Below are 56,680 nucleotides of genomic sequence, written 5' to 3'. Positions count from 1 at the left end.
GAGCCAGCTTGCTGGCGATGGCGGCCTGAAAGCCGATCTGTCTCTAACTGAATAAGCCCAATCCCCCTGTAGGAGCTGCCGAAGGCTGCGATCTTTTGATCTTGCCTTTGATTGTGGGAAGCCAAAGTCAAAAGATCGCAGCCTTCGGCAGCTCCTACAGGAGGATGTTTTGTGTTTAAGGGTGTGTGGAATTACCAGAACCTTCCCACAAGGTTTTCAGGTTGTCCGTCGGACGTCCGGTCTCTAGGCTTTGCTTGTCGCTGCCAATTCAGCGACCGGGAGGTGAGATGCCCGATTTGGATCCCCAGACAAGTGCCCCCATAATTGCGGCCAGCTTTCGCTGTCAGCAAGTCATTATGGCGGCTATGTACGGGCGGACTTCGGTCCGGCCGGATTTGGGGTCCTTACCGGTAATCTCACTCCGTACATGGCTGCCACCTCTTCTTCGAGTGAGATCGGGAACAAGTGGCTGCAACACTTAAAGGACTTGCTCGATGGACAAATTGATCCCCGATCCACCCCACGAACCCACCACCCCACTCGCCGAAGCCATCCGCGCCGAAGACCTCGCCAAAAACCGCGAAGCCATCAAACGCGCCCTCGATTTTTACCTGAGCCCACAACCGGCCCAGCCGCGCCAGCCGAGCACGATGTTCCTGGTCAACCCCGGCATCGACACCGAAACTCTGCTGGCCCACGCCTACGAATCGTTGGCCTGCGCCAGTGCCATGGCCAGCAACTTCGCCAACGAACTCAGCGGCCTGCAACGCAGCACCGCATTGGCGATCCAGCAAATCGTCATGCTCGCCGAACTGGCGGTAAACCGTGCACTGGATCGAGTGGATCCGCAGACCTGACAAAAAAAACCGGCAATAGCCTAATGCTGTTCACTTAAGAAATTTTGCGTTCAATTGAAACCCGTGGCGAGGGAGCTTGCTCCCGCTGGACTGCGTAGCAGTCCCTCTTTTGAGGCCGCTTCGCGACCCAGCGGGACGGTGCGGCGATCCGACAAGCTCCCTCGCCACAGTTGCAGTGTCGGGCTTAAGTGAGGAGCATTACGGCAATAGCCGGGTTTTTTACGTAGCGCAAAAGCTCATCGGGAGCTTATTGAGCAACCTCGCCGCCCATGTAGTCGGCGAGATATTCCTCCCATGTGATGACACCGTCACCATTGGCATCCAGTGATTTCAGCAGGCTGTCCATTTCCAGTTCGACAATCGCTCCGTGAACTTTTTGGTAGTTTTCCCGGAAGTCTTCCACCTTTACGCCGGCTTTCTCGGAGCCACCGTAAGACTTGAAACGTTCAAGTTCAGAGCGGCGCTCTTCATCAGATAGTGAGCTCATATTGATCTCCTCCATGTCAGATCGAATCGAACAAACATCACGGCGACGGCTACTGGATGTACTGCCTGATACAGCCAACGTAGGCTTGGCGTTTGAGAGGGTCAACTGTCAGGCCTGACAGTTGACAGGCCCCTACACAGACAGTGGTTCACGTCGATTGACCAAGGCCTCAATCGCCCCACTCAAACTCGCCGCTTTCTCGCCAATCAGCAAATGCCAGACGCCACCTTCCAACTGGCTGACGCCCTGACACCCCAACTCTTTCAATTGAGCCTCGGACAATGCTTTACCATCGGCCAGTTGCAGGCGAATGCGCGTCAGGGCGATGCAGTCCAGTTGCAGCACATTGTCGCTGCCGCCTAGTGCCGTCAGCCATTGTTGAGCTTCGGGGGCCGCGACCAGCACGGCTTTGGATTCCTCGACCACCGCAGCAGGCGCGGCCATCAGTGCGCGACCCAGTGCCGGCATCGCCAGGCGAATTTCATCGGCAATGCTGTCGGCCAGCGGCCCGACCACCACTTGCAAACTGCCACCCTTGCCCGGACGCACCACCGCCATCGCGCCCAGCGCTTTCAGATCAGCATCGGATGCCTTGTTGCGATCGACCATCTCCAGTCGCAGACGCGTGGTGCAGGCGCCGACCGTCAGCAGATTTTCTGCGCCACCCAATGCCTTGATGTAAGCACTGGCCCTTTCGTTTTCAGTGAGTACGGCTTTTTCACTAACAGCCACATCCTCACGTCCCGGCGTCTTCAGATTGAAACGGCGAATACAGAAATCAAACACCGCGTAATACACCACGGCATACGCCAGCCCGACCGGGATCACCAGCCAGCCATTGGTTGAGCGCCCCCAACCCAGCACCATGTCGATGAAGCCGCCGGAGAAGGTGAAGCCCAGGTGGATGTTCAGCGCATTGGTGATTGCCATCGACAGGCCGGTCAGCAGTGCATGCAGCAGATACAGCAGCGGCGCGAGGAACATGAAGGCGAATTCGATTGGCTCGGTCACCCCGGTCAAAAACGAGGTCAGGGCCATCGACAGGAAGATCCCGCCCATGACCTTACGGCGTTCCGGCAAGGCGTTGCGGTACATCGCCAGGCACGCCGCCGGCAGGCCGAAGATCATCATCGGGAACATGCCGGTCATGAACTGGCCGCCCTTCGGATCGCCGGCGAAGTAGCGCGACAGGTCGCCGGTGACCAGTGCGCCGGTAGTCGGGTCGGTAAAGTTGCCGAACACGAACCACGCCATGTTGTTGAGGATGTGGTGCAGGCCGGTGACGATCAGCAGGCGGTTGAACACGCCGAAGACGAAGGCGCCGAAGCTGCCGCTTTCCATCATCAGGGTGCCGAAGCTGTTGATGCCGTGCTGAATCGGCGGCCAGATATAGCCAAACACCACACCCAGTGCGACCGCCGCAAAACCCGTGACGATCGGCACGAAACGCCGGCCGCCGAAGAACGCCAGGTACTCCGGCAGTTTGATGTCCTTGAAGCGGTTGTATAGCGCGCCGGCCATCAGGCCGCTGACGATCCCGGCGAGCATGCCCATGTTGATGCTCGGGTCTAGCACCTTGAGGGTGGAGATCATCACCAGATAACCGATCACGCCGGCCAGACCCGCAGTGCCGTTGTTGTCCTTGGCGAACCCGACGGCGATGCCGATGGCGAAGATCATTGCCAGGTTGGCGAAGATCACTTGGCCGGCATCGTGAATGATCGCGATGTTCAGCAGGTCGGTGTCACCCAGACGCAGCAGCAGGCCGGCAATCGGCAGGATCGCGATCGGCAGCATCAGCGCACGGCCGAGGCGTTGCAGGCCTTCGATGAAAAGTTGGTACATGGTGGTTCTCCCTGCTCTTTATAGAGAGCTTGTTGTTAGTGCAGAGGCCAATGCTGGTGGCAGGCGTGACGTACCGCAGCGGCGCTGTTCAGTTTGAGCAGGTCGTGGCTGAGGCGTTGGCATTCGGCCTCGTGCAACTGGCGCACGCGGTCCTTGATTTCACCGATCTGCACCGGGCTGACCGACAGTTCCGTCACGCCCAGGCCGACCAGCACCGGCGTCGCCAGCGGATCGGAGGCGAGGGCGCCGCACACACCGACCCAACGCTTGTGCACCGCCGCGCCTGCGCAGGTCATGGCAATCAACCGTAGCAGCGCCGGATGCAAGGCATCGACCCGGGCGGCTAAACCTGCGTGGTCGCGGTCCATCGCCAGGGTGTATTGCGACAGGTCGTTGGTGCCGATCGAGAGGAAGTCGGCGTGTTCGGCCAGTTGTTCGGCTTGCAATGCCGCGGCGGGGACTTCGATCATCACGCCGATTTCCGGACGCTGGCTGATGCCCAGCTCCAGGCACAGCGCATCGACCCGTTGACGGATGTGCAGCAGTTCCTCGACTTCGGTGACCATCGGCAGCAGGATCCGGCAACGGCGCAGCGGGCTGACTTGCAGCAGCGCGCGCAGTTGCTGATCGAGGATTTCCGGGCGGGCCTGAGCCAGACGAATGCCGCGCAGGCCCAGTACCGGGTTGGCTTCGGCGGGCAGCGGCAGGTAGTCGAGTTGCTTGTCGCCGCCGACGTCAATGGTGCGGATGATCACCGAGTGCTCACCCATGGCATCGAGCACGGCTTGATAGGCGACGCGCTGTTCTTCGACGTCCGGCGCGGTTTGCCGGTCAACGAACAGAAACTCGGTGCGCAGCAGGCCGACGCCATCGGCGCCATTGGCGAACGCATCGGCTGCTTCATGGCTGGAGGCGACATTGGCGACCACTTCGATGGTCACGCCATTGCGCGTTTCCGCCGGCAGATGCGCTTTGGCTTGTTGGGCGTCGCGGCGTTGTTGGCGGTCGATTTGCGCTTGCTGGACGTCGGCCAGACGCTCAGTGTTCGGCGTCAATTCAAGGCGACCGCCGTCAGCATCCAGCACCACTGACTGCCCTTGCGGCTGATCGAGCAAAGCCGAGCCCAACGCCACCAGGCACGGCAGACCTTTGCCCCGCGCCAGAATCGCTACGTGCGACGTCGCGCCGCCTTCGGCCATGCACAACCCGACGACCCCTTGGGCGCTGAGTTGCAGCAGATCCGACGGGGTCAGTTCATGCGCGGCGACGATGGCGCCGGCCGGCACCTCGTAACGCCAGGCTTCGCCGAGCAGCGCGCGCAGCACCCGTTGCTTGAGGTCGCGCAGGTCGTTGGCGCGTTCGGCCAACAGCGCGCTGCCGGTGTGTTGCAGCACCTCGCACTGCACATCGATCGACTGGCTCCAGGCGTGAGTCGCCGCGGTGCCTTGATCGATGGCGTGCTGCGCGGCGTCGAGCAGGGCCGGGTCTTCGAGCAATGCCAGATGCGCGGCGAAGATCGCTTCTTCGTCGGTGTTCTTGTGCCTTTTCGCTTGAGCGAGCGTGGCGTGGATTTCGTCGCGTACCTGATTCAGCGCCGATTCCAGAACCTGCTGTTGCACCCGAGGATCATGCTTGCCCGCATCCGCCGGCAGGTTGATCGCGTTCAAGCGCAGCAGCGGCCCGCCGACCAGCCCCGGTGCGGCGCACACGCCCTGCAGCACACCCGCTTCGGCCGGGCGCTGGCGCGGTGCAATGCTGACCGGTGCGGCGGCGTGATGCTCTTCGGGCAGAGCGGTCGCCAACGCGTTGAGCAAGGCGTGCAGCGCGGCTTCGGCATCCGGCCCCTGACAGCTGACTTGCACGTCATCCTGCTCGCCGATGGCCAGTCCCATCAGACCGATCAGGCTGTTGCACGGCGCCGATTTGCCGGCGAAGTGCAGCTGCGACTGGCTCTTGAAACCTTGTGCGGTCTGACGAATCAGTGCAGCGGGACGCGCGTGCAAGCCGCCGCGATGAGCGACCAATACGTGCCCACGCACCTCAGGTCCGCCAATGTCTTCAACATCCGCCGTGGTGCCGTTGCGGGCAATGATGTGCAGCAAGGGGTCGCCGACCTTCACCGCTTTGAGCGTGATCGGTCGTACCTGAAAATCCTGGCTGTTGGTCAGGATCAACAGGCTGACCAGGCTTTTGCACTGCTGGCCGACCTTGTCCAGGTCGTAGCGCAACAACGGTTGGCCCTTGCTGACCCGCGTGCCTTCCTTGACCAGCATCGAGAAACCTTCGCCGTTCAGTTCAACGGTGTCGAGGCCCAGGTGCAGGAGGATTTCTGCGCCGTTGTCAGCGCGTACTGTCAGTGCATGGCCGGTGCGGGCGACATGGATGATCACCCCGGCGCAGGGCGAATACAGGGTGTCGTTCAGCGGATCGATGGCAATCCCGTCACCCATCGCGCCGCTGGCGAACACCGCGTCCGGGACTTTGGCGAGCGTGAGCACCGGGCCGCTGAGCGGGGCGCTGAGGGTCAGCTCTTTATTGTTGTTGTGCATGGCTCGGTCTCATCAGTAGTTCGGAATGTCGCGATTCCACGGTATTGCTGAATGCCTGCATCGCGATCTCACGGTTTCGCTGAGCCCTGTAGGAGCTGCCGAAGCCTGCGATCTGTTGATCTTGATCCATAAAAACCAGATCAAAAGATCGCAGCCTTGGGCAGCTCCTACGGGGGGATTCGTCGTCCGTCTTGGTTATCAGTGGGTACGGGTCACTTTGCTCAGGTGGCGCGGCTGATCCGGGTCCATGCCCCGGGCCACGGCCAGGCCTGCGGCCATCACGTAGAAACTCTGGATCGCCAGAATCGGGTCGAGGGCCGGGTGTTCGGCGCGGCTCAGGGTCAGGTCGCGTTCGAGAATGTCGTCCGGCGCGGCGAGCAACACGCGGGCGCCGCGTTGACGCATCTCCGCCGCCAGGCTGATCAGGCCCGCCTGCTCGGCACCGCGCGGGGCGAACACCAGCAGCGGGTAGTGCTCGTCGATCAGCGCCATCGGGCCATGGCGGACTTCGGCGCTGCTGAACGCTTCGGCCTGGATCGCCGAGGTTTCCTTGAACTTCAGCGCGGCTTCCTGCGCGATGGCGAAACCGGCACCACGGCCGATGACCATCAGGCGTTCACAATCGCGCAGCGCATCGATCGCTGCGCTCCAGTCCTGTTGCGCCGCTTCGCGCAGGCCTTCGGGCAGGGCGTTGTGCGCTTGCAGCAGTTCGCTGTCCTCTTTCCAGTGCGCGATCAGACGGGCGCTGGCGCTGAGGGTGGCGATGAAGCTCTTGGTCGCCGCGACACTGCTTTCGGTGCCGGCGAGCAACGGCAGGCTGAATTCACAGGCCGCTTCCAGTGGCGAATCGGCGGCGTTGACCATCGACACGCTGAGTGCGCCACGCTTGCGCAACAGGCGCAGGCTGTTGACCAGATCCGGGCTCTGACCCGACTGCGAAAAGGCGAACGCGACCTGACCGCTGACCTTCAACGGCGCCTGTTGCATGGTCACCACCGACATCGGCAACGACGCCACCGGCACGCCCAGCTGCTGCATGGTCAGGTAGGCGAAGTAGCTCGCCGCGTGGTCGGAGCTGCCGCGCGCGACGGTCATCGCCACTTGCGGCGGCTGACGGCGCAGGCGCCCGGCGATCTCGATCATCTGTGGATCGAGTTGCTCCAGTTGGGCTTGCACGGCCTCGAACGAGGACAGCGCCTCTTCAAGCATTTTTGAAGTCAATGTCTTCTCCTTCGACCATGACGGCGGTCAGTGTGAGTGAGCGATCCAGCCGCACGCAGTCGGCCCAGGCGCCTGGTTCAAGGCGCCCGCGTTCGGTGATGCCGAGGTAGTCGGCGGGGAATTGCGAAAGACGTTGCGAGGCCTCGCTGATCGGCAAACCGATCTTCACCAGATTGCGCAGGGCCTGATCCATGGTCAGGGTGCTGCCGGCCAGCGTGCCGTCGGGCAGGCGCACGCCGCCCAGGCATTTGGTCACGGTGTGGCTGCCGAGTTTGTACTCACCGTCGGGCATGCCGGCGGCGGCGGTCGAGTCGGTGACGCAATACAGGCACGGGATCGAACGCAGGGCCACGCGGATTGCACCGGGGTGCACGTGCAGCAGATCCGGGATCAGCTCGGCGAACTTGGCGTGAGCCAGCGCGGCGCCAACGATCCCCGGCTCGCGGTGATGCAGCGGGCTCATGGCGTTGTACAAATGGGTGAAGCTGGTGGCACCAGCCTCCAGGGCGGCGACGCCTTCCTCGTAGCTGCCGAGGGTGTGGCCGATCTGCATGCGGATGCCACGGCTGCTCAGCTCACGGATCAGACCGTCGTGGCCGGCGATTTCCGGGGCGATGGTGATCACGCGGATCGGCGCCAGCGCCAGGTATTCCTCGACTTCGGCCATCAACGCGGTGTGGGCGAAATTCGGTTGCGCGCCGAGTTTGCCGGGGTTGATGTACGGGCCTTCCAGGTGCACGCCGAGTACCCGCGCGGCGCCTTGCGGACGCTGTTCGCAGAATGCTCCGACCTCTTTGAGCACACTGGAGATCTCGGCGCTCGGCGCGGTCATGGTGGTGGCCAGCAGCGAGGTGGTGCCGAAGCGCACGTGGGTTTTGGTGATGGTTTCGAAGGCGCTGGCGCCTTCCATGATGTCTTTGCCGCCACCGCCGTGGACGTGCAGGTCGATGAAACCCGGCAGCAGATAGGGCAGGTCATTGTCGGCCGGATCGCACGGCACGCCTTCGATCGACACGACTTTGCCGTGTTCGTGGATCAGCCGGCCGCGAATCCAGCCGCTGGCGGTAAGGATGTTGTCTTCGGACATTTTGGTTCTCGCTTTTGGCCGCGCTTATCGACGCAGCTCTCTATCTACGAAGCTCTTTATCTACGAAGCTCTGCAACAAAGTCGTAGTAGTCGTTGCGGCAATAGGTGTCGGTGACTTCGATCGGTGTGTTGTCTTCGAGGTAGCCGACCCGGGTCATCAGCAGCATGGCGGTGCCGGGGGCGATGCCGACCAGTGCGGCGAACTCGTCCGAGGCGTTGATTGCCTGAATGTGCTGCAGGGCGCGGACGATCGGTTTGCCGATGCCGTCGAGGTATTCGTAGAGCGAATCGCCGACCTGTTGCGGCTTGGGCATGACCGAGGCGGGCAGGGTGCTCATCTCGATCGCCATCACCGTGTCGTCGGCCTTGCGCAGGCGTTTCATGCGCGCGACCTTGTCGTTCGGCGACAGGCTCAGGCGGATCAGTTCTTCGTGGGTCGGCAGGGTGACTTCGCGCTCCAGCCACTGCGAGCTGGGCACGAAACCCTTGAGGCGGAGCATTTCGCTGAATCCCGAGAGGCGCGACAGTGGTTGTTCCAGGCGGGGTGTGATGAAGGTGCCGGAACCTTGCAGGCGGCGGATCAGACCTTGATCGAGCAGGACTTCCAGCGCCTTGCGGGCGGTGACCCGGGAGATCCCCAGTTGCTCGCTGAGGTTGCGCTCGGACGGCATCGCCTGCTCGGCCTTCCACTGCCCGGCATGGATCGCCGATTCCAGATTGCGCGCCAGCTGCAAGTACAGCGGCGTCGGCTGGGAGTCATCTGGGCGTAGGGCCTGGAGGTCGTTCATGTAGGTCATTTCCGGCGCGAGTATAGGATTGTTGTGGCTCGCTTATGGGGCGGAAATTAATACCACTTGAATACCATGTCAACGCAGGGAATTGGCCTGCAGTCCAATGAAATGGCGGGTTAGGGGCGGGTTGTCTTGAAGTGGTATTAGAGGTGGCATGCAGAAAGCAAAAGATCGCAGCCTGCGGCAGCGCCTACAGTCGAGAGTGGTATCACCCCTGTAGGTGCTGCCGAAGGCTGCGATCTTTTGATTTATTTTTTAACGCCGACCGACGGTATCGGCTGAATGAGTACTTTGTGGCGAGGGAGCTTGCTCCCGCCTGGCTGCGTAGCCGTCGCAAAACCCAAGAGCGAGGGCTGCTTCGCAACCCAGCGGGAGCAAGCTCCCTCGCCACAGATTGTAGGTCCGTTTAAGGGCGGATTTCGATCATCGTGCCGTCCGGCACCAGGCCCCAGACCTCGCGCATGTCCATGTTACGCATGGCGATGCAGCCGTCGGTCCAGTCCAGCGTGTGGAACAGATCTTCGGGCGTGTCCTCGGTGTCGGGCGTGCCGTGGATCATGATCATCCCGCCAGGCTCGACGCCTTCACGCCGGGCGCGCGCCGAATCGCTGATGTTCGGGTAGGAGATGTGCATCGCCAGGTTGAATTTTTCGCTGACCTTGCGCCAGTCGATCCAATAGAAGCCTTCCGGGGTGCGTTTGTCGCCTTCAATCAGTTTCGGACCTTTTTTCGCGCCCTTGCCCAGGGAGATGCGATAGGTCTTGATCGGCTTTCCATCGGCAATCAACTGCAGTTGATGCGCCGATTTGAGCACGAGGATTTTTTCGATCATCGGGGTATTCGACGGCGTCACGGTGGTCACGAAGGACGCTTGGGAGACTGAGACGAACGACAGGCAAAACAGGGCAAGCAACCAGCGCATTGAAACGATTCCCCAGGAATGACGCAGTGTTAAGTGTAGGAGCTGCCGAAGGCTGTGATCTTTTGATCTTTGGATTTTTTGAGTCAGCCAATGGCAGGCTGAGCCAGCGGCGGTATCGACTCGGAGCGAACCGGGTAGGTTTCGGCGCGGCGGTCAGCAAAGAAGCATTCTAAGGTACGCCCCACCGTGCGGAAAGCCAGCTCGTCCCAGGGAATGTCGGCTTCGTCGAATAGTTGCACTTCGAGGCTCTCGGGGCCGGCGGCAAAGTCCAGATCGACCAGTTCGGCCCGAAAGAACACGTGCACCTGGCTGATGTGCGGCACGTCGATCAGGGTATAGATGCTCAGGTTGCGCACCCGGGCGCAGGCTTCCTCGGCGGTTTCGCGGACGGCGGCCTGCTCGATGGTCTCGCCGTTTTCCATGAACCCGGCGGGCAGCGTCCAGTAACCGAGGCGCGGTTCGATGGCGCGGCGGCAGAGCAACACCTGGCTGCCCCAGGTCGCGACACAACCGGCCACGATATTGGGGTTCTGATAGTGAATGGTCTGACAGCTATCACAGACAAATCGCAGCCGCGAGTCGCCTTCGGGAATACGCTGGGTCACCGGGTTGCCACACTGGCTGCAAAATTTCATGCTGGGGTTCCTGAATGCTGCGCCTATCTTGGCGTGCAGCGGTGCCGGTCGGCAAGTTGTCGTTTCGCGACATGGCCCGGCGAGGGGCTTGGGCGGCTGCCATGATTGGTGCATGATGCAGGGTAAGGCACAGATCGAGAACACTCATGCTGGACGAGCTACTGCATCGGGTAAGCAACCACACACCGCGCACGCTGGAGACCGATAAACGTTTCCCCGAGGCCGCTGTTCTGGTGCCGATCACCCGCAGTGACGAGCCCGAGCTGGTGCTGACCCTGCGCGCCAGCGGCCTCTCGACCCACGGCGGCGAGGTGGCTTTTCCCGGCGGACGCCGCGACCCGGAAGACCCTGACCTGATTTTCACCGCCCTGCGCGAGGCCGAGGAAGAAATCGGCCTGCCGCCGGGGCTGGTCGAGGTGATTGGCCCGCTCAGCCCGTTGATTTCGCTGCATGGGATCAAGGTCACGCCTTATGTCGGGGTGATCCCGGACTTTGTCGAATACCAGGCCAACGATGCCGAGATCGCTGCAGTCTTCAACGTGCCGCTGGAATTCTTCCGCAAAGACCCGCGTGAACACACGCACCGTATCGATTATCAGGGCCGTAGCTGGTATGTGCCGAGTTATCGTTACGGCGAATTCAAGATCTGGGGGCTGACGGCGATCATGATCGTCGAGTTGATCAATCTGCTCTATGACGAGCAGATCAGCCTGCACCATCCCCCCAAAAGCTATATCAATACCTGAAGCCATCGCTCGAATGGCCCGTCATCGTGAGCCCTGAGGAAAACAAGATGAAATACCGCCTGGGCGACGCCCGCGTCGACACCCACCCACAGAGCTGGGTCGCGCCCAATGCCGTGCTGGTGGGCAAGGTCAAACTGGAAGAGGGCGCCAACGTCTGGTTCAACGCCGTGCTGCGTGGCGACAACGAACTGATCCTGATCGGCAAGAACAGCAACGTCCAGGACGGCACGGTGATGCACACCGACATGGGCTATCCGCTGACCATCGGCACCGGCGTGACCATCGGTCATAACGCCATGCTGCATGGCTGCACCGTCGGCGATTACAGTCTGATCGGCATTAACGCGGTGATACTCAACGGCGCAAAGATCGGCAAGAACTGCATCATTGGCGCCAATTCGCTGATCGGCGAGGGCAAGGAAATTCCGGATGGTTCGCTGGTGATGGGCTCGCCGGGCAAGGTCGTGCGTGAGCTGACCGAGCCGCAGAAGAAGATGCTCGAAGCGAGCGCCGCGCACTATGTGCATAACTCGCAGCGCTACGCGCGTGATCTGGTAGAGCAAGAACAATGAGCACGCCTGAAAGACCTGTCGCCTCGCCATGCGTGAATATCTGCGCACTGGATGAGGATGACATTTGCACTGGCTGCCAGCGTACGGTCGCGGAGATCACCCGCTGGGGCCGCATGACCAATGACGAGCGCCGCGTGGTGCTGGGGTTGTGTCATGAGCGGGCGAAGGCGAGTGGATTGGTGTGGATGATCCCGGCCAAGCGCTGATGGCTCGGCTGGCGAGCGTCCGTGGCGAGGGAGCTTGCTCCCGCCGAGGCGCGAAGCGGCCCCTCTTTTGCTCTTGAAAGCAGGGACTGCTGCGCAGCCTGGCGGGAGCAAGCTCCCTCGCCACAGGTAAGCCTCAACCTTGTATACAAATCGTAAGCCGACTTGGCCGAAATCTCCTCCTCAAGTAACCTGTGCGCCAATTTCCCAGGTCGCCGCCATGATTTTTCTCATCGCCTACATCAGCAGCGTCGTGCTGATCAACTTCGCCTTTTCCACCGCCCCCCACCTGGACATCATCTGGTCGGCCTGGGGCGGGTTGGTGTTTGTGTTGCGCGACATGGTGCAGACCCGTTTCGGCCACGGCGCCATCGTGGCGATGCTGGCGGCGCTGGTGCTGTCCTACGTCACCTCCGATCCGTCCATCGCCCTGGCCAGCGCCACGGCGTTCGCGATCTCCGAATGCATCGACTGGCTGGTGTTCAGCGTCACCAAACGCCCGTTGCGTGACCGCTTGTGGATCAGCTCGGCGCTGAGCATCCCCCTCGACACCTTCATCTTCTTCGGCATGATCGACCTGATGACGCCGCCGGTGATCATTACCGCACTGGCCTCGAAGTTCGCCGGCGTGACTGCGGTTTGGCTGATCATGGCCTGGCGCGAGCGCAAACAGGCTGTCGCCAGCTGAAGCCAAACCCTCGGGTTCATGTAAAATGCCGCGCTTTCTCCCCATGGAAAGCGCGTCTGGCGTTGCTTTCCTCGATGATCCGCTTCTTTGAGGACCTGAGATGACCCGTATCGGAACTCCATTGTCGCCGACCGCGACCCGCGTATTGCTGTGTGGCTGTGGTGAGTTGGGCAAGGAAGTGGTGATCGAGCTGCAACGCCTGGGCGTTGAAGTGATTGCCGTCGACCGTTACGCCAACGCGCCGGCCATGCAGGTTGCACACCGCAGCCACGTGATCAACATGCTCGATGGCGCCGCCCTGCGTGCGGTGATCGAAGCCGAGAAGCCGCACTTCATCGTGCCGGAAATCGAAGCGATCGCCACCGCCACTCTGGTCGAACTCGAAGCCGAAGGCTTCACCGTGATTCCGACCGCGCGCGCCGCACAACTGACCATGAACCGCGAAGGCATCCGTCGTCTGGCGGCTGAAGAGCTGGACCTGCCAACGTCGCCGTACCACTTTGCCGACACCTTCGAGGACTACAGCAAAGCCGTCCAGGACCTGGGCTTCCCGTGCGTGGTCAAGCCGGTCATGAGCTCCTCGGGCAAAGGCCAGAGCCTACTGCGCAGCGCCGATGACGTGCAGAAAGCCTGGGATTACGCGCAAGAAGGCGGCCGCGCCGGCAAAGGCCGGGTGATCATCGAAGGCTTCATCGATTTCGATTACGAAATCACGCTGCTGACCGTGCGTCACATCGGTGGCACCACGTTCTGCGCACCGGTCGGTCACCGTCAGGAGAAGGGTGACTATCAAGAATCCTGGCAGCCACAGGCCATGAGCCCGATTGCCCTGGCCGAATCCGAGCGCGTGGCCAAAGCCGTGACCGAAGCACTGGGTGGTCGCGGCCTGTTCGGCGTCGAGTTGTTCATCAAGGGTGATCAGGTGTGGTTCAGCGAAGTTTCGCCGCGCCCGCACGACACCGGTCTGGTGACCCTGATTTCCCAGGACCTGTCGCAGTTCGCGCTGCATGCCCGCGCCATTCTTGGCCTGCCGGTGCCGCTGATCCGTCAGTTCGGCCCTTCGGCTTCGGCGGTGATTCTGGTGGAAGGGCAGTCGACCCAGACCGCCTTCGCCAACCTCGGCGCCGCGCTGAGTGAGCCGGATACGGCGTTGCGTCTGTTCGGCAAGCCGGAAGTCAACGGTCAGCGCCGCATGGGCGTGGCGTTGGCGCGGGATGAGTCGATTGAGGCTGCTCGTGCGAAAGCGACCCGGGCGGCTCAGGCTGTTGTTGTAGAGCTGTAAACCGAGTCGCGTCCATCGCGGGCAGGCTCACTCCTACAATTGGAATGCGTTTCCCTGTAGGAGTGAGCCTGCTCGCGATAGCGATCTATCAGGCAACCTGATTCAGATCGTTGCCACGCGTTTCCTTCAGGCACAGCACCGCAATCAAACTCAGCACCGCTGCCGCCGACACATACCCGCCGACATAACTCAAACCTCCCATCGCCACCAGTTTCTGTGCGAAGAACGGTGCCGCCGAGGCGCCGACGATGCCGCCGAGGTTGTACGCGGCCGATGCGCCGGTATAACGCACGTGCGTCGGGAACAGCTCCGGCAGCAGTGCACCCATGGGCGCAAACGTCACGCCCATCAAGAACAGCTCGATGCACAGGAACAGCGCCACGCCCCAGGTCGAGCCCTGTGTCAGCAATGGTTCCATCAGGAATCCGGACAGAATCGCCAGCACGCCACCGATGATCAGCACCGGTTTACGCCCGTAACGGTCGCTGGCCCAGGCGGACAGCGGCGTTGCGGCGGCCATGAACAGTACGGCAAAACAAAGCAATCCAAGGAACGTTTCCCGGCTGTAGCCGAGGGTGGACACGCCGTAGCTCAGGGAAAATACCGTCGAGATGTAAAACAGCGCGTAGCACACCACCATCGCCGCCGCGCCGAGCAGGGTTGGCGCCCAGTACTGGCTGAACAGCTCGACCAGCGGCACCTTGACCCGTTCCTGACGAGCGATGGCATTGGCGAATACCGGGGTTTCGTGGAGCTTGAGGCGCACGTACAGACCGACCATCACCAGCACCGCGCTGAGCAGGAACGGAATCCGCCAGCCCCAGCTGCGGAATTGTTCGTCGTTGAGGGTCATGGCCAAGGTCAGGAACAGGCCGTTGGCCGCGAGAAAACCGATCGACGGGCCTAGCTGCGGGAACATGCCGAACCACGCCCGTTTACCCTTGGGCGCGTTTTCCGTCGCCAATAGCGCCGCGCCACCCCATTCGCCGCCCAGCCCCAAACCCTGACCGAACCGCAGCACACACAGCAGGATCGGTGCCCAAGCGCCAATGCTGTCGTAACCCGGCAGTACGCCAATCAGCGTGGTGCACACGCCCATCAGCAACAGCGAGGCGACCAGGGTCGATTTGCGCCCGATGCGGTCACCGAAATGGCCGAATAGCGCCGAACCCAACGGTCGGGCGAGGAAAGCGATGCCGAAGGTGAGAAACGCCGAGAGCATCTGCGCAGTGCCGGAGGTCTGCGGAAAGAACACCGGCCCGATTACCAGTGCGGCGGCGGTGGCATAGACGTAGAAGTCGTAGAACTCGATGGCGGTGCCGATGAAACTCGCCGTCGCCACGCGGGTGGCGGAGTTGGTCGGCTGGGCAGGCGCGGTGGCGCTGTAAGCGGTACTGGTCGTCATGCGGTGATCCCTGACAGTCATGAGCTCCGTTGGAGCGAATTATTATGGTCGAGCACCCAGGGATGTGGGATGAGGCGCGGTCGCTGTTTCGAGTAGGAACAGTCGCCGGGGTGATGCGGAAATAGCCGAAACCTGTCTTGTGCGGGGTAAGCACGAGGTTCGGCGGCGCTTGGGTAAGCACCTCGATTATAGGAAGGGGGCTAACGATCAAACAAGAGCAAAAGAACGCAGCGGATTGACGTCGATTGATCTTCCTGTGGCGAGGGAGCTTGCTCCCGCTGGGTTGCGAAGCGACCCCAACACATTTACGGCCGCTGCGCGCCCGAGCGGGAGCAAGCTCCCTAGCCACAAAAGCGCTTAAACCTTGGCGGGCACCGAGCTCGTATGCCAGATCAACACCTTGCTCACCCGGTTCTCCTCGGTCTCGAGAATTTCCAGGCGGTAACGTCCGATTTTCAGGCACACCGCGCTTTCAGGAATGGTCTCCAGCGCCTCGGTCACCAGGCCGTTGAGGGTTTTCGGCCCGTCGCTGGGCAGGTGCCAGCCCAGGCATTTGTTCAGTTCGCGGATCGACGCGGTGCCGTCGATCACCATGCGCCCGTCGCCCTGGGGATGAATGTGCGGATTGTCGAGGCTGTGTTCGCTTTCGAATTCGCCGACGATCTCTTCGAGAATGTCTTCCAGGGTGACGATGCCCAGCACTTCGCCGTACTCGTCCACCACCATGCCCAGGCGACGCTGCTGTTTGTGGAAGTTCAGCAGTTGCAGCTGCAGCGGCGTGCTTTCCGGGACGAAGTACGGTTCGTAGCTGGCGGCCAGCAACGCTTCGCGGGTCAGCGTGCCATCGTTGAGCAGGTGGCGGATCTGCCGGGTGTTGAGCACCGCTTCGACCTGGTTGATGTCGCTGTGGAACACCGGCAGGCGCGTGCGCTTGTTGTGGCGCAGTTGCTCGATGATCTCTTCGATCGAGTCGTCGAGGTTGATCCCGTCGACATCGCTGCGCGGCACCAGAATGTCGTTGACCGTGATGTTGTCCAGCGCGTGGATGCCCGAAACCGGATGGCTGCGCGACGGATGTTCCGGGTCTTCGTGGTGATCAGAGGGCTCTTCGTCGTCGCTCTGTTGCACCACTTGTGGCTTGCGGGCGAAAGGCCGCAGCAGCAAGCCGCTGATGCTGCTCAGTAGCCAGGCCAGCGGGTAAAGGATTTTCAGCGGTACGGCCAGCAGGGTATTGCCGAAGGACAACACGGCCTCCGGATAGCGCTGGGCCACGGTGCGCGGGAAGTAATCGGCAAACACCAGCAACACGGCAGCGGCGCCGAGGCAGGCTGCCCACGGGCCGTTCTCTTCGCACAGGAAGATCGCCAGCAGCGTGGCGATGACCACCGCGAGGGCGCGGCACAGGGTGTTGCAGAGGATCAGGCTGTCGAGCGGGAAGCTCAGCTTCGCCAGCGGTTTATCGCTGGCGCGTGAGGCGGTGCGTTGGGCGAGCAGGTGCTGCTGCGCGATTTCGACGGCGGTAAACAGCCCCGACCATAAAATCAGCAGGACAAATACCGCGAGCATCGGCCCTATGGGCAAACCGTCCATTTATGCCGCCCGTCAGATGTGCAGGATGTATTCACGAACCAGTTTGCTGCCGAAATACGCCAACATCAGCAGGCAGAAACCGGCGAGGGTCCAGCGAATCGCCTTGTGACCGCGCCAGCCGAGACGATTGCGGCCCCACAGCAACACGCTGAACACGATCCAGGCCAGGCACGCCAGCAGGGTCTTGTGCACCAGATGCTGGGCGAACAGGTTCTCGACGAACAGCCAGCCGGAGATCAGCGACAGCGACAGCAGCGTCCAGCCGGCCCAGAGGAAGCCGAACAGCAGGCTTTCCATGGTTTGCAGCGGCGGGAAGTTCTTGATCAGGCCTGACGGGTGCTTGTGCTTGAGCTGGTGATCCTGCACCAGCAGGAGCAAGGCCTGAAACACCGCGATGGTGAACATGCCATAGGCGAGGATCGACAGCAGGATGTGAGCGAGAATGCCCGGCTCTTCGTCGATGATCTGCACGGTGCCCGCCGGGGCGAATTGCGCCAGCAGCACGGTGGCCGCGCCCAGCGGGAACAGCAGCACCAGCAGGTTTTCCACCGGGATCCGCGAGCAGGCCAGCAGTGTCAGGGCGATGACGGCGGCGGCGATCAGGCTGGCGGCGCTGAAGAAGTCCAGGCCCAGGCCGATCGGCGTCAACAGGTGCGTGAGCAGGCTGGCGCTGTGGGCGAGCACGGCGAGGACGCCGAGCGTAACCAGCAGGCGCTTGTTCGCCTTGGCGCCGGAGGCCAGGCGGGTGCCCTGATAAAGGGTCGCAGCGGCATAAAGAAGCGCGGCGGCGAGTGTGGTCAGCAAACTGGGTGACAAGGGGAGCATAAATCCTGTTAAGCAGGCCCGAAAGGCGCTGAGTTTGGCATAGAACCGTCATGCCACGAAAGTGCGAGGTGTCCGCCCGACGCAGTCTTCGCTATAATCCGCGACCTGCCCACGCCGCAGGCTCGCCGAGCACAAGTTGAATCCGGTCTGGGCCGCCATTATCCCGGTCTACACAGGGCCTGAAAGGATCGCGCAATGTTTGAAAACTTAACCGACCGTCTCTCGCAGACGCTGCGCCATGTCACCGGCAAGGCGAAGCTGACTGAAGACAATATCAAAGACACCCTGCGCGAAGTGCGCATGGCGTTGCTCGAAGCCGACGTCGCCCTGCCGGTGGTCAAGGACTTCGTCAATTCGGTCAAGGAGCGCGCTGTCGGCACCGAGGTGTCGCGCAGCCTGACGCCGGGCCAGGCGTTCGTGAAGATCGTCCAGGCCGAACTCGAAAGCCTGATGGGCGCGGCCAACGAAGACCTGAACCTGAGCGCCGTGCCGCCAGCGGTCATTCTGATGGCTGGTCTGCAGGGTGCCGGTAAAACCACCACGGCCGGCAAACTGGCGCGCTTCCTTAAAGAGCGCAAGAAGAAGTCGGTGATGGTCGTGTCGGCGGACGTTTACCGTCCTGCGGCTATTAAACAGCTGGAAACCCTGGCCAACGACATCGGTGTGACGTTCTTCCCGTCCGACCTGAGCCAGAAGCCGGTGGACATCGCCACCGCAGCTATTAAAGAAGCCAAACTGAAATTCATCGACGTGGTCATCGTCGACACCGCCGGTCGTTTGCACATCGACGAAGAGATGATGGGCGAGATCAAGGCGCTGCACGCCGCGATCAACCCGGTCGAAACGCTGTTCGTGGTCGACGCCATGACCGGTCAGGACGCCGCCAACACGGCCAAGGCCTTCGGTGATGCACTGCCGCTGACCGGTGTGATCCTGACCAAGGTCGACGGTGATGCCCGTGGGGGTGCCGCGTTGTCGGTTCGCGCAATCACTGGCAAGCCGATCAAGTTCATCGGTATGGGCGAGAAGAGCGAAGCGCTCGATCCGTTCCACCCTGAGCGTATTGCTTCGCGGATCCTCGGCATGGGCGACGTGCTCAGCCTGATCGAACAGGCCGAAGCGACCCTCGACAAGGACAAGGCCGATAAACTGGCCAAGAAGCTGAAGAAGGGCAAGGGCTTCGACCTCGAAGACTTCCGCGATCAGCTGCAACAAATGAAGAACATGGGCGGCCTCGGCGGGCTCATGGACAAACTGCCGAGCATCGGCGGCGTCAACCTGTCGCAAATGGGCAATGCCCAGAATGCTGCAGAGAAGCAGTTCAAACAGATGGAAGCCATCATCAACTCCATGACCCCGGCCGAGCGCCGCGACCCTGAGCTGATCAGCGGTTCGCGCAAGCGCCGGATCGCCATGGGTTCCGGCACTCAGGTGCAGGACATCGGCCGCTTGATCAAGCAGCACAAGCAGATGCAGAAGATGATGAAGAAATTCACCGCCAAAGGCGGAATGGCGAAAATGATGCGCGGCATGGGCGGTATGTTGCCCGGCGGCGGCATGCCCAAGATGTGAAGAATTTGCGCCGGTCGTCGCACCGGCGCAGACCCCGCAAGGACGCGGGATCAACAGCAAACCCGCACTCGGCGGGAGCTGACTGGCCGTTTTCATCGACGGCTCTATATGCAAATCCGCACGGCATGCCATAGGCGCCGGAAAAAGTCATTTGCAAAAGTCCGGATATTCCTTAGAATATGCGGCCTTTCGGGCACCCATGCCCGCTGTGCATTTAGATTTGCAGCACCGACTACAGGAACGATGTTCACATGCTAACAATCCGTCTTGCCCTTGGCGGCTCCAAAAAGCGCCCGTTTTACCACCTGACCGTAACCGACTCGCGTAACCCGCGTGACGGCTCCCACAAAGAACAGGTTGGTTTCTTCAACCCTGTTGCCCGTGGTCAGGAAATCCGTCTGTCCGTGAACCAAGAGCGCGTAGCCTACTGGCTGAGCGTTGGTGCACAGCCTTCTGAGCGTGTTGCTCAGTTGCTGAAGGAATCTGCCAAGGCTGCAGCCTGAGCAGTATGAGCGCGACGCCAGAAAAAGCTGATGACCTGATCGTTGTCGGCAAGATTTTTTCGGTTCACGGCGTTCGCGGCGAGGTGAAGGTCTTTTCCTTTACCGATCCGATTGAAAACCTGTTGGACTACCGCAACTGGACGCTTCGGCGCGAAGGCGTGGTGAAACAGGTCGAGCTGGTCAGCGGCCGATCCACTCAAAAGGATCTGGTTGCCAAGCTCAAAGGCCTCGACGATCGCGATGAAGCCCGTCTTCTGAGCGGTTATGAGATTTGCATCTCGCGAAGCCTTTTGCCCAACCTGACAGGCGACGAGTACTACTGGTACCAGTTGCAGGGTCTGAGCGTCATCAACCAGGACGAACAATTGTTCGGCAAGGTTGATCACCTGTTGGAGACCGGTGCGAACGATGTATTGGTGGTCAAGCCCTGCGCGGGCAGCCTGGATGATCGCGAGCGCTTGTTGCCTTATACAAAGCAATGCGTGCTGGCAATCGACCTGGATGCAGGCGTGATGAGGGTGGAATGGGACGCGGACTTCTAAGCAATGGCCAGCCTGCGCGTAGACGTCATTACGCTGTTCCCCGAGATGTTCTCGGCCATCAGTGAGTACGGCATTACCAGTCGTGCGGTCAAACAGGGGCTGTTGCAGCTGACCTGTTGGAATCCGCGGGATTACACGACGGATCGGCATCACACTGTGGACGATCGCCCGTTTGGCGGTGGTCCGGGCATGGTGATGAAGATCAAGCCCCTGGAAGATGCTCTGGTTCAGGCCAAGGCAGCAGCCGGGGAGGCGGCGAAGGTGATTTACCTGTCCCCCCAAGGCCGTCAACTGACTCAGTCGGCGGTACGCGAGTTGGCAAAATCGGATGCATTGATCCTGATTGCCGGCCGCTATGAAGGCATTGACGAGCGCTTTATTGAGGCTCATGTCGATGAAGAGTGGTCGATTGGTGACTATGTATTGTCTGGCGGCGAGCTGCCGGCCATGGTCATGATCGATGCGGTTACACGACTGCTGCCTGGAGCTTTAGGGCATGCGGATTCCGCTGAGGAAGATTCCTTTACGGATGGTCTGCTGGATTGCCCGCACTACACCCGACCTGAGGTGTATGCGGATCAGCGTGTTCCCGACGTGTTGCTAAGTGGCAATCACGCGCATATCCGGCGTTGGCGTTTACAGCAGTCCCTTGGTAGGACCTATGAACGACGCGCCGATCTTCTGGAAAGCCGCTCGCTTTCTGGAGAAGAGAAGAAGCTGCTCGAGGAATACATCCGCGAGCGGGACGATAGTTAACAACGTATCGATGGTAGATCAGTTGATTTACCTTAGGAGCACAGCATGACCAACAAAATCATCCTTGCACTCGAAGCAGAGCAGATGACCAAAGAAATCCCTACCTTTGCCCCAGGCGACACCATTGTCGTTCAGGTGAAAGTGAAGGAAGGCGATCGTTCCCGTCTGCAAGCGTTCGAAGGCGTTGTAATCGCCAAGCGTAACCGCGGCGTGAACAGTGCGTTCACCGTTCGTAAAATCTCCAACGGTGTTGGCGTAGAACGTACTTTCCAGACCTACTCCCCGCAGATCGACAGCATGGCTGTTAAACGTCGCGGTGACGTACGTAAAGCCAAGTTGTACTACCTGCGCGACCTGTCGGGTAAAGCAGCTCGCATCAAGGAAAAACTGGCTTAAGTCCAGCTTCCGATGCAGAAAAAAGCAGCCTACGGGCTGCTTTTTTGTTGCCCGCAATAAACTGTCCTCACTATGTAGGAGCTGCCGAAGGCTGCGATCTTTTGATCTTGCTTGTGTTTCGGGAGCCAGAAATCAGAGCCATTCTTCATGACTACCCGCGACCAGGAAATCGAACGCCGCACCGAACTCTCGGTGACTCGCGTGACCAAAGCCGTCTTCCCGCCGACCACCAACCACCACAACACCTTGTTCGGCGGCACCGCGCTGGCGTGGATGGACGAAGTGTCATTCATCACCGCCACGCGCTTCTGTCGCCTGCCGTTGGTGACCGTCTCTACTGACCGCATCGACTTCAATCACGCAATCCCGGCCGGCTCCATCGTCGAGCTGGTGGGCCGGGTGATCAAGGTCGGCAATACCAGCCTCAAGGTCGAGGTGGAAGTGTTCGTCGAGAGCATGAGCTGTGACGGGCGCGAGAAGGCGATCCACGGGCAGTTCAGCTTTGTGGCGATTGATGATGACAAGCGACCGGTGCCGGTGCTGCCGGGGTTTGCCGCCTGATCTGAAACCGGGTCGCGGCTATCGCGAGCAGGCTCACTCCTACAGTGTCCGCGTCGTACACAAAGGTGCGAACGACACAGATACTGTAGGAGTGAGCCTGCTCGCGATTCGATTTATCAGGCGCCGCTGGCTTCCGGCTGAATCAACGCCAACAACGTCCACCCGGCCCCCGGTTTCACCGTGGTCTCCGGCGTCACCACATGCACCCAGCCGCTGTCATCGCGCATGAACAGCAACGTCGCCCGATTGCCATGCAACGCCTGGTAATCCTCCCAACCAAATCCGTCCGTCAGTGTCGTGCTGTACAGCTCGGCGCCGTTGCTGATCAGGCTGGCCAGCTTGGCATAGGTCAGCGCCTCGCTCCCCAACTGATTGCCACGGTGCTCGAGGCTCGCGCGATGCTTGTCGCTGCGACGGCTTTCATGTCCGCTGGCCAGGCCAAACAAGCGTTGATGGCCGAAGTCGTGACGAAAGCGCATGGCCGCCAACGTATTGAGCTCGCCCGACGGCGACAGCGCCAGCAGATGCCCCAGCCCGACCAGGTCCAGATGCGCATCGGCGTGCTGCGAGGCCGGATTGCCAAAATACGTTGGCAAGCCTTCCATGCGTGCGGCGCGGATGTTCTCCCAGCTCGAATCGGTCAACAGCACCCGGCTGCCCAGTTGTTGCAGTGACTTGCCCAGCTCCCGCGCCGGACCGTTGGCGCCGACGATCAGGAAACCACTCGGCGCCGGCTCGGCCACGTTGAGCAAGCGAGCCAGTGGCCGAGCGGTGGCGCTTTGCAGGACCACGGTGCCGATGATCACTGCGAACGTCAGTGGCACCAGCAGCAGCGCGCCTTCATGCCCGGCTTCATCCAGGCGAATCGCGAAAATCGCCGACACCGCCGCTGCCACGATGCCGCGCGGGGCAATCCAGCACAGCAAGGCGCGCTCACGCCAGCTCAGGCTGGAGCCGGCGGTGCTCAGCAGCACGTTCAGCGGTCGGGCGATCAGTTGAATCACCAGCAGCAGAATCAGCACCAGAGGGCCGAGGCCGATCAGCGCATTCAGGTCCAGGCGCGCCGCCAGCAGAATGAACAGCCCGGAAATCAGCAGCACGCTGAGGTTTTCCTTGAAGTGCAGAATGTGCCGCACATCCACGCCCTTCATGTTTGCCAGCCACATGCCCATCAGCGTCACGGCCAGCAGGCCGGACTCGTGCATCACCTCATTGGAGGCAATGAAAATACCCAGCACCGCCGCCAGCGAGGCGAGGTTGTGCAGGTACTCCGGCAGCCACTGGCGGCGGATGACGGTGCCCAGCACAAAGCCACCGACGATGCCAAACACGCTGCCGCAGAGAATCACGCCACCGAAGGTCAGCAGACTCTGCTTGAGCCCATGGCCTTCGCCGCTGGCGATGATGAAGCTGTAGACCACCACCGCGAGCAGCGCACCGATCGGGTCGATGACAATGCCTTCCCATCGCAGGATGTTGGCAATCGAGGCTTTCGGCCGCACCACCCGCAGCATTGGCACGATCACCGTCGGGCCGGTCACCAGCGTCAGGCTGCCGAAGAGGATGGCGAGCAGCCAGTCGAAGCCGAGCAAGAAGTGCGTAGCAACGGCGATCACCACCCAGGTGACCAGGGCACCGAGGGTCACCAGGCGATGCACGACACTGCCGATCTCGCGCCACTCCGACAGGTGCAGGGTCAGGCTGCCCTCGAACAGGATCAGCGCCACTGCCAGCGAGACCAGTGGCATCAGCAGCGGGCCGAACATTTCCTGCGGATCGAGCCAGCCCAGCACCGGACCGGCAAGAATCCCGGTCAGCAGCAGAAACAGGATCGCCGGCAGCTTCAAGCGCCACGCCAGCCACTGGCAACCCAGCGCCGCGGCGCCAATCCCGCCAAATGCCAAGAGAATTTGCTGCTCGTTCATTGATGCTCCCTGTTCCTTGAAATTGCGGGCTATGAAAGACTAGCGGCCATTCCTACAGTTCACTCTACATTTGCGCGCAGTCCCTGAGGCTGTGTGTCTTGAGCGCCCATGCCTGCCATCGACCATCCGCTGATTGATCAATTCCTCGACGCCCTGTGGCTGGAAAAAGGCCTGTCCGACAACACCCGTGGTGCCTACCGCAGCGACCTGGCGCTGTTCAACGGCTGGCTGCAGGAGAAAAACCTGGAGCTGATCAATGCCGGTCGCGAGTTGATCCTCGATCATCTGGCCTGGCGTCTGGAACAGAACTACAAGCCGCGCTCCACGGCCCGGTTTCTCTCCGGTGTGCGTGGCTTTTATCGCTATCTGCTGCGGGAAAAGATGATCACAGTGGATCCGACGTTGCGCGTCGACATGCCGCAACTCGGCCGGCCGCTGCCCAAATCCCTGTCGGAAGCTGACGTCGAAGCGCTGCTCAGGGCGCCGGATCTGAGCGAAGCCATCGGCCAGCGTGATCGCGCCATGCTTGAAGTGCTGTATGCCTGCGGTCTGCGCGTGACCGAACTGGTGAGCCTGACCCTGGAGCAGGTCAACCTGCGTCAGGGCGTGCTGCGGGTGATGGGCAAGGGCAGCAAGGAACGGCTGGTGCCGATGGGCGAGGAGGCGATTGTCTGGATCGAGCGCTACATGCGCGATGGCCGCAGCGAGCTGCTCGGCGGGCGACCTAGCGATGTGCTGTTTCCCAGCCAGCGCGGCGAGCAGATGACGCGCCAGACGTTCTGGCACCGGATCAAGCATTGGGCCAAGGTCGCCGGGATCGGCAAAACGCTGTCGCCGCACACCTTGCGTCATGCGTTTGCCACGCACCTGCTCAACCACGGCGCGGATCTGCGGGTGGTGCAGATGCTGCTCGGCCACAGTGATCTGTCGACCACGCAGATCTACACCCATGTGGCGCGGGCGCGACTGCAGGACCTGCACGCCAAACATCACCCGCGCGGTTGATGAAAACCCCGCTTTTTGTGGCGAGGGAGCTTGCTCCCGCTGCGGCGCGAAGCGCGCCCAAAATCTGTCAGTCGCATCGGCTTGGCAGTCTTTGCGACTGCTGCGCAGCCGAGCGGGAGCAAGCTCCCTCGCCACGTGGTAATTCTGGTCACGTTGCAATGAATGTGTGGCGACAGGCGCATTCGGCCCTGCGAGCCTTATGTGTTAGGCTTTGCCGGTTTGCACGATGGACGGTTATGACCCGGTGTTCCGGCACGGGCGTTCTGACCGTTTCATTTGTCCGCCTTCAGGAGTTCTCATGCGTCTGACCCAGATTTTCGCCGCCGCAGCCATTGCGTTGGTCAGCACCTTTGCCGTCGCCGATGACGCGGCCGACAAAGCGATTCGTCAAAGCCTGGAAAAACTCGAACTCGAGGTTCCGGTAGAAAGCATCAGCGCCAGCCCGTTGCCGGGCATGTATGAAGTCAAGCTCAAGGGCAGCCGCGTGCTGTACGCCAGCGCCGACGGCCAGTACATCGTTCAGGGCTATCTGTTCCAGCTCAAGGACGGCAAACCGGTCAACCTGACCGAGAAGACCGAACGCCTGGGCATCTCCAAACTGATCAACGCCATTCCGGTGGCCGAAACCGTGGTGTATCCGGCCGTGGGCGAGACCAAATCGCACATCACCGTGTTCACCGACACCACCTGCCCGTACTGCCACAAGCTGCACGCTGAAGTGCCCGAGCTGAACAAGCGCGGCATCGAAGTGCGTTATGTGGCGTTCCCGCGTCAGGGCCTGGGTTCGCCAGGTGACGAGCAACTGCAAGCCGTGTGGTGCTCGAGCGACAAGAAAGCCGCCATGGACAAAATGGTCGATGGCAAGGAAATCAAGGCCGCCAAGTGCGCGAACCCGGTTTCCAAGCAGTTCGCCCTCGGTCAGTCGATCGGCGTGAATGGCACACCGGCCATCGTTTTGGCCGACGGACAGGTCATTCCGGGCTACCAGCCGGCGCCACAAGTCGCCAAACTGGCACTGGGCGCCAAGTAATTCGCATCGTCACGGTCAGCCGTGACGATCATGGTCCGGCGGTAACATCGCCGGGCCATTAATAGAGAGCCGCGAGCACGCGGTTGTTTTCCGGCCGACCTTGCGTCGGCCGTTTCATGGGGAGTTCACAGTGAATCCGGTCAAAGTAGGCATCTGTGGGTTAGGGACCGTCGGTGGCGGTACCTTCAACGTACTTCAGCGCAACGCCGAGGAAATTGCTCGTCGTGCCGGGCGTGGAATCGAAGTGGCACAAATTGCCATGCGCACGCCAAAGCCTCAGTTCCAGACGACCGGTATTGCGATTACCAACGATGTCTTCGAAGTGGCCACGAACCCTGAGATCGACATCGTCATAGAGCTGATGGGCGGCTACACCGTTGCCCGCGAGCTGGTACTCAAGGCCATCGAGAATGGCAAGCATGTGGTCACCGCGAACAAGGCACTGATCGCCGTTCACGGTAATGAGATTTTCGCCAAGGCACGCGAGAAAGGCGTGATCGTGGCGTTCGAAGCGGCGGTGGCCGGTGGCATTCCGGTGATCAAGGCGATCCGTGAAGGCCTGTCCGCCAACCGCATCAACTGGGTCGCCGGGATCATCAACGGCACCGGCAACTTCATCCTCACCGAAATGCGCGAGAAGGGTCGCACCTTCGAAGACGTGCTCGCCGAAGCGCAAGCGCTGGGCTACGCCGAAGCCGATCCGACTTTCGACGTCGAAGGCATCGACGCGGCACACAAGCTGACGATTCTGGCGTCGATCGCGTTCGGCATTCCGCTGCAATTCGACAAGGCTTACACCGAAGGCATCACCAAGCTGACCACCGCTGACGTCAACTACGCCGAAGCGCTGGGCTATCGCATCAAGCACCTCGGCGTGGCCCGCAGCACCGCTGCCGGCATCGAGCTGCGCGTCCATCCGACGCTGATCCCGGCCGATCGTCTGATCGCCAACGTCAACGGCGTGATGAACGCGGTGATGGTCAACGGTGACGCTGCCGGTTCGACGCTGTTCTACGGCGCCGGTGCCGGCATGGAGCCGACCGCGTCGTCGGTGATCGCTGACCTGGTGGACGTGGTTCGCGCGATGACCTCTGACCCGGAAAACCGCGTACCGCACCTGGCCTTCCAGCCGGATTCGCTGTCGGCCCATCCGATCCTGCCGATCGAAGCCTGCGAAAGCGCCTACTACCTGCGCATTCAGGCCAAGGACCATCCGGGCGTACTGGCCCAGGTGGCGAGCATCCTCTCGGAGCGCGGCATCAACATCGAGTCGATCATGCAGAAGGAAGTCGAAGAACACGACGGTCTGGTGCCGATGATCCTGCTGACCCACCGCGTGGTCGAGCAGCGCATCAACGATGCGATCACCGCCCTCGAAGCGCTGGCCGGCGTCAACGGTCCGGTTGTACGGATTCGTGTCGAGCACCTGAACTAAGTCGCCCTCATTGACCGGGCCCGTGCGCGGGCCCGGCATTGCGAATACTCTGCATTGGAGTCAGTCATGCGTTACATCAGTACCCGCGGCCAGGCACCGGCCCTGAATTTCGAAGACGTCCTGCTGGCCGGTCTCGCCACCGACGGCGGTTTGTACGTCCCGGAAAACCTGCCACGTTTCACCCAGGAAGAAATCGCTTCCTGGGCCGGCCTGCCGTATCACGAGCTGGCTTTCCGCGTCATGCGCCCGTTTGTCACCGGCAGCATTCCTGACGCCGATTTCAAAAAGATTCTCGAAGAAACCTACGGCGTGTTCTCGCACAGCGCCGTTGCGCCGCTGCGTCAGTTGAACGGCAACGAATGGGTGCTGGAGCTGTTCCACGGCCCGACCCTGGCGTTCAAGGACTTCGCCCTGCAACTGCTCGGTCGTCTGCTCGACTACGTGCTGGAAAAGCGCGGCGAGCGCGTGGTGATTGTCGGCGCCACCTCTGGTGATACCGGTTCGGCTGCCATCGAAGGCTGCAAGCATTGCGAAAACGTCGACATTTTCATCCTGCACCCGCACAACCGCGTGTCCGAAGTGCAGCGTCGGCAGATGACCACCATTTTCGGTGAGAACATCCACAACATCGCCATCGAAGGCAACTTCGACGACTGCCAGGAAATGGTCAAGAACAGCTTCGCTGACCAGAGCTTCCTCAAGGGCACGCGCCTGGTGGCGGTGAACTCGATCAACTGGGCGCGGATCATGGCCCAGATCGTTTATTACTTCCACGCCGCCCTGCAGCTGGGCGGCCCGGCGCGTTCGGTGGCGTTCTCGGTACCGACCGGCAACTTCGGCGACATCTTCGCCGGTTACCTGGCGCGCAACATGGGCCTGCCGATCAACCAGTTGATCGTCGCCACCAACCGCAACGACATCCTGCACCGCTTCATGAGCGGCAACCAGTACGTCAAGGAAACCCTGCACGCTACGCTGTCGCCGTCGATGGACATCATGGTCTCGTCGAACTTCGAACGCCTGCTGTTCGACCTGCACGGCCGCAATGGTGCGGCGATTGCCGGGCTGATGGATTCGTTCAAGCAGGGCGGTGGTTTCAGCGTCGAGCAAGAGCGCTGGACCGAAGCACGTAAGCTGTTCGACTCTCTGGCCGTGGACGACGCGCAAACCTGCGAAACCATTGCCGACGTCTACGCGCAGTGCGGTGAAGTGCTGGATCCGCACACGGCCATCGGCGTGCGTGCTGCCCGCGAATGCCGTCGTAGCCTGGACATCCCGATGGTGATCCTGGGAACCGCGCATCCGGTTAAATTCCCGGACGCCGTGGAGAAAGCGGGTGTAGGAAAAGCTCTCGAACTGCCTGCACATCTTTCTGATTTGTTTGAGCGAAACGAGCGCTGCACCGTTCTGCCAAACGAGCTGAAAGCCGTACAGGCCTTTGTCAGCCAGCATGGCAACCGCGGCAAGCCGCTGTAAGCTGAAAAAGCTGTCACATTTTGAAGCCCGTCTCCTGACGGGCTTTTTTGTTTCTGCTGCCACACTGCTCGGGTTTTCGCCCATGAAGGACGGGTGAGTCGATCACGAAGGAAGTGGCAATGCTGTTTGAACGAGCAATTAAACCAGCCCTGAGCTGGCTTCTGTTGTTGTGCCTGAGTGGAATGGTCCGCGGGGGCATGGCGGCGCAAATGGTGCTGCACGAACAAGTGCAGGCACAGAAGATCGAGAGGATTGAGTTGGACGAGCGCGAGCGGCGCTGGATACGTGACAACCCCCGCGTGACGGTCGCTTCGGTGCAATACCCCCTGTACCTGTTTCAGGACGAACACGGGCACTGGATTGGCTTGAACAGCGATGTGCTCAAGCGCATCACTGCCATGACCGGTTTGCAGTTTGTGCATGAGGAATCGTTTTCCACCGATCAGATGCTGGAGCGTCTGCAAAGCGGCGCGGCCGATCTGAGTACGACCCTGGCCATGAATGATCAGCGCAAAACGTTCCTCGATTTCAGTCACGCGTTCGGCGGCGCCGGCTGGGTGTTCGTCGGGCACAGGGATCAGCCGGCGATCCAGTCGCTGGAGCAGTTGGTCAAGCGGGTGTTGGTACTGCCCGCAAGGCACGCGCTGGAAGAAGTGATTCGCCGCGAATACCCGTCAATCGAGATTCTGTCGGTCAAGACCTATGCCGAAGCGCGGGCGCTGGTCGAGAGCGGTGAGGCCTACGCCACCATCGAAAATGAAATCGGCGCGCAGCTGTTTCCTTCCGGCTTGCTCAAGGTCGGCGCTTTGGTCGAAGGGCGCTGGGAAGCTGATCACCTGGCCGTGCGCAAAGGCATGCCCGAACTGGTGAGTATCCTCAACAAGGCCCTGGGTGCCTTTCCCCCCGCAGAACTGCGTGCGATCCGCCTGAAATGGCTGAGCGGGGTCGCTCCGCCGGCGCCGCGTTCGCCGTGGGACGAGATCGTCAATTGGGGTTTTTGGGGAATGGGTGGGCTCGGCGGCTTCGGGCTGCTGTCACTGCTCTGGAATCGGCGGCTGACGGCGGTCATCCGGCAACGCTGCGAAGCCGAAAAACTCTTGGGCGACCAGTTGGCCTTCCAGCACGCGTTGATCGATGCGATGCCGGATCCGGTCTTCGTGCGCGATCTGCAAGGACGCCTGGTGATGTGCAATCGAAGCTATGAAGAGGCGCTGTCTATCCGCTTCGAGCAGACGCAGGGCCGGCTGCTGTTCGAAGTCGACACGCTGCCCGAAGCCACGGCCCGCATGCTGCACGACGAGTTCATGGTGCAGATGCACACGCGCAAGGCTCGCTTCAGCCAACGCCAGTTGGCATTCAAGAGCGGCCCCAAGTCGATCTATCAGTGGACCGTGCCGTTTTACAGCGCCGACGGAGAGTTGCGCGGTCTGCTCGGCGGCTGGATCGACATCAGTCAGCGCCGCGCGCAAAGCGGTTGCCAATGTCCGCCGTGAAGAAGGGAAATATCCTATGCGATGCGGCGCCTTTTCCGATGGGAGGCTGAGGACGGCTCCCCTAGAGTGAACGGCCAATGCGGCGAAAGTCCGCCACCGCCGTTTCCGAGGTCGCCGATGCGCTCGTTAAAAGTCCTGATACTTGAACCCAATCCGTTCCAACTGATGGCCTTGCATCAGATGCTCAATGCCATCGGCATCTACGACGTACTCACCGCGCCGACACTGGCCTCGGCGCTGGTTTCCCTGGGCCATCGTGGTGCCGTGGACATCGCGATCTGCGATCCGCAGCTCAAAGGCGGTGACGGCCTGGCATTGATCCGCCACCTGGCAGCACAGCGTCAGGCACGCGGGCTGATTCTGCTGGGGCCGGTGGCGGCAGGCTTGCTGGCCGATCTCGAGCGCTCGCTGCAGGGGCATGAGCCGATATTGCTGGGGCGCCTGCATACGCCGGTGTCGGCCGTCCTGATGAGAAGCCTGCTGGATACGTACATGGCGTCCAGGGAACTGCCGGTCATCGCTTGAGCCGGGTGGATATTTTTCTGTCATCTTCAGCGTGCATGCTCTGACAGACCGGTAACTGCTCAGGGAGGAGCCCGGTATTCAGAACTTTCTTCTCGGGCCGGTGGTCATTTATTGTGGACACGCCCCAGGCACAATGTTTTCGGACTATTGAGTGGAGATCGAGATGGAAAGTATCAGTCTATTGCTCGGTGAGGCTCTGAGCCCGTATGAGGTAACGTTGACTCCTTGTGGCGCCCATGGCGAATGCCTGGTGACGCTCAAGAACAGCAACGGCGCCCTCGTGGTGGAGCGAGAATTCAATCAGGCGCAGTTGAGCGACAAGCGTCTGCTGACCGATGTGGTCGATGGTTTGCACCGCGACGTCCTGATCGCCGAAGGGCGACTGGAACCTTGTGTCATTGCGGCCTTGCGCAACGCGGCACTGGACAAGCGCGCGGCCCTGTGAAGATGAAATATTTTTTGTGGGAACCTTCCTGCATCCCTGTCAGTCAGACCCCATAACAGCAGGATCAAGCATTGTGCTCCGGTGCTTGTCGCTTGCTGCTACGGGTCTTTATGTAGACCACGTTTAACCCCGAGTCGTCTCCCCACTTCTCGGGGTTTCTTTTTGCCCGCAGGTTTTACGGCGCGGTCTGTTGCTCGAAAAATGTCCGGGCCTGTTCGAGATAATCGCTGCGCATGCCCGGGTCCAGCCAGTCCGCGTAGAGCTCGTCCAGACGCTGGTGGGGCAGGGTGCGCAGCAGTTGGTTGATCTCGATGATGGCCTGCCGACCCTCGGCGGTGTCAGAGCAGCCGATGTATCCCGACAGATATTTTCCCGTGCCCTGAATCGGGTAGAACACCAACTCATCTTCGGCAATTTGTGCTTGTTGAGCCTGGTAACGGATCTCCGGCCAGTAGCCCAGCACGACTTGGAGACGGCCCAGACGCTGCATCGACAAGAGGTTGCTGAGCGCTTCGTTGCCGTAGTGGGGGGTCAGTGCACCGTCGGGCGCCTGTTTCAGCAGACTGTCGACAAACTCACCGTAACTGCGCTGGGCAACGATCCCGACCTTTTGTTCGGCGTTCGCCAAAAAAGCCCCCAGATCGACTTCGCCGTTCACCACGTAGGGCTCCAGCACTTCACGATCTTTCTGACGCACGACCAGGCCGTTACTGACAGCGCGAAACGCCGGGATGGAGAACGCGATCCATTGCGCCCGTTCTTTGCTCCAGATCAGCGACGGATCACAGGTGAACGAGGCGTCTTGCATCATTTGCATGCCACGGGCGCGATTGACCCGCATCAGCGTGTGTTCGTATTGCGGCATGCCGGCAATCAGCAGCGGCAGCATCTGATCAATCACCCCCTGACCTTTTTTCGGGCCTTCGAAAATGGTCAGGGGCGGCAGATCGCGTAATAACCAGGTCAGCGTCGGTTTCGCCTCGGCCAGGGCCGACAGGGCCAGCAGAAACAACAGGCCGAACAGCCGCCACGTCCACCAGTGGTGGGCGCGGTTGGCGACCGGTGTCTGCCGATGTTTCAGCTTAAATGGCTCCGTCGGCGCGCAAGCGGGCGATCTGCTGTTCGTCATAGCCAAGATCGTGGAGTACCTGCGCGTTGTGTTCACCGAGTTGCGGCCCGACCCATTCGGACGTACCCGGTGTCTCTGAGAGTTTCGGCACGATGCCCGGCATCTTGAAAGGCTTGCCGTCCGGCAGTTTGGCCTGCAGGAACATTTCCCGAGCCAGGTACTGCGGATCGCTGAACATGTCCTCGGCGCTGAAGATGCGGCTGGCCGGTACTTCCGCCTGGTTGAGCAGGTCGAGCACGCTTTGCAGTGGCAGCGAATTGACCCAGCGGTCGATCACCCCATACAACTCGTCACGGCGGGTATCGCGCCCGTCGTTGCTCGCCAGCGTCGGGTCGTTGGCCAGGTCTTCACGGCCGATGATCAACATGAAGCGCTTGAAAATCGCGTCGCCATTGGCCCCGATCTGCACGTGCTTGCCGTCGGCACTGGTGTGGATCGATGACGGCGTGATGCCCGGCATGATGTTGCCGGTGCGCTCGCGGATGAAACCGAACACGTCGAACTCCGGGACCATGCTTTCCATCATGGCGAAAATCGCTTCGTACAGTGCGACATCGACCACTTGGCCGAGCCCGCCATTGACCTCGCGATGACGCAGCGCCATCAGCGCACCGATCACGCCCCACAGCGCGGCGATCGAATCGCCGATGGAAATCCCGGTGCGCACCGGTGGCCGGTCTTCGAAACCGGTGATGTAGCGCAAGCCGCCCATGGATTCGCCGACCGCGCCGAAGCCAGGTTGATCTTTCATTGGCCCGGTCTGACCGAAACCCGAGAGGCGCACCATCACCAGTTTCGGGTTCAGCGCATGCAGGGTCTCCCAGCTCAGCCCGAGTTTTTCCAGCACGCCGGGGCGAAAGTTCTCGATCAGGATGTCGGCTTCGCTCAGCAGTTTTTTCAGGATCGCCAGACCCTCGGGGTGCTTGAGGTTGAGCGTCAGCGATTTTTTATTGCGCGCCTGGACGAACCACCACAGCGAGGTGCCTTCGTACAACTTGCGCCATTTGCGCAATGGATCGCCGCCGTCCGGCGATTCGATCTTGATCACTTCGGCGCCGAACTCGCCGCAAATGCGTGAGGCAAACGGCCCGGCAATCAACGTACCCAATTCAATGACTTTCACGCCGCTGAGCGGTTTGTTGGCGAACGACATACTGAATCCTGTAGGACAAGGTTGTGCGGATACAGCGTTTTAACATAGCCGGCTGTCAGGCGCCCGAAGTTGATCGCCATCAATTCGATGATTGCCTACCGCATCGGTTAGACTTGCCGACTTTCCTCGTATCAAGAAGCCCGTTCATGGCCCAGCCGTCCACTACCTATAAATTCGAATTGAACCTCACCGACCTCGACCGCAGCGTCTACGAGAGCGTCAAGCAGACCATCGCCCGTCACCCTTCGGAGACCGAAGAGCGTATGACCGTGCGCCTGCTGGCCTACGCGCTCTGGTACAACGAGCAGTTGTCGTTTGGCCGTGGTCTGTCGGACGTGGATGAACCTGCGCTGTGGGAAAAAAGCCTGGATGACCGTGTCCTGCACTGGATCGAAGTCGGCCAGCCAGATGCTGATCGACTGACCTGGTGTTCGCGTCGCACCGAACGCACCAGCCTGCTCGCTTACGGCAGCCTGCGCGTCTGGGAAACCAAGGTGATCCCGGCGATCAAGAACCTGAAAAACGTCAACATCGCCGCCGTCCCGCAAGAAGTGCTGGAAACCCTGGCCAAGGACATGCCTCGCGTCATCAAGTGGGACGTGATGATCAGCGAAGGCACGATCTTCGTCACCGACGACCGTGGTCAGCACGAAGTCCAGTTGCAATGGCTGCAAGGCGAGCGCGGCTGATCCCGCGTTACGACTGATTAATCCCACGTATTCAAGAGAAGTTTCCGTTACCCCATGCGTATTGATCCTCGACCGTTGCCCGCCACTCTGCCGTTTCTCGGCGACCTGCCACCGCTGCTGACCCGCTTGTACGCGGCGCGGGGCGTGCAGTCCGAGGCAGAGCTGGATAAAAGCCTGGCGCGGTTGATTCCGTTCCAGCAGCTCAAGGGCATCGAGGCAGCGGTGGATCTGCTGGTGACAGCGCTGGAGCAGCGCCAGCGGATTCTGATCGTCGGCGACTTCGACGCCGATGGCGCCACGGCCAGTACGGTCGGCGTGCTCGGCTTGCGCCTGCTGGGCGCGGCGCACGTCGATTATCTGGTGCCAAACCGCTTCGAATACGGCTACGGCCTGACCCCGGAAATCGTCGAAGTGGCCCTGACCCGCGAGCCGCAGTTGTTGATCACCGTCGACAACGGCATCTCCAGCGTTGAAGGCGTGGCCGCTGCCAAGCGCGCAGGGCTGAAAGTATTGATCACTGACCACCACTTGCCCGGCGATGAGCTGCCGCTGGCCGATGCGCTGGTCAACCCGAACCAGCCGGGCTGCGAGTTTCCGAGCAAGGCGCTGGCCGGGGTCGGGGTGATTTTCTACGTGTTGATGGCCTTGCGCGCGCGCCTGCGCAGCCTCGGCTGGTACGAGAGCAAACCGCAACCGAACATCGGCGAACTGCTCGATCTGGTGGCGCTGGGCAGCGTCGCCGACGTGGTGCCACTGGACGCCAACAACCGGATCCTGGTGCATCAAGGCCTCGAGCGGATTCGCGCCGGGCGTGCACGGCCGGGGATCAAGGCGATTCTCGAAGTGGCCAAGCGTGATGCGGCGCGTATCACCTCCACGGACCTGGGTTTCATCGTCGGCCCGCGCCTGAACGCGGCGGGGCGCCTTGACGACATGAGCCTCGGGATCGAATGCCTGCTTACCGCCGATGCCAATCTGGCGCGGGAAATGGCCGCACAACTGGACGGCATGAACCAGGATCGCAAATCCATCGAGCAGGGCATGCAGCGCGAGGCACTGGCCCAGCTCAAGGACTTGCCGGTGGAATCGATGCCGTTCGGCCTGTGCCTGTTCGATCCCGAGTGGCACCAGGGCGTCATCGGCATTCTGGCGTCGCGGATGAAAGAGCGTTATTTCCGCCCGACCATTGCCTTCGCCGATGCCGGTGACGGTCTGCTCAAGGGCTCCGGGCGCTCGGTGCAGGGCTTCCATATTCGCGACGCCCTGAGCGTGGTGGCCGCGCAGCATCCGAACCTGATCGCCAAATACGGTGGTCACGCCATGGCGGCGGGCCTGACTTTGCCGCAGGAGAATTTTCCGCTGTTCGCCGAGGCCTTCGACGCCGAAGTGCGTCGGCAACTTCGCGAAGAAGACCTCACCGGGCGGATGCTGTCGGATGGCACCTTGGCGGTCGAAGAATTCCACCTCGAACTGGCCCGCGCCCTGCGCCATGCCGGACCTTGGGGCCAGCACTTCCCGGAGCCGCTGTTCCACGGTGTGTTCCAGTTGGTCGAGCAGCGGGTGGTGGGCGAGCGGCACCTCAAAGTGGTGCTGAAAAGCGAGTGCGGTTCGGTGAAACTCGACGGGATCGCCTTCGGCATCGACCGTGATATCTGGCCGAATCCGACCATTCAGTGGGTTGAACTGGCTTATAAACTCGACGTTAACGAGTTTCGGGGCAACGAGACGGTGCAACTGCTGATTGCCCACATCGAACCGCGCTAAATACTCAGAGCTTTTGTGGCGAGGGAGCTTGCTCCCGCTGGGCTGCGAAGCGGCCCTGACCCCTGCAACCGCGTTGATACACGAAAATCACCGTCCCCACAGGTCCGGTGCTCATAGAAAACGTCTTGAACCCTCCTTTACCCCCGGTTGTCGACTAGGCTCTAAGCACTGCTTGATTGGCCTTGTGACGTCTTGTCGATTTTTTTGCCCGCGGGGGCGGGTGCTGCACCTTTTCCTGTCACTCGTCGACTTTTCAAACAGAACCCTGGAGCCTGCCCACTGATTTGAGAGGTGCCCCATGAGTCTGCTGCTCGAACCCTTTACCCTTCGCCAACTGACCCTGCCCAACCGCATCGCCGTGTCGCCGATGTGCCAGTACTCCAGCGTCGACGGCCTGGCCAACGACTGGCACCTGGTGCACCTGGGCAGTCGCGCCGTGGGCGGCGCGGGACTGATTTTTACTGAGGCCACGGCGGTCACGGCCGACGGGCGGATCACCGCCGAAGACCTCGGTTTGTGGAACGACGAACAAATCGAACCGCTGCAACGCATCACCCGGTTCATCACTGCCCAGGGCGCTGTCGCCGGTATTCAACTGGCTCACGCCGGGCGCAAGGCCAGCACCCATCGGCCATGGATCGGCAAACATGGCAGCGTCAAACCTGACGATGGCGGCTGGACCCCGGTCGGGCCGTCGCCGATTGCTTTTGACCCGCAGCATACGCAACCCAGACAGCTCGATAAAGCGCAGATCGGCGAAGTCATTCAAGCCTTCGTCGCCGCGGCCAAGCGCGCGCTGACGGCAGGTTTCAGTGTGGTCGAAGTGCATGCCGCCCACGGTTATTTGCTGCATCAGTTCCTGTCACCGTTGAGCAATCAGCGCCGCGATCAATACGGTGGTTCGTTCGAAAACCGTATTCGGCTGGTGCTGCAAGTCACCGAGGCCGTGCGTGAAGTGTGGCCGCAAGAGTTGCCGGTGTTCGTGCGGGTCTCGGCCACCGACTGGGTTGAAGACGGCTGGAACCCGGATGAGACCGTGGAGTTGGCGCGTCGCCTCAAGTCCTTGGGGGTGGATCTGATTGACGTTTCCTCCGGGGGCACCGCCGCCAACGCCGAAATTCCTGTGGGGCCGGGTTATCAGACGCGCTTCGCCGAACGGGTGCGCAAGGACTCAGGCATCGCCACCGGCACTGTCGGCATGATTACCGAGCCGGCGCAGGCCGAGCATATTCTGCGCACCTGCCAGGCCGACATCATCTTCCTCGCCCGCGAGTTGCTGCGCGATCCGTACTGGCCGTTGCACGCTGACGATGATCTCGGCGGGCGCCAGGCAGTGTGGCCGGCGCAGTATCAGCGCGCGACCCATCGTGACCAGCCGATTCACGAATCCGACCTGCGCGATTGATTGACGCGCTGAAACGTAAAAAGCCCCGGCCAGTGATGGTCGGGGCTTTTTTTCTGGTTGGTATTTGCGCTGCCTGGGCGGACGCTATCGCGAGCAGGCTCACTCCTACAGTTGATCTGCGTCGAACACTCATTTTGTGAACGATAGATCCCCCCTGTAGGAGTGAGCCTGCTCGCGATGGGGCCCAGCCAGACGCTAGAGATCCATCAAGGATACTTGCGCTTGTCCGGTGCCGGCGGGAAGTACTGGTACAGCCAGGTCTCGCTCAGCGTGCGGTCATTGGTGCGGATGAACAGCCGCAGCTCCACCGGATCGACGCTGTCGTTGGTCGGGTACCAGTCGAACAGGATCCGGTAACCCTTGATGTCGTCCAGCACCAGCACGCTCAAGCCCTGCACCTTGCCGTTGGAGCAAGTGACCACCGGTTCGATACCGGTGCCCTGCGACAGGCGATCAAGACCGCCACCGGTGAAGTCCACGGCAAATCGACGGGCCCAGACCGGCGGGTAATGCTCGCCCGGTGCCCAGCCTTCGACGAATCCACCCATGCCCGAACGGGTCGCATGCACCCGCGCCAGCGGCGTGCCGACCGGCGGCAGGGCGCTCCAGTAGAGCTTGTAGCCATAGTTCAGCGAATCGCCGGCAGCCACCGGTTTCTTCGGGGTCCAGAAGGCGACGATGTTGTCGAGGGTTTCGCCGGTGGTCGGGATTTCCAGCAGATCAATCGAGCCCTCGCCCCACGCGGTGGTCGGTTCGACCCACAGGCTCGGGCGCTTGCTGTACCAGTCGACGGTGTCCTGATAGTTGGCGAACTCATGGTCGGTCTGCACCAGACCAAAGCCCTTCGGGTCGGTGTCGGCAAACGCGTTGAACTGCAGGGTCGCCGGGTTGTTCAGCGGGCGGCAGATCCACTCGCCGTTGCCACGCCACATCGCCAGGCGATCGGAGTCGTGGATCTGCGGGTGAATGGTGTCGCACATGCGGCGTTCGTGGGTGCCGCAACTGAACATGCTGGTCATCGGCGCGATGCCCAGTTGTTCGATGGCGGTGCGGGCGTTGATGTGGGCGTCGATCTCCATCACCACGCGCTCGGCCTGGCAATCGATGTCGAAGCGGTACGCACCGGTGGCGCTCGGCGAGTCGAGCAGGGCGTAGACCACAAAACGGGTGGCGTTCTGATCCGGGGTCTCGAACCAGAATTTGGTGAAGTCAGGAAATTCTTCGCGTTTCTTCGCGTAGGTGTCGACGGCCAGGCCTCGGGCCGAGAGGCCATATTGGCCAGTGGCGTCCACTGCGCGGAAATAGCTGGCGCCGAGGAACGACACCACATCGTGGCGATCCAGCTCCGGGGCCTTGAACAGTTTGAAACCGGCAAAACCCAGGTCGCCCTTGAGCTGCTGGGTGTCGACCGAGGTGTTCTCGTAGTTGAACAGTGTCGGACGGAAATGCACTTCGCGGGCAGTGCGGGTCTTGGGATCTACACTGTACATGCGCACCGGCTGACGGAACCCCATGCCGACGTGGAAGAACTGCACGTCCAGCTGACCCTTGTTCTCTTTCCACAACGAATGATCGCCGTCGTAGCGGATCGCGTTGAAGTTCTGCGGGGTCATGGTCGCCAGGGTCGGCGGCAGCACCTGTTTGGTGTCCTGGTAGGCCGAACCGGCCAATTGCTTGGCCTGACGCTTCAGCGTTTCGAAATCGAAAGCCTGGGCCTCGCCATCAGCGGCGCCACCATTGGCTGCCCAGGCACGGGCGGCCAGCAGGCCGGAAGCCGAGAGACCGGTGTAAGCCGCAATGGCCATCGACGCTTTGAGCAAATTCCTGCGGTGCATAAATACAACCTGTCGTGAGCAATCCCGCGCCTTTCCTGGCACGTGCTGGATCAGAAAATACGGTTCGGACAAGCCTTCGGCCAAACGCAACGGACTATAAACAGATGCCGGCTAGCTTAAACGGTTCGCTCGCGGAGCAAAATTCGTTGATAGCACAGTGACAGAGTGTCAATGAAACAAGACATGTCGGTTAAATTTCTGACGGCACGTTCTGATTTATAGGGCATATCTGCTTTTCTCGACTAATTACTCTAAAAACCGCTTTTCAGCGCCGATTAAATTTCTATTCTATGGGCATGGCCGGCACAACCGGCAGGGCACAGGCGCTGCTGTAAGGGGCAGGGCGATGTGGTGATCAAGCAGTTCTTTGACGTATTAGAGAAGGACATCGTCCATGGCAAAAGTACAAGACATCACCGAAATGCTCGGCATCTTCCCCTGCCTGAGCAGCGCACGCAGAAGGCGTCGATTGAGCTCTGAGGAATTGAAACTGGTGGAGCGCTATCGCGAGTTGTCAGAGAGCGACCGGATTGCGATGCGGTATCTGGTGGATGCGATGCGCAGTGTTTCGCGCTTTTAACCTTGGGGTAGGCGCCTTGAAAGCCACTTGGCATTTACGGTGTGCAGATCAATCAACTTGCGGAGTAAACCTGTGGCGAGGGAGCTTGCTCCCGCTGGACTGCGCAGCAGTCCCCTGCTTTTTGCAGAAGGGCCGCTGCGCGACCCAGCGGGACGGTGCGACGATTGGACAAGCTCCCTCGCCACAGGATTTTTGTTGAATGGACTTGTTAGCGACAAGTACCCAATACCGGATATGGCCGCTGTCCATTCTGGATCACTTCGAAGCTGTTAGAGGTAAAGCCGATATCAAATGGCGTACTGATGAATTGATGGCAGTGCGTCGAGGAGACCCCGGAATCAAATCTCGATTCCGGGGTGATTCTTCTTAGCGACTCACCTTCCAAGCATCCCCAGCCGGTGCCTTGCCATGGTCATACGGCTTGCCAATCCACATGTAAACCAGGCCCAACCCAATCACGATCGCCGTGCTCAACACCATTGCATAGTTCACATACCAGGCCGCATCCGGCGTTCGTGGCCAAGCCATGTTGATGATTGCGCCGACGCCATACACCAGTGCGCCGATGTTCACCGGCCAGCCCCAGGCACCGAGGGTGAACTTGCCGCTGGGTTTCCAGCCTTTCATCCGCGCATACAAAGCAGCCAGTACGATCATCTGGAACGCGAGGTAGATGCCGATCGCCGCGAAGCTGACGATGGTGGCCACGGCGTCTTGCAGGAAGAAGCCGAGGGCAATGATCAGGGCGGGCAGGACGCCGGACACGAACAGCGCGGCAACAGGCACCTGAGTGGTAGGAGAAATCTTTTTCAGCAGGCGGCTGCCGATGACCATTTCATCGCGAGCGTAGGAGTACAGCAGACGGCTCGCCGCTGCCTGCAGGCTGATGACGCAGGAGATGAAGGAAATCATTACCACGCCCATCACCACTTTCGAGCCGATCGGGCCGAACGCATTGTTGAGAATGGTGGTGACAGGGTCTTTGTCGGTGCCGTTGATCACCGCTTGCATGTCCGGCACGGCGAGGATCAGCGCCAGGCAGGCGAACATCGCCGCGATACCGCCGATGTAGATGGTCATGCGCATGGCCACCGGGATTTTCGCGCTCGGGTTCGGGGTTTCTTCGGCAACGTCGCCGCAGGCCTCGAAGCCGTAGTAGAGGAACATCCCCGCCAGCGAGGCGGTGAGGAACGCCGGCAGGTATGAGCCGTCGACGCTGATGTCGAAGGTGTTGAACAACACGCTCAGCGGCTGGTGACGTTCGAAGATCAGCAGGTAGACGCCGACGATCACCGCGCCCACCAGTTCGCAGAGGAAGCCGAACATGGCGATGCGTGCCAGGACTTTGGTGCCGCTGAGGTTGACCAGGGTGGCGAACAGCGTCAGCACCAGGGCGATGACGATGTTGGTGTTGTTGCTCGGCTCAAACCCGAGCATCGCCGCCAGATACGGGCCGGCGCCGACGGCCACCGCAGCGATGGTCACGCACAGGGCGATGGAGTAGATCCAGCCGACCATCCATGCCCATTTCTTGCCGACCAGACGTCGCGCCCACGGGTACACGCCGCCGGAAATCGGGAACTGCGACACCACTTCGCCGAAGATCAGGCACACCAGCAACTGGCCGCAACCGACCAGCAAATAAGCCCAGAACATCGGTGGCCCGCCGGCGGCGAGGCACAAGCCGAACAGGGTATAAACCCCTACGACCGGTGACAGATAAGTGAAGCCCAGGGCGAAGTTTTCCCACAGGCTCATGCTGCGGTTGAAGTTGGAGGTGTAGCCCAGTTTGCGCAGTTGTTCGGCATCGCTGTCGGCAACGGCGGCGGAGAGATCGGGTGAGGCACTCATGTGTGTTAGCTCCGTGAAATCGGCAGATTTCGGATGGCCGAGGCCGTGGCGGGGCGTTGTGGGCGCCGCCCGGTTCGGTAGTTATTGTTTTGGTTTTGGTGAAGCCTGGTGGTGAATCGCCGACATCATCCGTGTGTCGCGGAAAAGATCGCAGCCTGCGGCAGCTCCTACAGGGTAGCGGCGTCCATCATGTAGGAGCTGCCGCAGGCTGCGATCTTTTCGCTGTTAATGCTTGAACATCACATGCCGAACGGTGGTGTAGTCCTCCAGCCCATACATGGACATGTCTTTCCCGTAACCGGACAATTTCTGACCGCCATGGGGCATTTCGCTGACGAGCATGAAGTGCGTGTTGACCCAGGTGCAGCCGTACTGCAAACGGGCCGACAGGCGATGTGCGCGTCCTACATCGGCGGTCCACACCGAGGACGCCAGGCCGTAGTCCGAGTCGTTGGCCCACTCCAGCGCCTGCGCTTCATCGGTGAACCTGGTCACCGACACCACCGGCCCGAACACTTCGCGGCGGACGATCTCGTCATCCTGCTGCGCATCGGCCAGCACCGTCGGTTCGAAGAAGAAACCGGCGCCTTCAACAGCCTTGCCACCGGTGATCAAACGGATGTGCGGCTGAGCCACGGCACGCTCGACAAACCCGGCGACCCGGTCGCGATGTTGTGCGGTGATCAGCGGCCCCAACTCGGTGGACGGATCATCCTGCAAGCCGTACTTGATGCTGCTGACCGCTGCGCCGAGCTTCTCCACAAACCTGTCATAGATGCCTTGCTGCGCGTAGATGCGGCACGCGGCGGTGCAATCCTGCCCGGCGTTGTAGAAACCAAAGGTGCGAATGCCTTCCACCGCGGCATCGATGTCGGCGTCATCGAAGATGATCACCGGGGCCTTGCCGCCCAGTTCCATGTGCATGCGTTTGACGCTGTCGGCGGTGCTGGAAATGATGTTCGAACCGGTGGCGATCGAGCCGGTCAGCGAGACCATGCGCACCTTCGGATGAGTCACCAGCGGGCTGCCGACGGTAGGACCGCGACCAAACACCAGATTGAGTACACCGGCCGGGAAGATTTCCGACGCCAGTTCGGCCAGACGCAACGCGGTCAGCGGAGTTTGTTCCGACGGCTTGAGCACCACCGTATTCCCGGCGGCGAGCGCCGGGGCGATTTTCCAGGCGACCATCATCAGCGGGTAGTTCCACGGCGCGATGGAGGCGATCACCCCGACCGGATCACGGCGAATCATCGAGGTGTGGCCGGGCAGGTATTCGCCACCGGCCGAACCGCTCATGCAACGGCTGGCGCCGGCGAAAAAGCGGAATACGTCGGCGATCGCCGGGATTTCGTCGTTGAGCGCGGCGCTGTAGGGTTTGCCGCAGTTGTCGGATTCGAGTTTGGCCAGTTCTTCACCGTGGGCTTCGATGGCGTCGGCGAGTTTGAGCAGCAGCAGCGAACGGTCTTTTGGCGTGGTTTGCGACCACTCGGCAAAAGCGTTGTCGGCGGCACGTACGGCGGCATCGACCTGGGCTTCAGTGGCTTCGTTGATCTCCACCAGCACTTCGCCGCGCGAAGGGTTAAGCACCGGTTGCGCCGGGCCTTCGCCGTTGACCAGGTGGCCGTTGATCAAGAGTTTGGTTTGCATGTCTGTTGTCCTCACTAACACTTCTATTGTTCTGTCGAAACCGAACTCTGGGTAGGAGCTGCCGAAGGCTGCGATCTTTTGATCTTGATCTTCAAAGCAACCTCAAAAGATCGCAGCCTTTGGCAGCTCCTACAGGAATCCGGTTTCTTCGGTTATTCAGTTATTTGCCGCCACTGCCCGCAACGCTCTCACCACCCCGGGTCAGGTAATACGCGCCGAGAATCGGCAGCATGGTCACCATCATCACCAGCATGGCGACGACGTTGGTCACTGGCACATCCCGGGGGCGGCTTAGCTGGTTGAGCAGCCACAGCGGCAACGTGCGCTCATGCCCGGCGGTAAACGTGGTGACGATGATTTCGTCGAACGACAGCGCAAACGCCAGCATGCCGCCGGCCAGTAACGCCGAGCCGAGGTTCGGCAGGATGATGTAGCGGAAGGTCTGCCAGCCGTCGGCGCCGAGGTCCATCGAGGCCTCGATCAAACTGTGCGACGTGCGGCGCAGGCGGGCGATGACGTTGTTGTAGACGATCACCACACAGAAGGTCGCGTGGCCAACGATGATGGTGAACATTCCCGGTTCGATCCCCAGCGTCTTGAACGTCGCCAGCAAGGCGATGCCAGTGATGATTCCCGGCAACGCGATCGGCAGGATCAGCATCAGCGAAATGCCCTGTTTGCCGAAGAAGTCGCGGCGGTACAACGCGGCCGATGCCAAGGTGCCGAGCACCATCGCAATCAAGGTGGCGATGGCCGCAATCTGCAGTGACAGCTTGATTGCTTCCAGCACGTCCGGCCGGGAAAACGCCACGCTGAACCAGTGCAGCGTGAAGCCCTTCGGCGGAAAGCTGAACGCGGCCTCTTCAGTGTTGAAGGCGTAAAGAAAGATGATCAGGATCGGGAAGTGCAGGAACACCAACCCACCCCAGGCTGCGATGCGCAGACCCAGTGACGCGCGCTCAGAGTGCATCGAAGGCCCCCAGTCGTTTAACGATGGACAGGTAGATGGCGATCAACACAATCGGCACCAACGTAAACGCGGCGGCCATCGGCATGTTGCCGATCGCACCTTGCTGCGCATACACCATGCTGCCGACGAAGTAGCCCGGCGGCCCGACCAGTTGCGGCACGATGAAGTCGCCCAGGGTCAGCGAAAAAGTAAAGATCGACCCGGCGGCAATCCCGGGAATCGACAACGGCAGAATCACCTGCATAAAGGTCTGACGCGGCTTCGCGCCAAGGTCGGCAGAGGCTTGCAGCAGTGACGGCGGCAGGCGTTCCAGCGACGCCTGGATCGGCAAAATCATGAACGGCAGCCAGATGTAGACGAACACCATGAACCGCCCCAGGTGCGAGGTCGACAAGGTGCTGCCACCGACGCCGGGAATGCCGAGGATGAACTGCAACACCGGCTCCAGCCCCAGGTGCTGCACAAACCATTGCGCGACACCGCCCTTGGCCAGCAGCAGCGTCCACGCATACGCTTTGACGATGTAACTGGCCCACATTGGCATCATCACCGCGATGTAGAAAAACGCCTTGGTTTTGCCGGTGGTGTAGCGCGCCATGTAGTAGGCAATCGGGAACGCCACAATGGCGCTGGCAATCGACACGACGATGGCCATGCTCAATGTGCGCAGGATGATGTCGAAGTTCGAAGGCTGAAACAGCGCGGCAAAATTCGCCAAAGTCAGGTCAGGCGTGACCGCCATGGTGAAGTCGTCGAAGGTGTAGAACCCCTGCCACAACAGCACCAGCAACGAGCCGAGATAAATCGCGCCGAACCACAGCAATGGCGGCACCAGCAACATCGACAGATACAGGTTCGGCTTGCGGTAGAGCAGGTTGGAAAACCGGCGCAACGGCGGCGCTTGAGTCATCGCGAGCGTGCTCATTTCACACCCCGCTCGTCACGGTGTCGTGCAACGGAATCATCGCTTCTCGCGCCCAGCGTGCGCTCAGGCGCTGGCCAGTCTGGTGCTGGGCGCTGCTGTCGATCCACTGATTGTTGGCGTGGCTGATGCTCAGGGTCTGGCCGTTTTCCAGGGTCAGTTCATAGCGCGTGGCACTGCCCTGATACTGGATGTCGTGGAGCAGACCGCTGACTTCGATCTCGTGGCTGGCGAGCGGACCCTCGGCGAAACGCACGTGTTCCGGGCGGATCGAAAACGGCTGCGGATGACCGCTGAGCTGGCGCGCCAGATCGCCACGGATCACGTTCGAAGTGCCGACGAATTCGGCGACGAAGGTGGTGCTCGGTTTCATGTACAGGTTGCGCGGGGTGTCGACCTGTTCGATCCGTCCCTTGTTGAACACCGCAACCCGGTCGGACATCGACAACGCTTCGGTCTGGTCGTGGGTAACGAAGATGAAAGTGATGCCGAGCTGGCGTTGCAGCTTCTTCAGTTCGCTCTGCATTTGTTCGCGCAGTTTCAGGTCGAGGGCGCCCAGCGGTTCATCGAGCAACAGCACGCGCGGACGATTGACCAAGGCGCGGGCGAGGGCCACGCGTTGACGCTGACCGCCGGACAACTGCACCGGTTTGCGCGCGCCGTAACCGCCAAGGGCGACCATGTCCAAGGCTTCTTCGGCGCGTCTGTGCCGTTCGTTTTTGCTCACGCCTTTGACCTTCAAGCCGTAGGCGACGTTGTCCAGCACGTTCATGTGCGGGAACAGCGCGTAGTCCTGGAACACGGTGTTTACATCGCGTTGATATGGCGGCAGACCAGCCGCTTCGGCGCCGTGGATGCGGATCGAGCCGGCGCTCGGTTGTTCGAACCCGGCGATCAGGCGCAGGCAGGTGGTTTTGCCCGAGCCGGAAGGGCCGAGCATGGAAAAGAACTCGCCGTCCTGAATATCGATGGAAACCCGGTCAACGGCCTTCACCTCGCCGAACTGCCGGGAAACGTTGGTGAACTGGACTGCAAGCGTCATGGTGCGGTGCTCCAAAAAGGCGAAAGCCGTCGCAGCGGCCCTGCCTGGACTTCTGAAAAAACTGGATCGTTTTGCTTGTGTGGCGAGGGAGCTTGCTCCCGCTGGGTGGCGAAGCCGCCCTAAAACCAGCCAATGCGGTCTGTCAGTTGAGTCGCATCAAGCCATTTGGGAGTGCTGCGCACTCCAGCGGGAGCAAGCTCCCTCGCCACAGATGAATGTGGATTACCTACCGCCCATGATCGCGATGTAATCCTGGGTCCAGCGGCTATACGGCACAAACTTGCCGCCCTCAGCCTGCGGGGTTTTCCAGAAGGCGATCTGGTCGAACTGGTCGAAACCGTTGGTCTTGCAGCCTTCGGCGCCGAGCAGTTCGCTGCCCTTGCACGCCGCTGGCACTGCCGGCAACGAGCCGAACCACGCGGCCACGTCACCTTGGACTTTCGGTTTCAGCGACCAGTCCATCCACTTGTAGGCGCAGTTCGGGTGCTTGGCTTCGGCGTGCAGCATGGTGGTGTCGGCCCAGCCGGTGGCGCCTTCTTTCGGAATGGTCGAAGCGATCGGCTGCTTCTCGTTGATCAGGCCGTTGACCTGATACGGCCAGGCGCTGGAGGCAACCACACCTTCGTTCTTGAAGTCACTCATCTGCACCGTGGTGTCGTGCCAGTAGCGGTGGATCAACGGTTGCTGTGCGCGTAACAGATCGAGCACGGCTTTGTATTGATCTTCGGTGAGCTGGTACGGGTCTTTGATGCCCAGCTCAGGCTTGGCAGTCTTCAGGTACAACGCCGCATCGGCGATGTAGATCGGCCCGTCATACGCTTGCACGCGGCCCTTGTTCGGCTTGCCATCGGGCAGATCCTGAGCCGCGAACACTACGCTCCAGCTGGTTGGCGCGGTCTTGAACACGTTGGTGTTGTACATCAGCACGTTCGGGCCCCACTGGTACGGGGTGCCGTAAGTCTGCTTGTTGACCACGTACCACGGCGCATCTTTGAGGCGTGGGTCGAGGGTGTTCCAGTTCGGGATCAACGCGGTGTTGATCGGTTGTACGCGCTTGCCGACGATCAACCGCAGCGAGGCATCGCCCGACGCGGTCACCAGGTCGTAACCGCCCTTGGCCATCAGGCTGACCATTTCGTCGGAGGTGGCGGCGGTCTTCACGTTGACCTTGCAGCCGGTTTCCTGCTCGAAACCGGTCACCCAGTCGTAGGCCTTGTCGCTCTCGCCACGTTCGATGTAACCCGGCCACGCGACGATATCCAGCTGACCCTCGCCGGCGCCGACGGCCTTCAGCGGTTCTGCCGCTTGCAGGCTGGCGCTGGCCAGCAAGGCCGTGGTGATTGCACTGAACAGTGCGGTCTTGTGCACGAACATGGTTGAACCCTCTTCTTCAAATTATGGTCGGGGCAGTTTGTGAACGCGGTGCAGCGATGCCGTTTTGGCTTGTTATTAGCGTAGTCAGAGATGCTGGCCGTGGCGGGCCATGATGTGCCGCACCACGCTGTAGTCCTGCAGCGAATCACTGGATAAGTCTTTGCCGTATCCGGAGCGTTTCAGCCCGCCGTGGGGCATTTCGCTGACCAGCATGAAATGGCTGTTGATCCACGTGCAGCCGTACTGCAAGCGGGCGGCGACCTGCAGCGCCTTGTCCAGGTTCTGCGTCCACACCGACGAGGCCAGGCCGTATTCGGAGTCGTTGGCCCAGTCCACCGCTTGCGCGAGTTCGTCGAAGCGGGTCACGGTGACCACCGGGCCGAACACTTCGCGCTGGACGATTTCATCGCTCTGTTTGCAGCCAGCGAGCAGCGTCGGTTGGTAAAAGAAACCGGCGCCGGAATGCACCGCCGCGCCGGTCACCCGCTCGATGTGTGGCTGACCGAGGGCGCGCTCGACGAAACTGGCGACGCGGTCGCGCTGGCGGGTGCTGATCAGCGGGCCGATCTCGTTGTCGGCGTCGCGTTTGCCGGCGAAGCGCAGGCTGCTGACCGCTGCGCCGAGTTCGGCGACCAGTTTGTCGTGAATCCCGGCCTGCGCGTAGATCCGGCAAGCAGCGGTGCAGTCCTGGCCGGCATTGTAGTAACCGTAGGTGCGCACGCCGTCGACCACTGCTTGCAGGTCGGCGTCGTTGCAGACGATCACCGGGGCTTTGCCGCCGAGTTCAAGGTGCGTGCGTTTGAGGGTTTTAGCGGCGGCCTGGAGGATCTTCTGCCCGGTGACGATATCGCCGGTCAGCGAGACCATGCGCACCTTGGCGTGGCCGACCAGATGGCTGCCGACGCCTTCACCGCCGCCGCAGATGATATTGATCACCCCGCGCGGCAGGATCTCGGCCAGTGCGGGCGCCAGCGCGAGGATCGACAGCGGCGTGTGTTCCGAGGGCTTGAACACCAGGGTGTTGCCGGCGGCGAGGGCCGGAGCGATTTTCCACGCGGCCATCATGATCGGGTAGTTCCACGGCGCAATCGAGGCGACGACGCCAATCGGATCACGACGGACCATGCTGGTGTAGCCCGGCAGGTATTCACCGCTGAGCTGGCCGGTCTGGCAACGCACGGCACCGGCGAAGAAGCGGAACACATCGACCGTGGCGGTCAGGTCGTCCTGCCGCGCCAGGTGCAGCGGCTTGCCGCAATTCAGCGCTTCGAGGCGGGCGAGGTGATCGGCGTGTTTTTCGACGGCGTTCGCGATCTCCAGCAACAGGTTCGAGCGTTGCTGCGGTGTGGTCCGGGACCATTCGGCAAAGGCGCGGTGGGCGGCAAGGATCGCGCTTTCGACCTGCTCGGTGCTGGCCTCGGCGATGTGCGTAAGGATCTCACCGGTGGCCGGGTTGAGGATCGGTTCGACAAAACCTTCCCCGGCGACCAGTTCACCGTCGATCAACAACGCGGTACACATCGGGGTCTGCACGCCAGCCATTTTCCGCGATCTCTTTTCTTGTGTGGTCATTGTTGCTCCCGTGCCCGGGAGCCGACCGTCTTATAGATGCAGCAAGACTAGTGCGCGGCTCCGAGGTCGACAAATTCTAAATACTGAAGGTGGCATTCGATTAAATAGATGGCTTGCGTCCGCCGTGCGGCTGCTCGCGGGCCACGGTCAGGAACGGATCGACCAGCGCCGGTCGCGCGGTGCCCCGGCGCCAGGCCAGGCCGACGTCGAGGGTCTGGTTGAGGTCGGCAATTGGCCGCGCTTCGATGATGTCGCCCTCCAGCGACCACGGGCGATAGGTCATGTCCGGCTGGATCGACACGCCCAGCCCCGCCGCGACCAGGCTTCGCACCGCTTCGGTCGAGGCCGTGCGCAGGGTGATCTTCGGTTGCAACCCGGCACCGCGCCACAGGCGTTGGGCATTGCGGTCCATTTCATCGACGTTCAGCTGAATCAGCGGCTCGCGGGCGACATCGGCGAGGTTGATGCTGTCGTGTTCCAGCAACGGATGCTGGGCCGGCAGCCATAAACGATGCGGCGAGTGGGTCAGCACTTCGGTCTGCAAAGCGTGGCGGTCTTCGAGATTGGAGAGGATCAGCACGCCGACATCGATCTCGCCGCTGACCAGCAAATGCTCAATGTAGGGGCGCTCGTCCTCCATCACGCGGATTTCGACGTTGGGATAAGCGCGCTGAAAGCGGGTGAGCAAATCGGCGAGGTAGTAACCGGCGACCAGACTGGTCACGCCGACGATCAACTGCCCGGCGACCTGATCGGTGCTTTGTTGCAGGCTGCGCTTGGCGTTATCCACCGTTGCCAGAATCAGGTGCGCCTGCCGCAGGAATTGATGACCCTGATGCGTCAGCGTCATGCCCTTGGCGTGGCGGTTGAACAGGCTCACGCCGATTTCCTCCTCCAGCTGCTGGATCGCCAGGGTCAACGTCGATTGGGAAATGAACGCGGTTTGCGCCGCCGCGGAAATCGAGCCGGTCTCGGCCACCGCGATGAAGTGACGGATTTGACGCAGGGTCATCATGAGCAGGGTACCCGGTGGGCGGTTTTTATAGATTGGCCTGAGTGTATATCGGTTTTTTAGAGGGTGGCTGCAAGCGAGCGATGAGATCCATTGTGGCGAGGGAGCTTGCTCCCGCTGGGCTGCGAAGCGGCCCTATTCCTGATTGGGTGTTCTGGCCATATCGATACGACTGCTGCCCTGCGGGAGCAAGCTCCCTCGCCACAGAAGTTGCGGTGCAAACCCGTGAGCAACATCTGGAAGCACACTCGCCGGCAGGGCAGGGGCACTTTCGAACTAGGCTGAGGGCCATATAGATCCGGATAACCCCTGTTTTGGAGGCGGCACATGAACACCCGTGGATTGCTCGATCAACTATTCAAATCCGGCCAGGATCTGTTGCAGAACAAGGTCGGCGGCGCGCAGAACAAACCGGCGGCTGGCGGGCTGGGCGGTTTGCTTGGCGGGTCTTCAGGCTCCGGTGCGCTGGGTGGCCTGCTCTCGGGGGCGGGCGGTGGCGCATTGGCGGCCGGGGCAATGGGCCTGCTGCTCGGCAGCAAAAAGGCGCGCAAGGTCGGCGGCAAAGTCGCGGTCTACGGTGGCCTCGCGGCTCTCGGTGTGCTGGCCTACAAGGCTTATGGCAACTGGAACGCGCAAAAAGGCACGGCACCGCAAACCGAACCGCAGACACTGGATCGACTGCCGCCCGCGCAAGCCGAACAGCACAGCCAGGCGATTCTCAAGGCACTGGTCGCCGCCGCCAAGGCCGACGGTCACATCGATGACCGCGAGCGCCAGTTGATCGAAGGCGAGTTCACCAAACTCGACAACGACCAGGAACTGCAACACTGGCTGCACGCCGAACTCAACAAGCCCCTCGACCCTGCCGATGTCGCCCGCGCCGCGAGCACGCCGGAAATGGCGGCCGAGATGTACATCGCCAGTGTGATGCTGGTGGACGAGGAGAGCTTTATGGAGAAAAGCTATCTGGATGAGCTGGCGAAGCAGTTGAAGCTGGAGCCGGGGTTGAAGGTTGAGTTGGAGAAGCAGGTGCGACAGTTGTAACGTGCGATCTCATCCAGGCCGATGAACGTCATCAAAATCATCGGCCTTCGGAGTAGCGACTATGCCTTTCGCTTCCTGGGAGCGGTAATACGCCTCAATCGTCAACGATGGATCGATACGCGCTTTGACAATGCAGGCTTCTTTTTGCCACGGATGCTCTTTTAGCTGCTTGGACAGAGTCTTCAGGCCGCCTGTTACCCATCCTTTTTCCGACTGATCCCTCCATCTTCTTGGGTTGCGGCCTGTTTTCACATCGTAGGCCGCAGTAACGGGATCAAGATGGCGGCTTTGCTCCAGCACAGGCAAGTCGGGCAATGGCTGCGTGACATCCATGTAGCGCTGCAGGCAGTCCCAGAATGCGAGTGCGTTGGCCTGATCCAGCCCCAGCGAGTGAACCTTGGTGACCAGGCAAATTTTATTATCCGTATAGCGGTGATTTAACCACAGCGCATAGTCATGGGCGCCGAAGCCATTAGGAAGCAGCTGAAGCACTGGGTCGAACTCTTCAAACGGTGCAACGAATAACTGACGGAAACGTCTTTTGAACCTGAGCGTGCCATCAGTTCGATTGAATTCGCTGCCATCGTGCGTGCTGATTTTGCTATGAATCCACAGCAGTGCGTCGGTACCAAGGGACGCTACGAAATACAGAAAGGCGCCCGCCCATAGGGCAATACACATAGAGTTCGCACTGAATAATGAGTCTTTTATCAAATAGGTAGCGATTGCACCGGCTATAAATCCCAAGATTTGCATGTGGTGAAGAAATTTATTTCCCGTCATGAATAACACGAGAGAGGTGAGCATCAAAATGGCAGTGGAAATACCAATGACCGCACCTCCTGCGGTGCCAGGGTTGCCATATCCTGACTCTGTTCCTATAGAACCGAAGACCCCTAAAACCCAAGGCGCCCAGATGAACGAATAGCTAATGAGCTTAAGTACGAAGAAAAAATGGGTGGCTTTGCTGGCGTTCTGAAATTTCCAGCGTTTATTACTGCAATAGGGTTCTACGTCGTGATCGATTTTTTTATCCGGGTCTGAGAGTCTCATCGCTTCAAGTTGAGAGCTGACTTCTACCTCCGGTTCCAAATTGGCGTAACTGCCAAATGCGAGGTGAGTGTCAAACATTCCGGTCCGGTTTGCATCTTCCGGCCAGCGTGGTGGCGGTAAAGGTTTTTTGCTATCGCTTCGATATGCCCCAATCGCATAAGCGGTATCAGTTTCTGTAATCATAATTTAGACTCGAGTATCTCAATCTGCCAATAGGCTGGTGCGTCCTCGGGTGGAATATTATCCGGAGGTGTTTGGCGATCTTTAATAGTAAATGCTTTCCATTTTTTTGGACTGGGTTGAGGTAGTACTAAAATATCTTCTGTTTCGTTAGTGCTAAGTTCAAATTGCGCGCTGATTTTAAGCCCCTCAGTCATTTCGAAGCTATAGCGTTGCAGTGGAGTGAGGTGCACAACAGGAAGGCTAGGTGACAGAATATACAGTACGCTGGTCGCATCGAGTGGCAAAGCAGAGATCTTTGGATTTGTCGCAGGTACACGGTTATACCGTTTGACAGCTAACAATCCAGATCTCTCTAGTTTGCTTTGGAATTCCTGTACGATTAATCGAAACTTTTTATCATTTTCAAACATTGACAATAGAGGCGAACTCAAAACTACAGCCCAGTCATTGTCATTCAGTAATTGCTTTTCAGGAAGCACGCATTCCAGTGCCGAGTCAGGCTTTTTTGACCGATTGCTATCTGCGCTTTGTAATGCGATTCGGTGAGCGGCAGGCGCCTTCTTGCGCCATTCAGATAAACGCTCAACAAAAATTTGTGGTCTTCCGATGATGCCAAGAAGTTGCTGGTAAGCTATTTTCTGGTCTTTTAAATGTGTAAAAATATCACTCTTGCCAATGAGGCTGTCTAACATTCCCGCCTCGGCAAATTGAACGCCAAAAGGGCCTTTTTTTACGATTATTTCAGTATCACTGTCAGTGAATATATTCGCCGCAATGGTGCCGCCGATAGTCATTACTACGCCAGCAAGCAGGATGTAAGGATTTACAACCAGACCTAATCCATAAGCGCCCCACAAACCGCTGCCAACTGCCACAACTCCATACGCTGCGGCGGCATCTGTATCGCCCTGGCTAAAGGATCGGTAACTGTCCCATCCACCAAGTACCGCACCTCCAAGGGTTGCGATACCGCCTACCGAACGAAGTAATGGCAGTTTTGCACTGCCTGTTTGATTTTTTAAATTTTTTGCCCAGCTTGTGGATATTTTCGCTATGTCAAATCGCGGCTTGGTTAGCTTTTGCTCCATCGTTGAGCCGAGTAATAGCTTGCTGTGGCTTCCCAGTGCTGCAGATAAATCCAGTGTTGCGCTGGCTATTCCTGCGCTTCCTCGGAGTGTCTCATTGCTGGAGTTAAGGTCTTTATAGGCTTTTATCTGCGCCCAGATATTATATGTTGCAAACGCAACCATGAGTGTTGGTATTGTTTTGTTTTTCTCTAAAGTTTGTGTTGCTGAACTCATTTGTACGCGAAAGGCGCTGTAGCTTGCCAGATCCGGGTGGTCTTTGGGTATTGCAATGACAGTTAAATTGCGCAGGCTTGGGCGTGATGAGGCGCCGGTTCGTGGACTTGTGCTACCTAAAATCTCACCTGATTGATTATGCAGCGCCGCGTAGCGATAACTTTTTCTGGTTAATGCCTGGCGTTCGACTTCAGTGAGTCCGCCGCGCAAACCAGCGCCTTGTACACCAATAACGACATAATCCTGTGCGAGCGCTTGGCCTTGTTGCATCAGTTTTATAGTTGCTACTTTTGGCAGTAGCGCTGAAAGTGTCGAGAATGCGGGCGTGAATATCCGATCAAGCTGAATTTTTGAGGCGTCTTGAGATATTCGGCTAATTTGCGCTACTACACTTGCGCCAAAGTTATCGAATAAGTCAGCGAGAAAATAAATGAAACCCTTCCCCGCACTTGGCTGATCCACTGTTCCGCTCAGCGTAGAGGTCAGCATCAAAGTGCTCAGTCCGGTCAGTGCCGGGTCGGGCGCGTGGGCTGTATTTCGAAGTTTGATAATTCGTTTTATCGTTTCCGGAAGCTGTTCCTGATTTTTTACCAATAACAGTGAGCCTAGCGGGTGCTCACCTTTCAATATGGCCTCGCAGATCCGATTTGAGGACGCAGTAATCTCTTTGTATTCTTGGCCGGTATACATTGCATCGCAACGATCCGGCAATTGATTGAGCGCCTCAAGTATTTCGGTCATTAAACTGTAAGGCTCTAAGAGACCTTCATCATTTCTATAACACCAGTCAAGAAGAGTTGTGTGCAATTTTTTGTCAGTTACTTCAATAAGTCGAGCCAGTTGTGCGGCCAATTGCTCTCGACATTTTTTTCGCTCGTCTTCGAATACGACACTCTGCAATTTGGGCAAGTCGACCTTGTCTTTCAAGTCGGCTAATGGCCCTGCGAGCGTGCTGTACAAAACCTGAGCATATTGTCCATGTTGCTCATGGGGAACAAGAGCATTCAGAGTCTGCAGATAATCTACACATTCGCGAATTTGCGCCGTCGCGTGGCGCACTTCGTATAGCGGATCGTCGAGAATCATCCCAATCAGATGCGGGTAACCACGCAGTCCGTTTTGGGTTAGCAAATCTTCTCCAGCCTCCAGAGTCGGTAGAGCCGGGGGGGGCGCGTGTTTGATTTTTTGAGCCAGCTCTTCCTTGCGCTTTTGCAGTTTCACGATTAGCGCATCAGGTTTGAAGGCTGCGAAGTCCGGCGTGAACTGCGCAGGATCTTCCATAGCCGCTTCAACGCTGAAGTCGCGTGAACGCAGGCCGTTGGTCAGTTTTGCGATCGGTGTTGCGGGGTGAATTGATGTGGCCTTCCAGATCGTCGTCTCACCCGCTGTTGCTGCCCAGGCGGAGGCCATGTTTTGGCTGCGGGCCCTGATTCGGCTTGGATCTTCTTCCAGCCAGGTGATGTATTCCCACGTCCAGGATACTTCACTAAAAGCCATGCTGAATTGTCGACCCAAAAAGCGGCCGTCGAGAATCATCGGTACCAGAATCAACTGTTGGTTGACGCCTACCGGTTCACGTTTATCGGCGTTGCCTTTTTGATCCGCCACTTTTCGCCAGTGGACCAGGTCGACTTCGGCCAACTGCCCTTTGCCATCGGTAACAAGTTCACGCCAAACTTTGTTGTTTTGGAACACATAGACGCGACCCACGCGCGGCACGCCGCCCTGCAGCGTTTCATTGAGCTTGTCATGGCCGGGCAGGCGAGCGAGCGGTGTGACTGCAAGCACAATATTTTTCTGGAACCTGTCCAGTTCCTCAGTGGTTTTCGCGTCCACCATGATGGGAATCTGCAGATGCCCACCGCCGATACGCTCTACGTTAAGCACCAGCCGGCATTTCTGATCGTTCTCGTAGTCGACCTTCTTGCGCGTTCCTTCGTTAATGGACTTGTCCTTGAACTCACTCATGCCTTGTCCTCTGGCCCCAGCAATTGCAATTGGCTGCCTGATTCGGGATCGCCCCACACATCGACGATGAGGGCCTCTTTACCTTTTTCGCTGATATTTCTCGCGGCGGGTTTATTGAGCGGTGCATTGCCCAAGAGTTGCCCGACCGGCGCGGTATCTGCTGGCTTGGGTGGCACTGGCAATGCCGCTGCAGCTCCCGTTCCGCTACCTGGACTGCCGCCGGTGTTCATGTTGATCACCGGGCCGCTCAGTGTAACGCCACTGGCGTCGATCTTGATGAAGCTGCCGCCGCCAATCAGGGTCAGTTCGCTACCGGCTTCCATTACGATTTTGGTGCCACTATCAAGATAAATCTCCTGGCCGGCGTCAATGAACTGCCCAGTGCCGATCTTGATGTGCTGGTTCACGCCCACGGTCAGGTGGTCGTTGGCGCGGGTTTCAACTTTGCGGTCGGCGTAGACGGTGTGGTGTTCTTCGGCCTTGAATTCGGTGTAGCTGTTTTGCTCGACGGTGTCGTGGCGTTCGTTGCCGACGCGGATTTTCTGGTCGTGCTCGATGTTTTCGTCCCAGTCGCGCTGGGCGTGCAGGTAGATCTGCTCCTGACCTTTCTTGTCTTCGATGCGCAGTTCGTTGTAACCGCCACCGCCCATCGAACTCAAAGTCTTGAAGGTGCTGCGGGTCTTGTTTGCCGGCAGCGCGTAGGGGACGGTGTTTTCCTTGTGGTACAGGCAGCCGCTGATCAGCGGTTGATCGGGGTCGCCTTCAAGGAAGGTGACCAGCACTTCCATGCCGATGCGCGGGATAGCGATGCCGC

General features: G+C 60.2%; 49 protein-coding genes and 1 pseudogene. 24 read left to right on the top strand and 26 right to left on the bottom strand.

Annotated elements, in window-relative coordinates; all coding sequences use genetic code 11:
- The first annotated feature begins 494 nt into the window (after positions 1–494).
- Positions 495–857 carry a DUF6124 family protein gene (locus J5M57_RS03610; RefSeq protein WP_064586103.1) on the top strand — a complete coding sequence of 121 codons (363 nt, stop codon included), beginning with the start codon at positions 495–497 and terminating at the stop codon, positions 855–857.
- A gap of 247 nt (positions 858–1,104) precedes the next feature.
- Here the strand turns inward: J5M57_RS03610 and J5M57_RS03605 are convergent, their stop codons facing one another.
- From J5M57_RS03605 to J5M57_RS03570, 8 genes are all read right to left on the bottom strand, one after another.
- On the bottom strand, positions 1,105–1,344 hold the full coding sequence (locus J5M57_RS03605; protein WP_169843179.1) for an EF-hand domain-containing protein: 240 nt from the start codon (positions 1,342–1,344) through the stop codon (positions 1,105–1,107).
- Positions 1,345–1,476: 132 nt separating this feature from the next.
- Entirely contained in the window at positions 1,477–3,189 is a 1,713-nt protein-coding gene (nagE, locus tag J5M57_RS03600) for an N-acetylglucosamine-specific PTS transporter subunit IIBC (RefSeq protein WP_169843180.1), read from the bottom strand.
- 35 nt (positions 3,190–3,224) lie between these two features.
- The gene (gene ptsP / locus J5M57_RS03595) at positions 3,225–5,738 is read right to left on the bottom strand and encodes a phosphoenolpyruvate--protein phosphotransferase (protein ID WP_207847401.1); all 2,514 of its coding nucleotides are present in this window, start codon (positions 5,736–5,738) and stop codon (positions 3,225–3,227) included.
- Between the two features lie 198 nt (positions 5,739–5,936).
- Positions 5,937–6,959, bottom strand: a complete 1,023-nt coding sequence (locus J5M57_RS03590; protein WP_207847399.1) for an SIS domain-containing protein — start codon at positions 6,957–6,959, stop codon at positions 5,937–5,939.
- Entirely contained in the window at positions 6,940–8,046 is a 1,107-nt protein-coding gene (nagA, locus tag J5M57_RS03585) for an N-acetylglucosamine-6-phosphate deacetylase (RefSeq protein WP_064586107.1), read from the bottom strand. Before nagA ends, J5M57_RS03590 begins: the two co-directional genes overlap by 20 nt.
- A 56-nt stretch (positions 8,047–8,102) precedes the next feature.
- Positions 8,103–8,843, bottom strand: a complete 741-nt coding sequence (locus J5M57_RS03580; protein WP_207847397.1) for a GntR family transcriptional regulator — start codon at positions 8,841–8,843, stop codon at positions 8,103–8,105.
- Positions 8,844–9,243: 400 nt separating this feature from the next.
- A complete protein-coding gene (locus J5M57_RS03575; protein ID WP_064586109.1) occupies positions 9,244–9,759 on the bottom strand; it encodes a L,D-transpeptidase family protein in 516 nt (171 codons plus the stop codon).
- Positions 9,760–9,842: 83 nt separating this feature from the next.
- Entirely contained in the window at positions 9,843–10,394 is a 552-nt protein-coding gene (locus J5M57_RS03570; protein ID WP_207847389.1) for an NUDIX hydrolase, read from the bottom strand.
- A 146-nt stretch (positions 10,395–10,540) separates the two neighbouring features.
- On the opposite strand from J5M57_RS03570, the gene J5M57_RS03565 reads away from it, so the two are divergent.
- The 5 genes from J5M57_RS03565 (at position 10,541) to purT (ending at position 13,885) form a co-directional block, all read left to right on the top strand.
- Positions 10,541–11,140: a CoA pyrophosphatase gene (locus J5M57_RS03565; protein ID WP_007967803.1), complete on the top strand. Its 600-nt coding sequence runs from the start codon at positions 10,541–10,543 to the stop codon at positions 11,138–11,140.
- A 47-nt stretch (positions 11,141–11,187) separates the two neighbouring features.
- Positions 11,188–11,712 (top strand): gamma carbonic anhydrase family protein, encoded by a 525-nt coding sequence (locus J5M57_RS03560; RefSeq protein WP_047601386.1) that lies wholly within the window; start codon positions 11,188–11,190, stop codon positions 11,710–11,712.
- The gene (locus J5M57_RS03555; protein ID WP_064586112.1) at positions 11,709–11,918 is read left to right on the top strand and encodes a DUF1289 domain-containing protein; all 210 of its coding nucleotides are present in this window, start codon (positions 11,709–11,711) and stop codon (positions 11,916–11,918) included. Before J5M57_RS03560 ends, J5M57_RS03555 begins: the two co-directional genes overlap by 4 nt.
- 217 nt (positions 11,919–12,135) lie before the next feature.
- Positions 12,136–12,603, top strand: a complete 468-nt coding sequence (locus tag J5M57_RS03550; RefSeq protein WP_064586113.1) for a hypothetical protein — start codon at positions 12,136–12,138, stop codon at positions 12,601–12,603.
- Between the two features lie 100 nt (positions 12,604–12,703).
- Complete coding sequence (gene purT, locus J5M57_RS03545) at positions 12,704–13,885, top strand: formate-dependent phosphoribosylglycinamide formyltransferase (protein ID WP_003221968.1); 1,182 nt, start codon at positions 12,704–12,706, stop codon at positions 13,883–13,885.
- An 88-nt stretch (positions 13,886–13,973) separates the two neighbouring features.
- Here purT and J5M57_RS03540 read toward each other — a convergent pair whose 3' ends face one another.
- The 3 genes from J5M57_RS03540 to ccsA all read right to left on the bottom strand — a co-directional run bounded on the left by J5M57_RS03540 (position 13,974) and on the right by ccsA (position 17,705).
- A complete protein-coding gene (locus J5M57_RS03540; RefSeq protein WP_083366921.1) occupies positions 13,974–15,290 on the bottom strand; it encodes an MFS transporter in 1,317 nt (438 codons plus the stop codon).
- Between the two features lie 357 nt (positions 15,291–15,647).
- On the bottom strand, positions 15,648–16,880 hold the full coding sequence (locus J5M57_RS03535; RefSeq protein ID WP_169843186.1) for a transporter associated domain-containing protein: 1,233 nt from the start codon (positions 16,878–16,880) through the stop codon (positions 15,648–15,650).
- A gap of 12 nt (positions 16,881–16,892) precedes the next feature.
- Complete coding sequence (gene ccsA, locus J5M57_RS03530; protein WP_064586117.1) at positions 16,893–17,705, bottom strand: cytochrome c biogenesis protein CcsA; 813 nt, start codon at positions 17,703–17,705, stop codon at positions 16,893–16,895.
- Positions 17,706–17,900: 195 nt separating this feature from the next.
- On the opposite strand from ccsA, the gene ffh reads away from it, so the two are divergent.
- The 6 genes from ffh (at position 17,901) to J5M57_RS03500 (ending at position 22,035) form a co-directional block, all read left to right on the top strand.
- Complete coding sequence (gene ffh / locus J5M57_RS03525) at positions 17,901–19,277, top strand: signal recognition particle protein (RefSeq protein WP_008081630.1); 1,377 nt, start codon at positions 17,901–17,903, stop codon at positions 19,275–19,277.
- Between the two features lie 251 nt (positions 19,278–19,528).
- A complete protein-coding gene (gene rpsP / locus J5M57_RS03520; RefSeq protein ID WP_003185073.1) occupies positions 19,529–19,780 on the top strand; it encodes a 30S ribosomal protein S16 in 252 nt (83 codons plus the stop codon).
- A gap of 5 nt (positions 19,781–19,785) precedes the next feature.
- The gene (gene rimM / locus J5M57_RS03515; RefSeq protein WP_207847387.1) at positions 19,786–20,322 is read left to right on the top strand and encodes a ribosome maturation factor RimM; all 537 of its coding nucleotides are present in this window, start codon (positions 19,786–19,788) and stop codon (positions 20,320–20,322) included.
- Positions 20,323–20,325: 3 nt separating this feature from the next.
- The gene (trmD, locus tag J5M57_RS03510; RefSeq protein ID WP_003221981.1) at positions 20,326–21,078 is read left to right on the top strand and encodes a tRNA (guanosine(37)-N1)-methyltransferase TrmD; all 753 of its coding nucleotides are present in this window, start codon (positions 20,326–20,328) and stop codon (positions 21,076–21,078) included.
- A 45-nt stretch (positions 21,079–21,123) separates the two neighbouring features.
- Complete coding sequence (gene rplS, locus J5M57_RS03505) at positions 21,124–21,474, top strand: 50S ribosomal protein L19 (RefSeq protein WP_003175895.1); 351 nt, start codon at positions 21,124–21,126, stop codon at positions 21,472–21,474.
- A gap of 147 nt (positions 21,475–21,621) precedes the next feature.
- Positions 21,622–22,035, top strand: a complete 414-nt coding sequence (locus tag J5M57_RS03500) for an acyl-CoA thioesterase (RefSeq protein WP_064586120.1) — start codon at positions 21,622–21,624, stop codon at positions 22,033–22,035.
- 116 nt (positions 22,036–22,151) lie between these two features.
- On the opposite strand, the gene J5M57_RS03495 is transcribed toward J5M57_RS03500, so the two are convergent.
- Positions 22,152–23,960 carry a sodium:proton antiporter gene (locus J5M57_RS03495; protein WP_169843188.1) on the bottom strand — a complete coding sequence of 603 codons (1,809 nt, stop codon included), beginning with the start codon at positions 23,958–23,960 and terminating at the stop codon, positions 22,152–22,154.
- A gap of 108 nt (positions 23,961–24,068) precedes the next feature.
- Here J5M57_RS03495 and xerD point away from each other — a divergent pair, with 108 nt between their 5' ends.
- From xerD to J5M57_RS03460, 7 genes are all read left to right on the top strand, one after another.
- Positions 24,069–24,965: a site-specific tyrosine recombinase XerD gene (gene xerD, locus J5M57_RS03490; protein WP_207847385.1), complete on the top strand. Its 897-nt coding sequence runs from the start codon at positions 24,069–24,071 to the stop codon at positions 24,963–24,965.
- Positions 24,966–25,263: 298 nt separating this feature from the next.
- Positions 25,264–25,995, top strand: a complete 732-nt coding sequence (dsbC, locus tag J5M57_RS03485; protein ID WP_064586123.1) for a bifunctional protein-disulfide isomerase/oxidoreductase DsbC — start codon at positions 25,264–25,266, stop codon at positions 25,993–25,995.
- Positions 25,996–26,125: 130 nt separating this feature from the next.
- A complete protein-coding gene (locus J5M57_RS03480; RefSeq protein ID WP_064586124.1) occupies positions 26,126–27,430 on the top strand; it encodes a homoserine dehydrogenase in 1,305 nt (434 codons plus the stop codon).
- A 66-nt stretch (positions 27,431–27,496) separates the two neighbouring features.
- On the top strand, positions 27,497–28,906 hold the full coding sequence (gene thrC, locus J5M57_RS03475; RefSeq protein WP_064586125.1) for a threonine synthase: 1,410 nt from the start codon (positions 27,497–27,499) through the stop codon (positions 28,904–28,906).
- 119 nt (positions 28,907–29,025) lie between these two features.
- Positions 29,026–30,399, top strand: coding sequence for a transporter substrate-binding domain-containing protein (locus tag J5M57_RS03470; protein WP_207847383.1), 1,374 nt, complete (start codon positions 29,026–29,028; stop codon positions 30,397–30,399).
- A 117-nt stretch (positions 30,400–30,516) separates the two neighbouring features.
- Entirely contained in the window at positions 30,517–30,924 is a 408-nt protein-coding gene (locus J5M57_RS03465; RefSeq protein ID WP_169843191.1) for a response regulator, read from the top strand.
- Positions 30,925–31,087: 163 nt separating this feature from the next.
- Positions 31,088–31,369 carry a DUF3509 domain-containing protein gene (locus J5M57_RS03460; RefSeq protein ID WP_169843192.1) on the top strand — a complete coding sequence of 94 codons (282 nt, stop codon included), beginning with the start codon at positions 31,088–31,090 and terminating at the stop codon, positions 31,367–31,369.
- 175 nt (positions 31,370–31,544) lie between these two features.
- Here the strand turns inward: J5M57_RS03460 and J5M57_RS03455 are convergent, their stop codons facing one another.
- On the bottom strand, positions 31,545–32,498 hold the full coding sequence (locus tag J5M57_RS03455; RefSeq protein ID WP_082920284.1) for a TIGR02285 family protein: 954 nt from the start codon (positions 32,496–32,498) through the stop codon (positions 31,545–31,547).
- Entirely contained in the window at positions 32,452–33,651 is a 1,200-nt protein-coding gene (locus tag J5M57_RS03450; RefSeq protein WP_064586129.1) for a CaiB/BaiF CoA-transferase family protein, read from the bottom strand. The genes J5M57_RS03455 and J5M57_RS03450 overlap by 47 nt, the downstream gene beginning before the upstream one ends.
- Positions 33,652–33,797: 146 nt before the next feature.
- Between J5M57_RS03450 and J5M57_RS03445 the strand changes: the two genes are divergently transcribed.
- From J5M57_RS03445 to J5M57_RS03435, 3 genes are all read left to right on the top strand, one after another.
- On the top strand, positions 33,798–34,340 hold the full coding sequence (locus tag J5M57_RS03445; RefSeq protein ID WP_007908961.1) for a YaeQ family protein: 543 nt from the start codon (positions 33,798–33,800) through the stop codon (positions 34,338–34,340).
- Between the two features lie 54 nt (positions 34,341–34,394).
- Entirely contained in the window at positions 34,395–36,104 is a 1,710-nt protein-coding gene (recJ, locus tag J5M57_RS03440; RefSeq protein WP_083366912.1) for a single-stranded-DNA-specific exonuclease RecJ, read from the top strand.
- 298 nt (positions 36,105–36,402) lie between these two features.
- A complete protein-coding gene (locus J5M57_RS03435; RefSeq protein WP_207847381.1) occupies positions 36,403–37,509 on the top strand; it encodes an NADH:flavin oxidoreductase/NADH oxidase in 1,107 nt (368 codons plus the stop codon).
- Between the two features lie 206 nt (positions 37,510–37,715).
- On the opposite strand, the gene J5M57_RS03430 is transcribed toward J5M57_RS03435, so the two are convergent.
- Entirely contained in the window at positions 37,716–39,344 is a 1,629-nt protein-coding gene (locus tag J5M57_RS03430; RefSeq protein ID WP_169843196.1) for a glucan biosynthesis protein D, read from the bottom strand.
- Between the two features lie 394 nt (positions 39,345–39,738).
- On the opposite strand from J5M57_RS03430, the gene J5M57_RS03425 reads away from it, so the two are divergent.
- On the top strand, positions 39,739–39,924 hold the full coding sequence (locus J5M57_RS03425; RefSeq protein ID WP_064586133.1) for a hypothetical protein: 186 nt from the start codon (positions 39,739–39,741) through the stop codon (positions 39,922–39,924).
- A gap of 366 nt (positions 39,925–40,290) precedes the next feature.
- Here the strand turns inward: J5M57_RS03425 and J5M57_RS03420 are convergent, their stop codons facing one another.
- From J5M57_RS03420 to J5M57_RS03385, 8 genes are all read right to left on the bottom strand, one after another.
- Positions 40,291–41,775, bottom strand: coding sequence for an amino acid permease (locus J5M57_RS03420; RefSeq protein WP_207847379.1), 1,485 nt, complete (start codon positions 41,773–41,775; stop codon positions 40,291–40,293).
- Positions 41,776–42,000: 225 nt separating this feature from the next.
- Positions 42,001–43,425: a gamma-aminobutyraldehyde dehydrogenase gene (locus tag J5M57_RS03415; protein WP_207847377.1), complete on the bottom strand. Its 1,425-nt coding sequence runs from the start codon at positions 43,423–43,425 to the stop codon at positions 42,001–42,003.
- Between the two features lie 160 nt (positions 43,426–43,585).
- Positions 43,586–44,395: an ABC transporter permease gene (locus J5M57_RS03410; RefSeq protein WP_003222021.1), complete on the bottom strand. Its 810-nt coding sequence runs from the start codon at positions 44,393–44,395 to the stop codon at positions 43,586–43,588.
- A complete protein-coding gene (locus tag J5M57_RS03405) occupies positions 44,385–45,320 on the bottom strand; it encodes an ABC transporter permease (RefSeq protein WP_083366908.1) in 936 nt (311 codons plus the stop codon). Before J5M57_RS03405 ends, J5M57_RS03410 begins: the two co-directional genes overlap by 11 nt.
- Before the next feature lies 1 nt (position 45,321).
- Positions 45,322–46,359: an ABC transporter ATP-binding protein gene (locus tag J5M57_RS03400; RefSeq protein ID WP_207847375.1), complete on the bottom strand. Its 1,038-nt coding sequence runs from the start codon at positions 46,357–46,359 to the stop codon at positions 45,322–45,324.
- A 222-nt stretch (positions 46,360–46,581) separates the two neighbouring features.
- Positions 46,582–47,733, bottom strand: coding sequence for a putative ABC transporter substrate-binding protein YdcS (gene ydcS, locus J5M57_RS03395; RefSeq protein ID WP_207847373.1), 1,152 nt, complete (start codon positions 47,731–47,733; stop codon positions 46,582–46,584).
- An 84-nt stretch (positions 47,734–47,817) separates the two neighbouring features.
- Positions 47,818–49,275 carry a gamma-aminobutyraldehyde dehydrogenase gene (locus J5M57_RS03390; protein WP_207847824.1) on the bottom strand — a complete coding sequence of 486 codons (1,458 nt, stop codon included), beginning with the start codon at positions 49,273–49,275 and terminating at the stop codon, positions 47,818–47,820.
- Between the two features lie 130 nt (positions 49,276–49,405).
- The gene (locus J5M57_RS03385; RefSeq protein ID WP_007954670.1) at positions 49,406–50,320 is read right to left on the bottom strand and encodes a LysR family transcriptional regulator; all 915 of its coding nucleotides are present in this window, start codon (positions 50,318–50,320) and stop codon (positions 49,406–49,408) included.
- Between the two features lie 324 nt (positions 50,321–50,644).
- Here J5M57_RS03385 and J5M57_RS03380 point away from each other — a divergent pair, with 324 nt between their 5' ends.
- Entirely contained in the window at positions 50,645–51,361 is a 717-nt protein-coding gene (locus tag J5M57_RS03380; RefSeq protein ID WP_207847371.1) for a tellurite resistance TerB family protein, read from the top strand.
- A 9-nt stretch (positions 51,362–51,370) separates the two neighbouring features.
- Here the strand turns inward: J5M57_RS03380 and J5M57_RS28910 are convergent, their stop codons facing one another.
- The 3 genes and pseudogenes from J5M57_RS28910 to J5M57_RS03365 form a co-directional block, all read right to left on the bottom strand.
- Entirely contained in the window at positions 51,371–52,597 is a 1,227-nt protein-coding gene (locus tag J5M57_RS28910) for a hypothetical protein (RefSeq protein WP_243435054.1), read from the bottom strand.
- Positions 52,594–55,866, bottom strand: a complete 3,273-nt coding sequence (locus J5M57_RS03370; RefSeq protein ID WP_207847369.1) for a hypothetical protein — start codon at positions 55,864–55,866, stop codon at positions 52,594–52,596. The genes J5M57_RS28910 and J5M57_RS03370 overlap by 4 nt, the downstream gene beginning before the upstream one ends.
- Positions 55,863–56,680 (bottom strand): annotated as a pseudogene (locus tag J5M57_RS03365) (type VI secretion system tip protein VgrG); the annotation flags it as partial. The pseudogene J5M57_RS03365 and the gene J5M57_RS03370, both read right to left, overlap by 4 nt.

The sequence above is a fragment of the Pseudomonas sp. 86_A genome (assembly GCF_017491705.1).
In the GTDB taxonomy this organism is placed as follows: domain Bacteria; phylum Pseudomonadota; class Gammaproteobacteria; order Pseudomonadales; family Pseudomonadaceae; genus Aquipseudomonas; species Aquipseudomonas koreensis.
Note: the sequence above shows the minus strand (reverse complement) of the source record. Positions and strands in the feature narration are given on the sequence as shown.

What these genes read in the sequence shown, in the direction of transcription:
- J5M57_RS03420 (WP_207847379.1), bottom strand. Translation starts at nt 41,775, where the DNA reads ATGAGTGCCTCACCCGATCTCTCCGCCGCCGTTGCCGACAGCGATGCC.
- purT (WP_003221968.1), top strand. Translation starts at nt 12,704, where the DNA reads ATGACCCGTATCGGAACTCCATTGTCGCCGACCGCGACCCGCGTATTG.
- J5M57_RS03470 (WP_207847383.1), top strand. Translation starts at nt 29,026, where the DNA reads ATGCTGTTTGAACGAGCAATTAAACCAGCCCTGAGCTGGCTTCTGTTG.
- J5M57_RS03390 (WP_207847824.1), bottom strand. Translation starts at nt 49,275, where the DNA reads ATGGCTGGCGTGCAGACCCCGATGTGTACCGCGTTGTTGATCGACGGT.
- dsbC (WP_064586123.1), top strand. Translation starts at nt 25,264, where the DNA reads ATGCGTCTGACCCAGATTTTCGCCGCCGCAGCCATTGCGTTGGTCAGC.
- rplS (WP_003175895.1), top strand. Translation starts at nt 21,124, where the DNA reads ATGACCAACAAAATCATCCTTGCACTCGAAGCAGAGCAGATGACCAAA.
- rimM (WP_207847387.1), top strand. Translation starts at nt 19,786, where the DNA reads ATGAGCGCGACGCCAGAAAAAGCTGATGACCTGATCGTTGTCGGCAAG.
- trmD (WP_003221981.1), top strand. Translation starts at nt 20,326, where the DNA reads ATGGCCAGCCTGCGCGTAGACGTCATTACGCTGTTCCCCGAGATGTTC.
- J5M57_RS03495 (WP_169843188.1), bottom strand. Translation starts at nt 23,960, where the DNA reads ATGAACGAGCAGCAAATTCTCTTGGCATTTGGCGGGATTGGCGCCGCG.
- J5M57_RS03565 (WP_007967803.1), top strand. Translation starts at nt 10,541, where the DNA reads ATGCTGGACGAGCTACTGCATCGGGTAAGCAACCACACACCGCGCACG.
- J5M57_RS03455 (WP_082920284.1), bottom strand. Translation starts at nt 32,498, where the DNA reads ATGACGAACAGCAGATCGCCCGCTTGCGCGCCGACGGAGCCATTTAAG.
- J5M57_RS03580 (WP_207847397.1), bottom strand. Translation starts at nt 8,843, where the DNA reads ATGACCTACATGAACGACCTCCAGGCCCTACGCCCAGATGACTCCCAG.
- J5M57_RS03430 (WP_169843196.1), bottom strand. Translation starts at nt 39,344, where the DNA reads ATGCACCGCAGGAATTTGCTCAAAGCGTCGATGGCCATTGCGGCTTAC.
- J5M57_RS03450 (WP_064586129.1), bottom strand. Translation starts at nt 33,651, where the DNA reads ATGTCGTTCGCCAACAAACCGCTCAGCGGCGTGAAAGTCATTGAATTG.
- J5M57_RS03410 (WP_003222021.1), bottom strand. Translation starts at nt 44,395, where the DNA reads ATGCACTCTGAGCGCGCGTCACTGGGTCTGCGCATCGCAGCCTGGGGT.
- nagA (WP_064586107.1), bottom strand. Translation starts at nt 8,046, where the DNA reads ATGTCCGAAGACAACATCCTTACCGCCAGCGGCTGGATTCGCGGCCGG.
- ydcS (WP_207847373.1), bottom strand. Translation starts at nt 47,733, where the DNA reads ATGTTCGTGCACAAGACCGCACTGTTCAGTGCAATCACCACGGCCTTG.
- J5M57_RS03560 (WP_047601386.1), top strand. Translation starts at nt 11,188, where the DNA reads ATGAAATACCGCCTGGGCGACGCCCGCGTCGACACCCACCCACAGAGC.
- ptsP (WP_207847401.1), bottom strand. Translation starts at nt 5,738, where the DNA reads ATGCACAACAACAATAAAGAGCTGACCCTCAGCGCCCCGCTCAGCGGC.
- xerD (WP_207847385.1), top strand. Translation starts at nt 24,069, where the DNA reads ATGCCTGCCATCGACCATCCGCTGATTGATCAATTCCTCGACGCCCTG.
- rpsP (WP_003185073.1), top strand. Translation starts at nt 19,529, where the DNA reads ATGCTAACAATCCGTCTTGCCCTTGGCGGCTCCAAAAAGCGCCCGTTT.
- thrC (WP_064586125.1), top strand. Translation starts at nt 27,497, where the DNA reads ATGCGTTACATCAGTACCCGCGGCCAGGCACCGGCCCTGAATTTCGAA.
- J5M57_RS03535 (WP_169843186.1), bottom strand. Translation starts at nt 16,880, where the DNA reads ATGGACGGTTTGCCCATAGGGCCGATGCTCGCGGTATTTGTCCTGCTG.
- J5M57_RS03540 (WP_083366921.1), bottom strand. Translation starts at nt 15,290, where the DNA reads ATGACGACCAGTACCGCTTACAGCGCCACCGCGCCTGCCCAGCCGACC.
- J5M57_RS03555 (WP_064586112.1), top strand. Translation starts at nt 11,709, where the DNA reads ATGAGCACGCCTGAAAGACCTGTCGCCTCGCCATGCGTGAATATCTGC.
- J5M57_RS03435 (WP_207847381.1), top strand. Translation starts at nt 36,403, where the DNA reads ATGAGTCTGCTGCTCGAACCCTTTACCCTTCGCCAACTGACCCTGCCC.
- J5M57_RS03610 (WP_064586103.1), top strand. Translation starts at nt 495, where the DNA reads ATGGACAAATTGATCCCCGATCCACCCCACGAACCCACCACCCCACTC.
- J5M57_RS03605 (WP_169843179.1), bottom strand. Translation starts at nt 1,344, where the DNA reads ATGAGCTCACTATCTGATGAAGAGCGCCGCTCTGAACTTGAACGTTTC.
- J5M57_RS03445 (WP_007908961.1), top strand. Translation starts at nt 33,798, where the DNA reads ATGGCCCAGCCGTCCACTACCTATAAATTCGAATTGAACCTCACCGAC.
- J5M57_RS03400 (WP_207847375.1), bottom strand. Translation starts at nt 46,359, where the DNA reads ATGACGCTTGCAGTCCAGTTCACCAACGTTTCCCGGCAGTTCGGCGAG.
- ffh (WP_008081630.1), top strand. Translation starts at nt 17,901, where the DNA reads ATGTTTGAAAACTTAACCGACCGTCTCTCGCAGACGCTGCGCCATGTC.
- J5M57_RS03405 (WP_083366908.1), bottom strand. Translation starts at nt 45,320, where the DNA reads ATGAGCACGCTCGCGATGACTCAAGCGCCGCCGTTGCGCCGGTTTTCC.
- J5M57_RS03550 (WP_064586113.1), top strand. Translation starts at nt 12,136, where the DNA reads ATGATTTTTCTCATCGCCTACATCAGCAGCGTCGTGCTGATCAACTTC.
- J5M57_RS03370 (WP_207847369.1), bottom strand. Translation starts at nt 55,866, where the DNA reads ATGAGTGAGTTCAAGGACAAGTCCATTAACGAAGGAACGCGCAAGAAG.
- J5M57_RS03385 (WP_007954670.1), bottom strand. Translation starts at nt 50,320, where the DNA reads ATGATGACCCTGCGTCAAATCCGTCACTTCATCGCGGTGGCCGAGACC.
- recJ (WP_083366912.1), top strand. Translation starts at nt 34,395, where the DNA reads ATGCGTATTGATCCTCGACCGTTGCCCGCCACTCTGCCGTTTCTCGGC.
- ccsA (WP_064586117.1), bottom strand. Translation starts at nt 17,705, where the DNA reads ATGCTCCCCTTGTCACCCAGTTTGCTGACCACACTCGCCGCCGCGCTT.
- nagE (WP_169843180.1), bottom strand. Translation starts at nt 3,189, where the DNA reads ATGTACCAACTTTTCATCGAAGGCCTGCAACGCCTCGGCCGTGCGCTG.
- J5M57_RS03500 (WP_064586120.1), top strand. Translation starts at nt 21,622, where the DNA reads ATGACTACCCGCGACCAGGAAATCGAACGCCGCACCGAACTCTCGGTG.
- J5M57_RS03460 (WP_169843192.1), top strand. Translation starts at nt 31,088, where the DNA reads ATGGAAAGTATCAGTCTATTGCTCGGTGAGGCTCTGAGCCCGTATGAG.
- J5M57_RS28910 (WP_243435054.1), bottom strand. Translation starts at nt 52,597, where the DNA reads ATGATTACAGAAACTGATACCGCTTATGCGATTGGGGCATATCGAAGC.
- J5M57_RS03465 (WP_169843191.1), top strand. Translation starts at nt 30,517, where the DNA reads ATGCGCTCGTTAAAAGTCCTGATACTTGAACCCAATCCGTTCCAACTG.
- J5M57_RS03380 (WP_207847371.1), top strand. Translation starts at nt 50,645, where the DNA reads ATGAACACCCGTGGATTGCTCGATCAACTATTCAAATCCGGCCAGGAT.
- J5M57_RS03425 (WP_064586133.1), top strand. Translation starts at nt 39,739, where the DNA reads ATGGCAAAAGTACAAGACATCACCGAAATGCTCGGCATCTTCCCCTGC.
- J5M57_RS03570 (WP_207847389.1), bottom strand. Translation starts at nt 10,394, where the DNA reads ATGAAATTTTGCAGCCAGTGTGGCAACCCGGTGACCCAGCGTATTCCC.
- J5M57_RS03415 (WP_207847377.1), bottom strand. Translation starts at nt 43,425, where the DNA reads ATGCAAACCAAACTCTTGATCAACGGCCACCTGGTCAACGGCGAAGGC.
- J5M57_RS03575 (WP_064586109.1), bottom strand. Translation starts at nt 9,759, where the DNA reads ATGCGCTGGTTGCTTGCCCTGTTTTGCCTGTCGTTCGTCTCAGTCTCC.